This window comes from Pelotomaculum propionicicum (assembly GCF_004369225.1).
In the GTDB taxonomy this organism is placed as follows: Bacteria; Bacillota; Desulfotomaculia; order Desulfotomaculales; family Pelotomaculaceae; genus Pelotomaculum_B; species Pelotomaculum_B propionicicum.
In genome coordinates this window covers 1-57,671 of the sequence record NZ_QFFZ01000006.1, presented here as the reverse complement: position 1 = coordinate 57,671, position 57,671 = coordinate 1, and the positions used below count along the sequence as shown (strand labels likewise).

Here is a 57,671-nt window from a genome sequence, read left to right as displayed (position 1 = left end):
CAAGAAATTACCAGAACGGTAGCAGGAGTATCTAAAGGTTTGTAGAAAATATAAAGAACAACATTCCAACGGAGGGAGGCCAAGTTATGACAAAACCTCAGATTAATCTACAGGACGCTTTTTTAAACCAGGTCAGGAAAGAAAATATTCCGGTAACCATTTTCCTTGTCAATGGTTTTCAGTTAAAAGGAATGGTTAAAGGTTTTGATAATTTTACAGTAATTTTAGAAAGCGACGGCAAGCAGTTAATGGTTTACAAACATGCGATTTCAACGATCAGCCCGCTTAAACCTGTCAGCACCGTTTTTTCGGAAACGAAGGGCTCCTAACTCATCGGACAGCCCCTCCCATTGAGGGGCTTTACTTTTTGGTCGTAAAAACTCACCGCAGACGTATAATGGTAATGATTGATGCATTAGACGGGGTGAGGGCGGCTTATGAGAGTAAAGATATGGAACAGCCAGGAGAATATAAAGAACACTGATATAAAGGCAGAGACCAGCTGGAAAACACAGGCGGCCCAACTAAATCTCAAAATTGCACGCAGCGGGGATGAACCAAACTCACTTAAGAACGCCAGGGAAATATTGTTGGAGTTGAATGCCCTGGTCGGCCTGCGCAGCGTGAAGAGGTTGATAGAAGAGATCTACTCTTACGTGGAAATCCAAAAAAAAAGGCAGAAAGAAAAGCTTGTCTCTGAACCGCTGGGCCTGCATATGATTTTTAAAGGAAACCCGGGCACAGGCAAAACGACAGTTGCCAGAATATCAGGCAGGCTTTTTAAAGAAGTTGGAGTACTCCCCAAAGGGCACCTGGTTGAGGTTGAGCGAGCAGACCTGGTGGGTGAGTTTATTGGGCATACGGCCCAAAAGACCAGAGAGCAGGTAAAAAGGGCACTGGGCGGCATACTTTTTATTGATGAGGCCTATTCCCTGGCCAGGGGAGGCGAGAAGGACTTCGGCAAGGAAGCCATAGACGCCCTGGTAAAAGGCATGGAGGACCACAGGGACAATCTGATTTTGATCCTAGCGGGCTACCAGGATGAAATGGACTGGTTTATAGAGACAAACCCCGGCTTGCGGTCACGCTTTCCCATACACATTTATTTCCCTGATTTCAGCAACGATGAATTGCTGGCAATAGCCGATCTGATGCTGCAGCAGAGACAGTATTTTCTTTCCAACGGCGCCAGGGAAGAATTCAGGTTTATTATTGAAAGGGAACATAAAAGGCATGAGCACAGCGGCAACGCCAGGTTGGTGCGTAATCTGATTGAAAGGGCGATCAGGCGCCAGGCGGTAAGACTCCTGCAGAAAAATTGTGATCTCAGCCGGGACGATCTAATGGTTATACATAAAGAAGATTTAACAGGCGCCATAGATCTGATTTAAACACCAAGTTAATGAAGGAGATACTTGCACATATATGATAACCGACTTAGATAAACTATCTGAAGAGGTGGAAAAAGAAGTACAGGAAGTATACCGGGCTGTCGATGCCGCTGCAATGCACAACCACAAAAAAGTACTGGCCGCATTTCAAAAGACCAGGGTCAGCGACTATCACCTAAAAGGAGCAACCGGTTATGGTTATGGAGACAGGGGCAGGGAGGCTCTTGAGCAAACGTACGCGGAAGTTTTCAGGTCCGAGGCCGCCCTAGTGCGCAGTCAGATTGTGTCTGGGACCCATGCCATAGCTTTATGTCTTTACGGGGTCCTGCGGCCAGGAGATGAAATCCTGGCGGTACAGGGGGAGCCTTACGACACCCTTGGCGAGATGATCGGAATCCGTGGGAATGCCCCTGGCTCGCTTAAAGAACTTGGCGTAACTTATAAACAGGTGGAATTATTAAATGAAGGCGGCTTAGACTACGAAGGAATTAGACAAGCCCTGAACGTCAGGACCAAAATGATTATGCTGCAGCGCTCCCGCGGCTACAGCCGGCAGCCGTCTCTGGGAATCAGCGCTATAAAGCAAATTATAGGGTTTGTCAGGAACCTTAAACCTGAAACTGTCATTTTTGTAGACAACTGCTACGGTGAGTTTGTTGAGACGGAGGAGCCGGTAGAAGCCGGTGCTGACCTGGTTGCAGGCTCTCTGATTAAAAACCCGGGCGGGGGATTGGCGCCAACTGGGGGATATGTGGCCGGAAGGACAAAATATGTCGAAATGGCCGCCAACAGGTGGAGCGCCCCAGGTATAGGAGCCGAAGTGGGGCCTTCCGGCGAGCATCAAAGGACACTTTTTCAGGGTTTGTTTCTCGCGCCGCATATTGTGGCGGAAGCGCTTAAAGGTGCTGTTTTCGCTGCGAGATTGTTTGAAAGGCTGGGATACAAAGTCTCTCCCGAGTATAATGCGCGGCGGCATGATATCGTACAGGCTATTGAACTCGGCACACCTGAAAAGATGCTTGCTTTTTGCCGGGGTATCCAGGGGGCCTCGCCGGTGGACTCACATGTGCGCCCGGAGGCGAATGAAATGCCTGGTTACGCTGAACCTGTAGTTATGGCGGCGGGTACATTTGTTCAGGGGGCTTCTTTGGAGTTAAGCGCTGACGGTCCGTTAAGACCGCCATATACTGTTTACCTGCAGGGGGGACTTTCAAAAGAGTATGTAAGATTGGCGGTTATGGCCGCAGCCCGTGAAGTGCTGAAAATGTAAAAATAACAAAAAAATAAAAATTTCAGAAGGTTTTGAAGTTTTTTTGGCGAAAAACTAAATAGAACCATTAACTGGTGGTGTTTTGATGAATTTCAAGCAGTTGGAGGCATTTATCTGGGTAGCTGAGCTGCAAAGCTTTACCAGGGCTGCCCGTCAGCTTTTTATGAGCCAGCCTGCTGTCAGTTTTCAGATCAAAGCACTGGAGGAAGACCTGCAGGTAGCATTGTTTCAGCGTGGAGATAAAAAAGTAATGCTCACCGAAGCGGGCCGTCTATTATATCCTGAAGCAAAACAGATGATCAGGCATTATAACAGAATCAAAGCAGGGCTGGATGACCTCAAAGGGCTGAAAACCGGGCATCTTGTGGTAGGCGCCAGCACTATCCCGGGTGAATATCTGCTGCCCCTGATGATTGGTGGTTTTAAAGAAAAGTTTCCAGGCATCCAGGTGATTTTGAAGGTTGCGGGCAGTGGTCAGGTCAGCCGGTGGATCAGGGAAAGAGAGATTGATCTTGGTATTACCGGAACAACCATGGAAGGTGAAGGTATTGAATGCCAACCATGGCTGTTGGATCATTTGATATTAATCGTCAATCCCTCGCATCCATGGTCAAAACAAAGCGAGGTCACTCTTAATGACCTGAAGGATGAATCAATGATCCTCCGCGAACAGGGTTCAGGCACCAGAAGATCGTTGGAGCAGAGACTCGCTGAAAAAGGTGTGATCCTGGATAAGATCCCGCATACAATGGAATTGGGAAGTACCAGGGCCGTTATCACCGCAGTTGAAGCAAACCTGGGTGTGAGCATTGTTTCAAAATATGCGGTTAAAGAAGCTTTGGAACTGGGACGGGTTAAAGAGGTTAAATTAAGCGGTGTTGATTTAAGCAGGTACCTATACCAGATTAGGCATACCCAGGGTATAGGCGGGTATGCTATTGAGGCATTTATCACTTTTGTCAACGATGCGGAGAATCGCCAGCTTTATTTGAAGGTTTAGCATAAAAAACAACTTAGTGCCATAAAAAGAGTGCCTTTATAATGCTTAAGATTAATCCAAAATATTATAATTTAAGTACCAAGATAGCCGTTCTTTCATTTGGATCGGTTTTTCTTTCTATTATCATAGGTGTTTTTGTGGTAGTTGAAAGAATGTCCGATTCCTTGGAAAAAGAAATGGGCATGAGAGCGATGGCCATTGCCAGGACACTGGCCCAGTTTGAAGAAATCCAAAAAAACGTGGGTAATCCGGGCGGCCAGAATATTATTCAGCCAATCGTGGAACGTACCCGCCTGGCTACCGGTGTTGAATACGTGGTGGTGGTTGACATGGAAGGCACCCGGTATTCACATCCGGTTGAAGACAGGATTGGCAAAAAATTTACCGACACAGATCTCAGCCCGGCCCTGGCAAATAATGAATACATATCAAAGGCGCAAGGTGTTTTAGGCCCGTCAGTGCGCGCGTTTGTGCCAATAAAAGTAGATGAAGGCACCCGCCAGGTCGGCGTGGTCATTGTCGGCGTACTGACACCAACAAAGTTAAGTCTTCTTAAATACATTCAGGCACAGCTGTACTACTCACTGGGCATAGGTATGATCATAGGTCTGTTAGGCTCTTTTTACCTGGCTAAAAAAATTAAAAGCGCCATGTTTAACATGGAGCCGGAGGAAATTGCCAGGCTCCTGGAAGAGCGTGTGGCAATCTTTCAAGCTATCAGCGAGGGTATGATCGCCATTGACGCCAAGAGCAGGATTACTATAGCAAACAGTGAGGCAATGCGCATAATCGGCAAGAACGAGGATGAAATAATAGGAAGTTATATCGGTGATGTTATCCCAGGCACACGCATGCCGGAGGTTTTGAGTACCGGGCAGGCTCATTTAAACAGCGAAATGATCATTAATAATACTGTGGTTCTGGCTAACCGGGTGCCGATAAGATTTGAAGGTTATATCATCGGGGCGGTTGCAACCTTTCATGCTAAAACTGAGGCCAACAGGCTGGCTGAGGAGCTGACAGGAGTCAAATCATTTATTGAAGCTTTGCGCGTGCAAAATCATGAATATATGAATAAGCTCCACACTATAGCCGGCTTGATTCAGCTTGACAAAAGCCAGCAGGCTCTTGATTATATATTTGATATTACTGAAGAACAGCAAGAAATAACGAGGATCGTGTCAAAGAACATATTTGACCACAGTATAGCCGGGCTGCTTCTAGGTAAATACGCCAGAGCCAAAGAGCTAAGGATTAACATGGTTATTGACCGGCAATCCAGTTTATCCGGATTGCCGCCGTGTTTGGAAACAGGCGATATGGTAGCTGTCATCGGCAACTTGATCGAAAATGCCTTTGACGCTGTCCGTGAAGAAAAACAGGAAAGAAGAAAAATATACTTTGCAATTTTTGATAATATAAATAATTTGGTCATTATGGTACGTGACTGGGGAGCAGGTATTCCATTAGAAAAGAGAGAAACAATATTTCAACAGGGGTTCACTACCAAAGGCTCGATGAACCGCGGTATTGGACTTTACCTGGTCAAACGGTATGTTGAATTGGCCGGTGGGAGTATAACCGTCAATAACATGGAAGAAGGCGGCGCTGAATTTACTGTTATTATGCCCAAAGATGAATACCGGGAGGCGGAAGGATAGTTGTCCCAGATAGAAGTTTTAATTATTGAAGACGACCCCATGGTTGTTGAAGTAAACAGGAGTTTTGTGGACGCCGTGCCGGGCTTCAGGGTGGCGGGAGTAGCCCGCACCGGGCGGGAGGCTGTTGAACTGGTCAAGTCCCTAAAACCGGACCTGGTTCTGCTTGATATCTACCTGCCGGATATAGACGGCGTTGCCGCGCTGCAAGAAATCAGGCGCCTTGACCTGCCTACCGATGTGATAGCGGTTACCGCAGCCCAGGATGCTAAAACCATCCAAAATGTTTTTCGTTACGGCGCTATAGACTATATAATTAAACCTTTTAAGTTTGCGCGCATTAAAGCGGCGCTGACAAGTTATGCCACCATGCACAACCGCTTTAAACACCAGACTATGATGAATCAGTCAGAAGTCGACAACATAACCAAGGGCAGGGGGCAGCAATTTGATGAGGAAATACCAAAACGTCTTAATGAGTTAACCTTAAAACAGATCTACCTTTTTCTTTTAAAGGAGGGGAAATCATTATCCGCCGAGGAAGTGGCTGAAGGTGTCGGCCTGGCCAGGGTAACCGCCAGAAGGTATCTTGATTTTCTTGAGAAATCAGGCAGGATTGTTCTCGGTATGCAGTATGGATCGATTGGGCGCCCAATTAACCGCTACCGGGTAAAAGAATAAGAGGTAATTATCAATGAAAACCAAGATTACCGTAATCCTGTGCTTATGTCTATTTTTCATTTTGACACCAGGGTGCGGCGAAAGAGTTGTTGATAAGGAACAGGTCAGCCCTGATGAGAAAATTGTCATCAAGTTTTCTCATGTAGTAGCTGAGAACACACCCAAGGGCCTCGCCGCAGAGCGTTATGCGGCACTGGTCAAAGAGCGCACCCGCGGCAGGGTGGAGGTTCAGGTTTTCCCCAATTCCACCCTCTATAAAGACGGCGAAGAGATACAGGCGCTGCAGTCCGGCGCTGTTCAGATGATCGCTCCCGCTACTTCCAAGCTGGCTGGAGAATTCCCACAATGGCAGATTTTCGATCTGCCATATGTTTTCATGAATGAGGAGAAAGTTCACGAAGCAATGAACGGTTATATCGGCGTTAAACTGTACGGGGGATTGAGACAGAATAATATTCAGTCTCTTGCCTTTTGGGACAGCGGTTTTAAATTGATTACCAACAGCCGGAAACCTATCATATACCCGCAGGATTTTAATGACTTGTCTTTCAGGGTAATGATCAACAGTAAGGTCCTGAAAAAGCAATTTGAGAAATTGGGGGCAACACCAGTTGAAGGATCTTTCGACGATCTTTACCGTGCTCTTGAAACAAGGGCTTTCGACGGTGAGGAGAACACCATATCAAACATTTGCACCAAGAATTTGTACAAAGTTCAGCCCTATTTAATTGTTACTAACCATGGTTACATGGGTTATGTGGTTTTGACCAACGCTGCATACTGGAACAGCCTGCCGCCTGATATCAGAGAGGTGCTGGAGAGCACAATGGCTGAGGTTACTGAATGGGAGCGCCAGCAAGCTCTCAAAATGAACAAAGAGGGACTGGAAATGGTCGCTCAGTCAGGAGTCACGCAGGTACATTACCAGACGGAAGATGAAAAAAGAGAGTGGATGGAAGTCCTGCGACCAATTTACACAGAGTTTAGCGATGTTATTGGCAGGGATCTGATTAGTTCAATTGAAGAGTTAAACTAAAAAATACTAAAAAAATGGCTGTACCGGATTGTTTCCGGCACAGCCATTTTTTTAGATAAGGCTTTTAATTCAATTCAGCGTCTTTTGTTTCCGGGCTGAAAATCAGGCTAATAAAGGTCATCACCGCGCCGACGGTCAGAATTACGGCAGGTGAAAGCCACATATCATCCTTTTCAATCGCTTTTATAAACGGGATGCTATGAGCCCACCAAACATAGATACTGAACCAGGCGCCGATTAACGCGCCGGAGGAATAGCCGAAACCAACTCCCACAGCACGCCGTTTGGTCGGGAACCTTTCGGAGAGATATGACGGGACAACACCCCAGGCCAGCTTCAGCATGCCCGCCATGGTGGTCCCGATCAAGGCAATCAATAAATTCCGCGATAAAGCAGCGTGGTAGAGCACATAATACACCGGAACGCCAAATGCAACTAAGAAAACACAGTAGTACATGGTAAGTTTTCTCCGGCCGACTATTTCTGACAGCCAGCCATAGAAATTATACCCGAGAAAGGCGCAAAACAGGGCAAAGCCGTAAATTAAACTATATGTAGTCGCGTCAAAGCCCCTCCCGCCAAGGGTTAAAATATTCGGAAGGAATCCGTATACTGAGTAATCAGTAAGGAAGAGTCCGGTCATGAAAAAGAACACCTGCAGGAATGTCCAGAGTGCCGGGGGCTTAAACAAGCTGATAAACGGCGCCTTTTCTATAGTTCCTCTTTCTTTAGCTTCTTCGAATTTGGGTGACTCAGGCAAAAATCCCCTGATATAAAGAGCTAAGAAAATAGGTATAACACCGGTAAGAAAGGCAATCCTCCAGCCATATGACAACATTGCTTCCGCGCCTAAAGCTGCATTAATAATGGCAAAAACTACTGAGGCTACAACATAGCCGGCAGGGAAACCTGATTGGATGAAACCGCCAATAATCCCGCGCTTACCTCTGGGCGCGTGTTCAATGGCAAAGGTGTGGCCGACTGCGTACTCACCACCGAAAAATACTCCCATGATAAATCTAATGCCGGCAAACAAGACATAAGATAAGACCCCAACTTGCTGATATGTAGGAAGAAAAGCCGCCAAAACGGACATTAAACCTACGCCGCCGATTGTGTAGATCAGCAGCATGCGCCTGCCGATTTTATCCGCGTAGTGGCCAAATATTGCTGAGCCTACCGGGCGGGCAGCCATGGTGATGGAATAAGTCAAAACAATAACTACATACTGCCAGGCTTCACTTCCTTTGGGTGACACGAAAAGCTTACTTAACATAGGCGCCATTACAATAACCAGCGCCATATCATAAGCATCCATGGCGAATCCCAGGAATTGTGAGATCATGGCTAGTTTAGTATCTTTCTCAAGGGTTTTTTTCATTGAGTCAACGTGTACTGAAGACATTTTTTACCTCCTAAAAGCTAATTTCTGATAATTTTTTTTATTCTATTTCATTAATCACTCCCAACATAGATATATTGATAACTGGTACTAAAGTTTAAACCACAGGCAGACACATTATGGAATAATAACAAGATATACTGATATGTCTCTGCTTATTTGAAAACCATTATATTTAATAAAATAATGAACAAAAATATTTAGTTCATTTTGTTTTAATATTATTTATATAGTTCTATGTATTATGGATAAGTAATACTGTATACTATATATTATGTAATATATACAGTATAATAGTGACGTTTGATGTGCCAAAAAAGAGAGGATGCTCTCCGAAGTGTTTGGAAAACATCCTCTATTATGTGTCTATCAATAAAAAGGAAAACTGCTGTTTAATTCACTGCCGTTTTAAATCCGGCAGACAAATCAATGAATGCGGCGCACCAGACCAATTACCTTGCCTAAGACTTTAAGGTCAGACGTATAAATAGGCTCCATCAGACTGTTTTCAGGCTGGAGCCGGACCCTGTCTTTTTCTTTAAAGAATCTTTTCACTGTGGCCTCCTCATCTAAAAGCGCTACCACCACATCGCCGTTATTGGCGTCATGCTGCTGCCTCACAATAACCATATCGCCGTTAAAGATGCCGGCTTCGATCATGCTGTCACCGCGTACTGTCAGCATAAAAAATTCACCCGCTCCGGTAAAATGGGTCGGCAGCGGAAAGAGGTCCTCTCTGTTCTCAACCGCTAAAAGGGGAAGTCCTGCGGCAACCTTGCCGAGGAGAGGTACGTTCACGAATTCAACCCTTTCACCTTCTGGATCGTCCAGCACCTCCATAGCCCTTGGCTTTGTGGCGTCGCGCCTTAAATACCCTTTGGCTTCCAGCTTTTTCAGGTAAGCATGTACGGTAGAACTGGAACTTAAACCTACCGCCTGGCCTATTTCCCTGACAGAGGGAGGGTAGCCTTTCTGCTTTATGTTTTTCTTAATCATAGCAAGTATAGCCGCCTGTTTGGGAGTGAGGTCGGAATCCATTGCAGCACCTGCCTTTATAATAATGTTCATTTAATTATAACACAAAATTCATATATTAAAACACTTGTTCGAATTATTTTTATTCTAATAAATAAAAATAATTTTTAACTTTTAGAAGGATGCCATTTAATAGTGTCGAAAACTATTTACAATACCGTTTGCACAAGAGGTGGTACCAGTTGAAGTTGGTCAGGGTGGCCATTGTTGGCGGTGGCCGCGGAGGTTATTCCGTATTAAGGATGCTCAAGGAAATAAAAGAAGTTGAAATTGTCGGCATCTCAGACGTTGAACCGGAGGCGCCCGGTATCGTCGCTGCGCAAGAAGAAGGTATTAGCGTTACCAGGGATTTTAATGAACTTCTCAGCCTGCCGGATCTGGATGTGATAATTGAAACTACCGGACTGCCTGAAGTGCGTGATAAGATCCAACAGAACATTAGCAGTAAGACAGCACTTATGGAAGCCAAGGCTGCCAACTTGATTATAACTATTTTAAAAGAAAAAAAGGAAGAGCTGCTGGAGATTAAGAGAGTTAAAAGTCAGCTCTCGGCCATACTTGATTCAGTGCAGGAAGCTATTGAGGTAGCTGATATCAACGGCAATATCCAATACGTAAACAATGCCTTCTCAAGAGTTACAGGCATCTCTGAGAAAGACAGGATCGGCCAGAATATTTTTGAAGCATCACCAGACGGCGCCCTGGCGTCTGTTCTAAAAACAGGGAAACTTGTTTTCGGCCACAGGACTAAAGTCGGCGGCAGCAACGCTGAAGTTGTTTCCAATGCCGCACCAATTAATGTTGACGGGATCATGGAAGGCGGCGTCGTAGTTTTTCAGCATTTTACCGATGTCATGAACATCATGGAAGAACTGAAAAAAAGCACTACCATTATTGAAAGTCTCACAGACAAATTAGGACAGGTGACAACCAGCAAATATACATTTGATGATATCCTCGGCAACAGTGACGAGCTGAAAAGATGTATAAATTTAGCCGAGAAATCAGCCCGCAGCAACACAACTGTTTTGCTTCTGGGTGAAAGCGGCACAGGCAAAGAATTGTTCGCTCACGCCATTCACTCTTCTTCTATGCGGCGGGAAAACCCGTTTATTAAAGTAAACTGCGCGGCTATACCCGAGACACTGCTTGAAAGCGAATTCTTCGGCTACGCCAAGGGCGCTTTTACCGGAGCGGTTAAATCCAAAATAGGAAAATTCGAACTTGCCCACAGCGGGACGATCTTCCTTGATGAAATAGGAGACATGAATCTTATCCTGCAGGGCAAGCTGCTGCGGGTACTGCAGGAAATGGAATTTGAACGGGTAGGCGGCAACCAGACCATAAAAGTTGATGTGCGTGTTATAGCTGCCACCAATCGCAACCTGCGGGAATTGATCCGGCAGGGCAAGTTCAGGGAAGACCTTTTTTACCGACTGAATGTTGTTGAAATCACTATTCCGCCGCTAAGAGTGCGCAAAGAGGACCTGCCGGTTCTTCTGGACAACCTGATTGTCAAGTTGAACAGAAAACTTGGCAAAAAAGTTAGAGGGGTTTCCAAGGAAGCAGAGGAAATGCTCTACAACTTCGACTGGCCCGGTAATGTGCGGGAGCTTGAAAATGTTATTGAAAGAGTAATGGTTACAATGGATGAGGAAATTATCAACAAGAAGAATCTAAGCCAACAAATGAATCAGTTTAGAATATCTCATGACCGTGACATTGAACTGATTACCATCGACCAGATGGAGGAAATGCTCATCCGCAAGGCCGTGGCCAAATTCGGCAATACGGTTGAAGGAAAGAGGCGCGCTTCACAAGCTTTGAACATTTCGCTGGCGACTCTTTACAACAAGTTAAAAAGGCAAAAACCCACGAATATTAAAATTTAGAAATTTTATAAAAATAAGAAATGCCATTGACCCCAATGCCTTAGCTGTCTATGTTTCTTAAAATTAGAATATTTGCTGTCAAAATCCGAATAAATATTACTTATTTATCACAGTATAAGTTTTATGATCAGTCATTGTCAAAACCGCCAAAAAGCCAGCAATAAGCTGGCTTTTTGGCCAAATGAATGATCGTGCTGCAGGACTATGGTAATAGGTACTATGTCAATGGTACAAATCTTGCAGTAAATTTACCTGTTGGGACCAACACTTAGCAAAGGGGGGAATAAAAATTAAAACCATCAACACAAGCGTTATTACGGAAAATGTAGCGAGAATGTGTCAGGAGGCCAACTTCTTACTTGGCGAAGACGTGATGGAGGCCTTCAAAAAAGGGTGCGAAACGGAAGTCTCCAACACGGGCAAAGAAATACTTCAGATTCTGATTAAGAATGCTGAGATTGCCCGTGAGGAGCAGGTCCCTATGTGTCAGGACTGCGGCTACGCTGTTGTTTTCCTGGAGCTGGGACAGGATGTCCATATCGAGGGTGGAGATCTTTACGAGGCAATAACTGAGGGGGTTAGAAAAGGATATACTGATGGCTACCTCAGGAAGTCCATCGTAGGTCATCCGCTTGAGCGCAAAAATACCGGCGATAACACACCTCCGGTTATTCACACCAAAATCGTCCCGGGTGAGAACCTCAAAATTACCCTCGCTCCCAAAGGCGGCGGCAGTGAAAACATGAGCCAGATAAAAATGATGAAGCCGGCCGACGGAGTGGAAGGCGTGAAAAACTTCGTTATTGAAGTGGCTAAAAACGCCGGCCCGAACCCCTGCCCTCCGGTTATTTTAGGAGTAGGCATTGGCGGCACAATGGAGAAAGCTGCGTTAATCGCGAAGGAAGCGCTGTTAAGGGAGATTGGTTCAGTTAATGAAGATCCGGAAATGGCGAAGCTTGAGGCGGAACTGCTTGAAAAGATAAATAATTTGGGCATCGGACCTCAAGGGCTGGGCGGCAGAACTTTCTGCCTGGCCGTGCATATTAAAACCTACGCTGCCCACATTGCCAGTTTGCCTGTTGCAGTAAACATTAACTGCCACGCGGCAAGGCACAAAGAGGTAGTGCTATAAGATATTACCAAGAGAGAGATAGCTGAATTAAAAGGGGAGGTGAAAATATTGACCCAGATCAGGCTTACTACTCCATTAACAGATGAAGATGTAGAAAAGCTCAGAATTGGACAGCAGGTTCTCGTGAACGGTGTCATTTATACCGGCCGGGATGCTGCACACAAAAGAATGGTAGATCTGATCAAAGCAGGGAAAGTGAATGAACTGCCCTTTGATCCCAAAGGTCAGATTATTTACTACGTGGGACCAAGCCCCACAAAGCCAGGAAGAGTTGTTGGTTCCTGCGGACCCACAACCAGTTACCGGATGGATCCATACGCACCCGAATTATACAAGTTGGGTCTAAAGGCTTCCATAGGTAAGGGCAAAAGATCACCTGAAGTAATCGAAGCGATGAAGAAGTACAAGGGAGTATACCTGGCTGCTATCGGCGGAGCCGCAGCTTTGATTGCCAAGTGCATCAAAAGCGCCAAAGTTATCGCGTATCCGGATTTAGGCGCTGAGGCGGTCCATGAATTCGTTGTTGAAGATTTCCCGATGGTCGTCGTTAACGATACTCTGGGTGGAGACCTTTATCAAGAAGGTATCAAGATTTACGCAGTAAAATAGAGAAAAAATAAGAGTATTACTGGGGTAGATTTCCCTGGAGGAATTTGATGTCTATAAAGACAAGCCAGGCCTTGGGGAAGATTATTAAAAACAACCTGTGATATTTAAAATGCCCGACCGTAAAGCATTTTAGGTTGGGCTAATACCATTTTCTCTAAAAAACACCCTTTTCAGGTTACTAAAAAAGAAAAATAGACCATTATTAGCCAGGAAATATTTTTTAGAGAGGGTTTTATTGCTGGATTAGCCGGTGAGACTGGGGGTAGTTTTACTGGCAGAAGCCAAAGGGTTATCATGAAAGAAAAAAATTGAATACCACCTTCCATAAAATTAATGCTTTAAGGAGAGGTAGAGTTTTTATTTTCTATAGGAACGGTGGGACAAAAAGGGGGGAGTCAAGGCAAGACAGAATATTTATAAATTTTAAAAAATAGAAGGAAAAAGTCCTTGTGCAACGAAGTCTTAGTTTCAGGTAATAATATTGGAAATCTTTTTTAAAATAAAGCGCCAAAACAAAAATGGAGAGGAGAGATTTAGCCTGTGAAAATGTTTGAGTACATGGGTAAGGAGCTTTTTGCCAAATACGGTTTACCGGTTCCGAAAGGCAGAATGGCCAAAACCCCGGAAGAAGCCGCACAGATTGCTGCGGAAATTGGTGGTCCATGTGTAGTAAAATCTCAGGTGCTGTCAGGCAAGAGAGGTAAAGCTGGGGGTATTAAGTTTCCGAACACTCCGGAAGAAGCCAAAAAGGCTGCTGAAGAAGTTCTCAGCATGACCATCCAGGGGTTGCCGGTCGAGTGCGTCCTGGTGGAAGAAAAATTAAAGATTGACAAAGAGCTTTACATGTCAATTACCATTGACGGTTCTGCCAAGCAGGCTGTCATGATCGCTTCCGCTTACGGCGGGATGGACATTGAAGAGCAGCCGGAAGAGTACATCATTAAGAAGCACATCGATCCGGAGCTCGGCATGCATCCTTTCTTCGCCCGTGATGTGGTAAGAAGGATGGGCATTCCCTTAAACGGCCCGCACGGCAAAGAAATCGTGAAAATAGTTCAAACCCTTTACAAGATCTGCAAAGAAAAAGACGCCGAACTGGTTGAGATCAACCCGCTGGTGTTCAGTGGCGACAGAGTAATCGCTGCTGACTCTAAGGTTACCATCGATGAAGACGCTATGTTCCGCATGGTGGACCTGCCTTTCGTTGAAGACAAGTCCCCGGCTGAAAGAGCGGCAAAGGACCTGGGCCTTTCCTTCGTGGAACTGGACGGCGACATTGCTGTTATGGCCAACGGTGCCGGCATCACCATGGGAACCCTGGACACTCTCCAAGCTTTTGGCGGTACTCCAAGGAACTTCCTGGACTGCGGCGGCGGCACCGGCAGGGAAGCAACTGCCAAGGCCCTGGACATTCTTCTCAACCTGCAACCCAAAGGATTGTTCATTAACATCTTCGGCGGCATCACCCGCTGCGACGATGTTGCCAACGCCTTTAAGGATGTTTATGAAGCTCGCGGCGGCTTCCCGGTGCCAGTTGTAATCCGTCTTGTGGGCACCAACCAGGATGCCGGACGGGAAATCCTGAGGTCCATCGGTGTTGAAGCGTTCGACTTCATGCAGGACGCGGCCAGAAGGATAATTGAGCTTGTTAGGTAATTATCCTTTGTCTCAAGCGAAAGCGCGTAAAACCATAGAATTCTTGAAAAGGGAGGATAAGTAAAATTGGCTATTATCATTGATGAGAATACTAATGTATTAGTCATGGGAATAACCGGCAGACAAGCTTCATTCCACACGAAGCAGATGCTTGCCTATGGGACCAAAATTGTTGCCGGATGCACCCCCGGCAAAGGCGGGCAGGAAGTAGAGGGCATCCCCGTATACAACACAGTGCGTGAAGCCTGTGAGAAGCACCGGATCGACGCGTCGGTTATCTTTGTTCCCGCTGCCGGGACCAAAGACGCCGCGCTGGAAAACCTGGAAGCAGGTATAAAGGTAGTCGTTATCGTAACTGAAGGCGTGCCGGTATATGATGAAATCGACATCGTTGCCTATGCCAAGCGTAAGGGCGCCTATGTGCTCGGGCCGAACACATTCGGCATCGTATCAGGCGGCAAGTGCAAGATGGGCATCCCTCCCAACCAGTATTTTGTTGAGGGCGACGTCGGCGTAGTTGCCCGCTCCGGCACCTTGACCTATGAAATCGTCGGCAACCTGACCGCCAACGGCCTCGGCCAGTCCACCGTTGTCGGCATGGGCGGCGACCGGGCAGTGGGACTTACCTTCGTTGATGTTCTGAAAATGTTTGAAAAAGACGATCAGACCAAAGCTGTTGTGATGATCGGTGAAATCGGCGGAAACAACGAAGAGATCGCCGCTGAATACATCAAGGAAATGACCAAGCCGGTCGTTGCCTTTATCGCTGGAAAAAGCGCACCTCCTGGCAAGCGGATGGGACACGCGGGAGCCATTATTGAGCGCGGCAAAGGAACCTATCAGGGTAAAGTAGAGGCTTTGACGGCCGCTGGCGCCAAAGTAGCTCCACTGCCGTTCGAAGTCCCCGCGCTGATTAAAGAGGCGCTTGGAAGAAAATAATTATATATGGAAGGAGGAGATATCTTGTTTAAACAAGATCAACTGGACAAAATAGCAGCCAAGAAAGAGAAGTGGGCTGCGAAGCTGGAAGCGACAGTGAAAAAGCGCCCGGAAAGAGAAGCTCAGTTTGCCACTGACTCCGGGTTTGTGATTGACACTGTTTACACTCCGCTGAATTTAAAAGAAATGGATTATGACGCTGATTTGGGACTGCCCGGTGAATTTCCGTATACCCGGGGCGTACAGCCCAACGTTTACCGCGGTCGTCTCTGGACCATGCGCCAGTATGCCGGATTCGGTTCTGCCGAAGAAACCAACGCCCGTTTCCGCTACCTGCTGGAGCAAGGCCAGACAGGCCTCAGTTGCGCCTTCGACCTCCCCACCCAGATCGGTTACGACTCCGACCATCCGCTGGCACGTGGCGAAATCGGCAAAGTGGGTGTGGCGATCGACTCCCTGGCTGACATGGAAGTATTATTTGACCAGATTCCGCTTGGCAAGGTCAGTACCTCAATGACCATTAACGCTCCTGCTGGCGTGCTGCTGGCCATGTACATCGCCTGTGCTGAAAAGCAGGGATTTACCAAAGCACAAATCAACGGTACTATTCAAAACGACGTGATCAAGGAATACATCTGCCGCGGCACTTACATTCTGCCTCCGGAACCTTCAATGCGCCTTATTTCCAACATATTTGAATTCTGCGCCAAAGAAGTTCCGACCTGGAACACCATCAGCATCAGCGGCTATCACATTCGTGAAGCCGGCGCGACGGCTGCCCAGGAAATCGCCTTCACCCTGGCCGACGGTATCGCCTATGTTGACGCTGCCATTAAGTCCGGCTTAGATGTTGACTCTTTTGCCGGACGCCTTTCGTTCTTCTTCAATGCTCACCTGAACTTCCTCGAGGAAGTCGCCAAGTTCAGAGCTGCCCGCCGCATCTGGGCCAAGGTTATGAGAAACCGTTTCGGCGCCAAGGATCCGAGATCCTGGACCCTGCGCTTCCATACTCAGACTGCCGGCGTCAGCCTGACTGCGCAGCAGCCCATGGTAAACATCATGAGGACTGCCTTTGAAGCTCTCTCCGCTGTGCTGGGCGGCACCCAGTCCCTGCACACCAACTCCTATGACGAAGCCCTGGCGCTTCCCTGCGACGAGTCAGTGATGATCGCCCTGCGCACCCAGCAGGTAATAGGCTATGAAATTGGTGTCTGCGACGTGGTCGACCCGCTGGGCGGCTCGTACTACATTGAAGCCCTGACCAATGCGCTGGAAGAAAAAGCCATGGAGTATATCGCTAAGATCGATGCTCTTGGCGGCGCTGTTAAGGCTATTGAGTACATGCAGAAGGAAATCCACAACTCTGCTTACCAGTACCAGCTGGCCATTGACAACAAGAAGAAGACAGTTATCGGCGTAAACAGATTCCAAATGAAAGAAAAGCCGGTTGAAGGACTGCTCAAAGTTGACCTTTCCGTTGGCGAACGCCAGGTTGAAAAACTTAAGAAGATGAAAGCGGGTAGAGACCAAGCTGTTGTTGAAGCCAAACTTAAAGCTGTTCGCGAAGCAGCGCTGAGCGACACCAATTTAATGCCGGTATTCATCGATGCTGTTAAAGAATACGTTACTCTCGGCGAAATCTGCGGCGTTCTGAGAGACGTATTCGGCGAGTACAAGCAGCAAATCGTATTCTAGGAGAGAAGGAGGAAGGCAGATGAGTGAGAAACGCATTCGTGTTCTGGTAGCCAAGCCAGGCCTTGACGGCCACGACCGTGGCGCTAAAGTTATTGCCCAGGCCCTGCGTGACGCTGGCATGGAAGTTGTTTATACCGGCCTAAGGCAGACTCCTGAGCAGATAGTAGCGGCAGCGTTGCAGGAAGACGTTGATGTAGTCGGCATGAGTATTCTTTCAGGAGCTCACGGCACACTGTTCCCGGAAGTAGTTAATCTCCTTAGAGAAAAGGGCGCAGGTGACGTACTGGTGGTAGGCGGCGGGATTATCCCTGATGACGATATCCCGGCTTTGAAAGAAGCTGGTGTCGCGGAAGTATTTGGTCCTGGCACCCCACTTGCCAACGTTGTGCAATACATCAAGGATAAATTGAACTAACCAGAAGAGGTAAACTTTATATGTAAAAGCGCGGGCAGGCCGGGTTAAACCCGGCCAAAGCCCACGCTGGGTTTGTTCTGTTAGTGGGTAAGGTTATTATGAATTGTGAATCCAATAATCATGGAGGGATTCGGATGCTTAAAAAGGTTGACCATATCGGAATTGCGGTTAAAGATCTCGCTGAAGCCTCGAAATTTTATGAGACCTTGGGCTTGAAATCCGCGGGAACAGAAGTTGTGGAAGAACAAAAAGTAAAAGTTGCGTTTTTCCCTGTAGGTGACAGCGAGGTAGAATTGCTGGAATCAACATCACCGGATGGCCCCATTGCCAAATATATAGAAAAGAACGGCGCAGGCATCCAGCATATAGCTTTCCGGGTTGACAACATTGAAAAAGCACTAGCGGAACTTAAAGAAAAAGGTGTCCGTTTGATTGACGAGAAGCCGAGGTATGGCGCCGGCGGAGCAAAAATAGCATTTCTGCACCCGAAATCCACCTTTGGTGTTCTGATCGAACTGAGTGAGCGCGACTAGAATGGAGGTAATCGCATGAGTATGCAGGAGAAACTGGATATTCTAAGTAAGCTGCGGGCCGATGTAACAGCCGGCGGCGGCCAGAAGAGAATTGACAAGCAGCATGACGGCGGCAAGTATACCGCCCGCGAAAGAATCGCAAAGCTGTTTGACGAAGGTTCCTTCAAAGAAATTGATGTTTTTGCAAATACAGAGATTGATTACAGGGCTGTGAAGAACCCGAACGAAGGTGTTATTGGCGGTTACGGCACCATAAGCGGCCGCAAGGTATATATTTTCGCACAGGACTTTACAGTTGTCGGCGGCTCGCTGGGACGCGTACACGCCGCCAAAATCTGCAAAGTGCTGGATATGGCGATGAAAGTCGGAGCGCCTGTCATTGGCATCTGTGACTCAGGCGGCGCCCGCATTCAGGAAGGCGTGGACGCTCTGGACGGATACGGCCAGATCTTCTACCGCAACACCATAGCTTCCGGTGTGATTCCGCAGATTTCCGTAATTATGGGACCATGCGCCGGCGGCGCTGTGTATTCTCCAGCTCTTACCGACTTCATCATGATGGTTCAAAATACCAGCCAGATGTTCATCACCGGCCCGCTGGTAATCAAAGCTACCACTGGTGAAGATGTCAGCCAGGAAGCGCTGGGCGGCGCGGCGACTCACAACCAGGTCAGCGGTGTGGCGCACTTCATGGCTGCCAACGAGGATGACTGCATAGCGCAGATTAAAGCGCTGGTCAGCTACCTGCCCCTGAACAACCTGGAAGATCCACCGACCTATCCGGCAGTTGAGCCCGCACTTGCTCAAGAAACCCTGCTTACCGTCGTTCCTGACGACGCGAACAAGGGTTATGATATTCGCAATGTGATCAACGCGGTGGTTGACGCCGGTTCATTGTTTGAAGTACACCAGTACTATGCTACCAACGGCGTGGTAGGCTTTGCCCGTATTAACGGCCAGGTGGTGGGAATTATCGCCAACCAGCCCAGGGTTCTGGCAGGCTGTCTGGACATCAACGTATCAGATAAGATTGCCAAGCAGATCCGCTTCTGCGACTGTTTCAATATTCCGATCATTACCTTTATGGATGTTCCCGGCTTCCTGCCCGGTGTCCAGCAGGAATACGGCGGGATTATCCGGCACGGCGCCAAGATGCTCTATGCCTATTCCGAAGCGACAGTGCCCAAGATCACCATTATCACCCGCAAGGCTTACGGTGGAGCTTACCTGGCCATGTGCGCGGCAGCGCTGCGGGCTGACACCACCTTTGCCTGGCCGAGCGCCGAGATTGCAGTTATGGGCCCGGAAGGCGCGGTTAACGTTATCAACCGCAAGGAAATTGCCGAGGCTGAAAACCCGATTGAAAAGCGTAAGCAGTTGGTGCAGGATTACCGCGATCGCTTTGCCAACCCGTACATCGCCAGCGCCAGGGGCTTCATTGAGGATGTTATTGACCCGAGAGAAACCAGAGAGAGGATCATTAATGCTCTCTGGAACCTGTCCACCAAGCGGGAAAGCAGACCCAAGAAGAAACACGGCAACATCCCCATGTAGTGATGAATACCGGCATGGAGGAGGATATAATATATGGCTAAACAAAAAGCAAAGGCCGGTATTAAACCTGAGGTGCTCGCCGCTATCTCTGCGGCTCTGGCTCTTTACGGTTATTCGGCGGAAGGCGGCTACCAGATTAGCAGTGTGACCAAAGCCGGCAACCCTTGGAAAAGGGCTGGCCTTGCCGAGTTAATGCTGGGCCGTGATTTGAGTATGAGGGATTTCATGTAAGACAATAGGGCAACAAGAACAGGCCTACCATTTAGGAGGGAATTTTGCATGAAAAAATTCAAAATTAAAGTTAATGATGAAATCTTTGAAGTAGAAGTTGAAGAAATTGGTGGAAGCCCGGCCGCCGCGGCTCCTGCTCCTCCCCCGGCGCCGGCTGCAGCTCCCCCGCCTGCTCCTGCTCCCGCAGCGGCTCCCGCAGCGGCACCGAAAGCGGCAGCAGCTCCCGCAGCGGCTCCCAAGCCAGCTGCCGGCGGCGGCGGTGGCGGCGCACTGTGCGCACCGATGCCCGGCACAATCCTTGATGTTAAAGTAAAAGTCGGCGATGCTGTCAAGATCGGCGACGTGCTGTTAATCCTGGAAGCCATGAAGATGGAGAACGAGCTTGCCGCCGACAAGGCAGGCACAGTCAAGGAAGTAAAAGTTACCAAGGGACAAGCCGTGAACGGCGGAGACGCCCTTATCATTATTGGTTAAGTTATATTGCAACCGGTGGAGGTTTAGTTATTCTGGCCCTCCACCGGAAGGTGAATATGAACAAAGCTTTTGTTCATTAAAAAAATAGGAGGGTATGCTATGAAGAGGAATAAAATCACAGTCGTGGGGGCAGGCAACGTTGGCGCTACAGCAGCCCACTGGTGTGTAGCCAAAGAACTGGGCGATGTTGTGCTCGTTGACGTTATTGAAGGCGTGCCGCAGGGGAAAGGCTTAGACTTAATGCAGTCCAACCCCCTGGAAGGAACAGACTGCTGGGTAAAAGGAACAAATAATTATGAAGATACTGCCGATTCAGATGTTTGTATCGTTACTGCCGGTATTGCCCGCAAACCAGGCATGAGCCGTGACGACCTTCTGAACACCAACTACAAGATCGTCAGCTCAGTGGCTGAAAACCTTGCCCGTTACTCACCCAACACAGTCATTATTGTTGTTTCAAACCCGCTTGACGTTATGACCTATACCGCCTGGAAAGCCAGCGGCTTCCCTGCCAACCGTGTTTTCGGACAAGCCGGCGTGCTTGACTCAGCCCGCTTCCGCACCTTCGTAGCCATGGAACTCGGCGCATCCTTCGAGGATGTTAACGCTCTAGTGCTAGGCGGCCACGGCGACACCATGGTATCGGTACTCAGCCACGCCAACGTAGGCTGCATACCGGTCACCAAGCTGATCCCGGCCGATCGCCTGGCAGAAATCGTTAAGAGGACCGCTAACGGCGGAGCCGAAATTGTGAACTTCCTGAAGACCGGCAGCGCTTTCTACGCTCCTTCAGCATCCGCTGTTCAAATGGCTGAAGCGGTATTGAAAGACAAGAAGCGGATCCTGCCTGTGGCGGCATACCTGAACGGCGAATACGGGGCGAAGGACATCTACACCGGCGTACCGGCCATTATCGGCGGCAACGGCGTAGAAAAGGTTCTTGAAATTGATCTTACACCGGATGAGAAAGCGGGCTTGGATTATTCCATCCAGGCAGTTCGCGACCTGATGAAGGTAGTCGGACTGGGATCCTAAACAACTCCGGCTAGCGATAAAAGGGGAGGATAATAAGATGGCAAAAGGACCAAAAGCTGTATTAATAACCGATACTACTTTCCGGGATGCCCACCAGTCCTTGTTGGCTACCCGGATGAAGACAGAGCATATGATCCCGATTGCGGAGAAACACGATGAAATCGGCTTTTATTCAATGGAGTGCTGGGGCGGCGCTACCTTTGACACCTGTATGCGTTTCTGCGGCGACGACCCGTGGGAGCGTCTCAGGGTAATCAGACGCCACCTGAAGAAAACCAAGACCCAGATGCTGCTTAGAGGACAGAATATCGTCGGTTACAGGAACTACGCTGACGATGTCCTGATTGAGTTTATTAAAAAAGCGGTCTTTAACGGCATGGACATCTTCCGTTGCTTTGACGCTTTAAACGACTACCGTAACCTGGAAGTAGCGATTAAGACCGTCATTGACGAAGGCGCGCACGCCCAGGGTACCATTTGCTACGCCATCAGCCCGGTCCACACAGTCGAGCACTATGTTGGAAAAGCCAAGGAGCTTGAAGGGATGGGTGTACACTCCATCGCTATAAAAGACATGGCCGGCATTATAGCGCCCTACATTACCTATGACATTGTAAAAGGCATGAGAGACGCGGGAATTACGCTGCCCATCCAGATCCACTGCCACTATACCAGCGGTATGGGCTCCATGGCTTACATGAAGGGCATTGAAGCAGGCGCCAACATTATTGACTGCGCCATTTCCCCAATGTCAGTCCAGACCTCACAGCCTTCAATAGAAGTTATGTGCTCAGCTTTTGCCGGCACTGAATATGACACTGGCCTGAACCTCGAGCCCATGATTGAACTGGCCGACTACTGGAAGGAAATCCGCCCGCTGTATGCAGCGTTCGACCTGGCTCAGAAATATCCGGATGCCGGAATTCTTGTTTCCCAGGTGCCGGGCGGCATGATGTCCAACTTCCTGTCCCAGCTGCAGCAGGCCAACGCTCTGCACCGTCTGCCGGAAGTGCTTGAGGAAATGCCGAGAGTGCAGGAAGACTTCGGCTGGCCGCCGCTGGTCACACCGTCCAGCCAGATCGTTGGTTCACAGGCTGTGCTGAACGTTCTGATGGGACGCTACAAAATGTGCACCAACGAAGTGAAGCAGTACATGCGCGGTTATTATGGACGGCCTCCGGCGCCGATCAATGAGGAAGCCCGCAAGATGATCATTGGTAATGAGCAGCCTATTACCTGCCGCCCGGCCGACATGCTCGAGCCCGAACTGCCGAAAGCCAAGGAAATGATTGCTCATGTTATGGAAAAAGAGGAAGATATCATCTCCTGCGCCATTTACCCGCAGGTAGCTCCCAAGTTCCTTGAGGAGAGAATGGCCAAGAAACTTAAGGTGGATATCGACCTGGCCAAGCAGAGCACTCAGTTCTACCCTGTATAGTCAAAGTACAAATTAAATAACGTCATAATCGGGCCGGCGGTTTCTTCCGACTGGCCCGTTATGACGGGATATTTTGTGAAGTAAATCAATAAGGAGGTTAGTTAACTAAATGGGCAAAGAAATGAAGACCATGGATGGAACCAAGGCAGCGGCGTACGCGTCATATGCTTTTACAGAAGTCGCTTGCATATTCCCAATTACTCCATCCTCACCCATGGCTGAATATGTGGATGAATGGAGCGCCCAGGGATTAAAAAACATTTTTGGGCAAACTGTTGATGTTAGGGAAATGCAGTCTGAAGCAGGCGCGGCCGGAGCAATGCACGGTTCTCTCTGCGCGGGCGCATTAACCACAAGTTACACAGCTTCTCAAGGTTTACTACTGATGATCCCCAATATGTACAAAATCGCCGGTGAACTTTTGCCGGGTGTTTTGCATGTAACAGCCCGCAGTCTGGCAACCCACGCGTTGAACATCTTCGGTGACCACTCCGACGTCATGTCCACCGTGCAAACCGGCTGGGCTCTGCTGTGTTCCAACAGCGTGCAGGAGGTTATAGACCTTGGCTGCGTGGCCCACATGGCTGCTATCAAGTCCAGAATACCGTTCCTGCACTTCTATGATGGTTTCAGAACCTCGCACGAGCAGCAAAACGTTGAAACAATCGCATACGATGACCTGGCCAAGATTGTTGACTGGGATGCCATTAAAGCGTTCCGTGACAACAGCTTGAACCCGGATCGCCCGGTTACCAGGGGTTCAAACCAGAACCCGGATATCTTCTTCCAGGCCAGAGAGGCTTGCAGCCCGTTCTTCGAGCCAGTTCCTGATATCGTAAACGAATATATGCAGAAAATTGGCGAACTGACCGGCCGGAAATACAAGCCGTTTGACTATTTCGGCGCGCCTGACGCTGAAAATATCATTGTGGCCATGGGCTCAGTCTGTGACACCATTGAGGAGACTGTTAAATACCTGAACGCCAAGGGAGATAAGCTTGGCTTGATCAAGGTGCACCTGTACAGGCCATGGTCGCCAAAATACTTCTTTGACGTACTGCCCAAGACTGTGAAGAGAATCGCCGTGCTTGACCGGATCAAGACTCCTGGTTCACCCGGTGAACCGCTTTACACCGATATCAAGAACACATTCTATGATGCCGAGATGAAGCCGCTGATCGTCGGCGGCCGTTTCGGACTCGGTTCCAAAGATACTCTTCCGGCTGACATCGTGGCTGTGTTTAACAACCTGAAAGCCGCCCAGCCGAAGAACAACTTCACCATCAGTATCGTGGACGACGTATCCAACACTTCACTGCCGCGGGGCGAAAACATCGACGTCTGCCCCGAGGGAACCATCCAGTGCAAGTTCTATGGTTTGGGCTCAGACGGCACGGTGGGCGCCAACAAGCAGGCCGTGGAAATCATCGGCAGCGCCGGCGGCCTGTTCTCGCAGGCTTACTTCGCCTACGACTCCAAGAAGTCAGGCGGCTTTACCGTATCGCACCTGCGTTTCGGTAAAGAGCCGATCAAGGCTCCGTACCTGATTTCCAACGCCGACTTCGTTTCCTGCAGCAACCAGTCGTACATCTATACCCTGGATATGCTGTCCGGACTGAAGAAGGGCGGTATCTTCCTCCTGAACTGTGTCTGGAAACCGGAAGAGCTGGATGAAAAACTGCCGGCCGCGGTGAAGAGGACTCTTGCCCAGAAAAATATCAAGTTCTACACCATTAACGCCGTTGATATCGCCAAGGAACTCGGCCTTGGCAACCGCTACAACATGATCATGCAGTCCGCTTTCTTCAAACTGGCGAATGTTATTCCTTGCGACCAGGCGGTTGAAGAACTGAAGAAAACAATTAAGAAGACCTACGGCAAGAAGGGCGACGCCATTGTCAACATGAACTACGGTGCTGTTGACAAGGGTATTGAAGCGCCGGTTAAGATTGATGTGCCGGCTGCCTGGGCCAACGCTCCTGACGATGTAGTGGAAGAGAAAGACGAGCCCGATTTCATCAAAAATATCTTAAGGCCTATCGGCAGGCTGGAAGGCGACAACCTCCCGGTCAGCGCGTTCAAGGGCATTGAAGACGGCACCTTCCCGTCCGGCACAGCGAAATACGAAAAGCGCGGCGTGGCAGACTTTGTTCCCGAGTGGATTAAAGAAAACTGCATCCAGTGCAACCAGTGCTCGCTGGTATGCCCGCACGCGACCATCAGGCCGATTCTTGTCAATGCCGATGAAGCTAAAGCTGCGCCTGAAGGCTTTGAAACCCTTAAGGCTGTCGGTAAGCAGCTGGAAGGATACACTTACCGCATGCAGGTCAGCCCGCTTGACTGCATGGGCTGCGGTGTTTGCGTGGATGTCTGCCCCGCCAAGACCAAGGCTCTGGTCATGAAAGACTTTGAAAGCCAGGCTGCCGCGCAGACTGACAACTGGGAATATGCCATGACCATTCCCATCAGAGACAACCTGTGGGATAAATATACTGTAAAAGGCAGCCAGTTCTGCCAGCCCCTGCTTGAGTTCTCCGGCGCCTGCGCAGGCTGCGGCGAGACTCCTTACGTGAAGCTGCTCACCCAGCTGTTTGGTGACAGAATGATGATGGCCAACGCCACGGGCTGCTCCTCTATCTGGGCCGCCGCGGCTCCGTCCATGCCTTACACCAAGAACGCTGAAGGCCACGGCCCTGCCTGGTCCAACTCACTGTTTGAAGACAGCGCCGAATTCGGCTTTGGTTTATACCTGGGTGTGAAACAGCTCAAGGAAAGAATCGCCAACCTGGCAAGAGAAGCCCTGGCTCAGGATATTACTGCTGAGACCAAGGCTGCTCTGCAGGAGTGGCTCGACGGCATGTATGACGGCGACGCTTCCAAGGCTGCCACTAAGAAACTCGTGCCGCTGCTCGAAGCTTCAGACAATCCAACACTGAAGCAAATCCTGGAACTGAAAGACTTCCTCATCAAAAAATCCAACTGGGCCTTCGGTGGTGACGGTTGGGCGTACGACATCGGTTACGGCGGTCTGGACCACGTACTGGCGTCCGGCGAAGACATCAACATCCTGGTTATGGACACCGAAGTTTACTCCAACACCGGTGGTCAGTCCTCCAAGTCCACTCCTACAGCGGCTGTCGCCAAGTTTGCCGCCGCTGGTAAGAGGACCAAGAAGAAAGACCTCGGTATGATGGCAGTATCATATGGTTATGTGTATGTAGCCCAGGTAGCTATGGGCGCCGACATGGCACAAACCGTTAAAGCCTTCAAGGAAGCCGAACAGTACAAGGGACCGTCCCTGGTCATCTGCTATGCCTCCTGTATCAACCACGGCCTCAAGGGCGGCATGACCAAGAGCCAGGAAGAAATGAAGAGAGCGGTCAAGTCCGGTTACTGGCACCTGTGGAGATACAACCCGGATCTCAAGAAGGAAGGCAAGAATCCGTTTATTCTGGATTCCAAGGAGCCGACCGAATCCTTCAGAGACTTCATCGCGAGCGAGGTCCGTTTCAACTCCCTGGCAAAACTGTTCCCGGCAGCAGCCGAAGAACTCTTCAAGAAGACCGAGGCAGACGCCAAGGAAAGATACGAAGTCTACAAGAGAATGGCGCAAGCATAAGTTACTACAAAGCGGCGGAGGCTTTATAAGCCTCCGCTTTTTTTTATTTCCTTTATACAAATTAGGTTTAATGATTTTTATTTGAACATAGTTATCAAAGATATCTATTGTGAGTCGTCTAAAATATTCCAAGTACTATATTTTTATTATATATATGCGAATATACAATTAATTATCATTATTTTGACTTTTCATAAAATAGCTTAATAATCTGTCTATTCAGAGTATTATTATTATTATGCATTATACCTTACATTATACACTTATTTTAAAAAATATGATATTCTATATACAACTTTAATTTATATATTAATATTATAACGCCATTAAGTTTTAACTATATATTGAGATAGAGGGAGTGCATTATATGGGAGAACGTGGTGATGGATATAATTCTGCTGAAATGCTAAAAAAGAACATCATTAGCCCTGGCTTATGTAGTGGTTGTGGCGCCTGTGTAGGTTACTGCCCATATATAAAGTGTTATGGTGAAAGGGTCGCGGTTATTCACGATTGTAAGATAACAGATGGGAACTGCTACAGGATCTGTCCGCGAGCTTCCACTAATTATGATCTTTTGAGAAGAGATACTTTTGGACCAATAGAATTTGATCTGGTACTAGGGAATTATGAAGCGATTTATTTTGCCAGAGCTACTGATGAATCGATTCGCAGCAGGGGGCAATATGGCGGTGTAGTAACAGCCTTGTCCATTTTCGCCTTGGAAACAGGCATTTTAGACTGTGCTTTAATGACTGGAGGTAATTATACCCAGGCAAAACCTTTTATTGCTGCAGACGCGGGTGATATGCTGGCATGTGCAGGCTCGAAATATACCGCTGCGCCCAACTTAAGTCTTTTCCAGGAGGCATTGAAAAAAGGCTACCAGCACATCGGTGTTGTAGGCCGTCCTTGTCAGTCTACAGCCGCGCGAAAAATGCAGCAAGCAGCAGAGATAAAAGGGGAGAAAATATCATTAATAATAGGACTTTTTTGCATGGGTTCATTTTCGCCTGATTTTTACCAGTTGATAAAAGATAAAAAACTGGATGGATACGAAAAAATGGATATTCCAGGTGACATAAAGTTTGCAAGAGGGAATAAGGAAACTTACCTGCCTTTTGACGAGATGCGCGAGTATGTCCGTGATTCGTGCCATATATGTTATGACCCGTTATCTGAACTGGCGGACCTGTCAGTTGGTTCAACCGAGTATGATTACGGCTGGAATACTTTAATCATGCGGACTACCAAAGGTTCAAACCTGGTTAAGGACGCCGCGGCAAGAGATGTAATAGAATTAAAGGAATATCCTGGCGATCGCTTGCCTTTGCTCAAAAAAGCTGTATTCAATAAAAAGAAACGTGTTCTGGAGAGACCAGACGCTAAATACCTTGAACTTTCCGATCAAGAAAAAGAATTTTTCCTTGTCACAGGAGGTGACATCTAAATGGGTTGGAAAGATGTGATTGAAGGCAGGGCAGGGGATAAGGTTTTATTAAACGGAAACGAAGCTATTGCCCGGGGCGCAATTGAGGCGGGAGTTTGTTTTGTCGCATCATATCCTGGCTCTCCAACCACTGAGATAATTGAAACCCTGGCCAGGATCCCGTCCAATGAAGTATACACTGAATGGTCGGTTAATGAGATAGTGTCTCTGGAAGGTACCGCCGCGGCATCTTTCGCCGGTCTGAGAGCTATGTGCGTGATGAAGTCTGACGGTTTAAATGTGGCCTTTGACTTTCTTACCAGCATGAATCTCGGCGGGTGTAAAGGTGGCCTGGTAGTTACAGTGGCAGACGACCCGCAGGGGCATTCCAGCGTAAAGGAATACGATGCGCGATACCTGGCCAAAGCCGCTATGGTCCCTGTACTTGAACCATCTTCTGTAGAAGAAGCAAAGTACATGACCAGGTTGGCGTTTGACTTGTCAGAAAGGATAAAGGGGCCGGTCCTGCTGCGATCTGTAACCAGGATTTCTCACTCACGTGGCTTAGTTATTCTTGACACACCGCTGCAGGATAAAAGGACAGCTGTTTTTCCGTCTGGTGAATGCTTTTTAACTAAAACAGTATTTCACATGAGGGCGAGAGATAGGGTAAGTAAAGCCGCAGTTGTCCTGGAAGAGTGCGGGCTAAATTTCACCGAGGGCCCTGAAAAGGCTGACACCGCCATTTTCTGCAGCGGCACCAGCCTGCTTTACGCCAGAGAAGCAGTTAATATGCTGGGTCTTGGGGACGAGGTAAAGATTGTTAGAGTAGGAACTACACATCCACTGCCGGAGAATTTTATACTTTCACAGCTAAAGGGAGTCAGTAATGTAATCTTCGCGGAAGAGGTCCGCCCGTTCCTTGAAGAAGGAGTTATGCTTCTCTACGCCAGGAACAGTGCAAACAAAGTAAAGTTTTTTGGTAAAATCTCCGGTGATGTTGCCGGCGCCCGCGGACCTTCTTGCGGCGAGATGAACGTTGACATAATTTTAAAAACATTAGCCAGGGTTAAAGGCATCCAGTATGAGAAACCCGGCTATGCTCAAAATAAAATAACTGAACTGGCAGCCATGATCCCGCCGCGGGAATACGCCATGTGTCCAGGCTGCCCACACCGGGCTTCCTTTTGGGCCGTCAAAAATGCTATAGCAGTAGACGGCAGAGATTGCATCGTCGCCGGTGATATTGGCTGTTATGCTCTCGGTGCCTGGGATACAGGATTCAACCTTTTTGACACTCTGCACTGCATGGGGGCGGGACCAACAATTGCAGGCGGGCTAAGCAAACTCGGCAGGTTTGGTTTAAAGAGGCCGGCCCTAACCTTTGTGGGTGATTCAACGTTTTACCATGCTGTAATTCCCGGCTTGATTAACGGTCATTACAGCGGCTCTGATTTTTTGTGTATTGTTTTAGACAACGGCGTTACCGCCATGACCGGACACCAGCCCCACCCCGGCACAGGAATAACCGTACAGGGTGCTCCAGTAAATAAAATACTAATTGAAGATATAGTCAGGGGCTTTGGAGTTACATGTGAAATAGCAGACCCTTTTGAAAACAACCAGGTAGCGGAAAAAATATGCAAAATGCTGAGGTCGCCAGGTGTCAAGGTCTTAATCCTGCGTCAGGAATGCGCTCTTGTCGCTGGACGACGACGGCAAAAGAAGAAAAGGGTCTTTGTCGATCAGTCCATCTGCCGCGGTGATACTTGCGGCTGCGGGCGCTTTTGCACTTCAGTATGGGGCTGTCCTGGCAATATATGGGATCTATCTGCAGGGAAGGCAGCCATAGATGAAGCTGTGTGCGCGGGATGCGGAGTTTGTGCAACCCTTTGTCCAGCAGGCGCAATAGTTGTAGAAGGGGGGGACTAAAATGAAAGAACCTTTGAATTTAATTATTACTGGTGTTGGCGGCCAGGGAAATATTCTCGTTTCTGAAATCCTGGCAAAATCGGCTGCCGCTGTCGGTTATAAGGTAACTGTCGGTGAATCATACGGCATGTCCCAGCGCGGCGGTTCAGTGTCTTCACATATCAGACTGTCCCGTAAACTTCTTTATGGTCCAATCATACCTTCCGGCTGCGCAGACGTGATAGTTTGCTTTGAGCCTGTTGAAGCAGTAAGAACAGTTTTGGAGTTTGGCAGCCGAGGCACAAACGTTATTGTTAATCCCCGTCCTGTTTATCCAGTTGGCGTACTTATGGGCAAGGATAAATATCCGGACATAGATATCATGCTCGGCAAGCTCAATGAAATTTCAGCCCAGGTTTTTATTATTGAGAGTACTAACATTGCCACTCAGGCAGGTAATCCCGTTGTGCAAAATATTGTCATGGCCGGAGCTCTCGCTGGTATTGGATATTTGTCAATTCCCAAGGAAACATTTGAAAGAATTATAAGGTTAGCAGTTCCAGAAAAGAATTTGAGTTTAAATTTAAAAGCATTTTGTATGGGCTATGATGTTGCACAATCATTTAGGTCAAATAGAAATAATTAGGTACAAATACCCTAGCCAGTTATTTTTAACGCGTTAGAAACGATTCCAGCGCGTCGATTTTTCAATAAAAGTTGTACGTATTATATTAAAAATTTTTTCCTGAATAATTTTGCTGCTTCTCTCAAAAATTATTATATGGATTATATATCATAAAATAATTAGCAGGGAAGTGGTAATAAAAGTGGATACAGCTTCTTGGAACACCCTTAAACTGTTCCTGGCAGTGGGAACTCCAATACAGAATCTTTTTTCTGGTATAGGAGACACCCATTTTTTTTGCAACCGGCAAGCTCTATATATCCTTAAAAACGACGGTAAAAAAATCTATGCCCAATTTTTGAATAATTATCTTGAGCTAATAAATAAAGGAGTGGGATGGGCTGATAAAGGATGGAAGAACTTTTCACATTATTTTGACCCTGTGACCGGCCAAGGATTTGGACCCTGGCCTGATGCCAAAACAGAATGCAGCTACTTTTTTAAAAAGGCTGAAACATATTGGTATGCTGGCTCTAAGAAAAAGGCAATATTCTTTTTGGGGGCAGCTTTACATTTGGCTCAAGATCTTTGTGTTCCTTATCACGCCAGAGGGATAGCGTTTAATGGACACAATGAATACGAAAAATGGGTGCAGGAAAATTACCAAGATTATTCAGTTTATTCTGATGGTATATATACAAACAGTACGCCTGAGAGTTATATTGAACAAAATGCAAAGACATCCCGGTTATATTTGCCATACGTTTTAAACGCAGATTATAAAGCCTCATATAGATTAGCGACAAGGGTTCTGCTGCCTTTAGCTCAAAGGACTACTGCCGGTTTCTTATCCCTCTTCTTAGACCGAGTGAAATTTGATAATAATCATGCGTAAACACCCCTGTTTATGTTCCGATAATAGATATTATGTAAACCCGCCCTTAGAAAGGAATCTCCCGCAACGCTTACTGCCTTCTAAGCTGGGCGGAAGTTTTATGGCTGCAGACTCCTTCATTATTTTCCCGCCCATAATGTTTTCTACCGGGTTAGTTAATCTATGCGGTTTTACATAATATCTTCACTTCTTTTAAAAATAACTAAACGCGCTAGAATCGTTTCTAACGCATCAAAATATACTAGCTAAGGTATTTCATACTACTATTATCTTCAGCGGGTTTGCCTGCAGTTTGGTACTTTCAATCGCTGGTGCGCAGCGCATCCGCGCTTTTCCCGTTGTGTTATTTTTGCGGCGGCAGGTTTGCCGAAGTTACCCTCATTTTTTCCTTATTTACTAAGACGTCTATCGTTTTATTTTCGACGTATTAACACTTGTAATCTAGCAGAGTATAATAAAGAACATAAAAAAAGATAGTGACAATGCGGTCTCTCATTAATGGTTATCTTTTTATTCTGGTCTTCTGGAGGGGGTTTAGCTGCAACTGGATGCGGGTTAATAGAAAGGTGACTATCTCCTCCCTGTATATTAAAATATGGAATATACAGGTAATATGTTACCGTTCTTTATCCGTTGAAAATAGAGCGGTTTTTCTTAACTCCAGAAAAAGTTAATATGCCCATATAGTAATATATGGGCATATAAGCTATAATCCCAGCTTTATACTTAGAACGAGCTAAATTACCCGGATTACAGTGTAGTTAGTGCGTGGAATTCCGGGTTTTTACTCTTTCTCAACTACTCAATAGCGTCAGTAAGGCAAAATGACTTAACGGATATCCCGTCGATCCTCTTTAAGTCATTCTCCAGGCTTTGCCTTTCACTATCGTTGGCCTGCATGGTCAAGGTGATAATACCTCTCTGGCGTCCGGGGTCGGGGATCCCGTTGCGGCTTAAAATTTGTGATCCGTGCTTTGTCAGCACCTGCTGCACTTCCGGCGCGTGGTTCGCCCTTTCGTAACTAGAATGCCGATAATGCAAATGCCTCGCTCCATAGCTTCAAACTCTCCTTTTAAAAGCCTATTGAGCCCTAAATATGTAACAAGTTCCAATATGAATATTCGTCATTCTTGATGGGTAACAAAGTAATATCAATAGATGGTACAATTAATTAATGAGGAAAAGAGTCCATTTTGCATCATTGTAGAAGGAATAACAAACATGATAAAATATCATAGATATCGGCTAGAAAAAAAGTTGCTGCCATGTTCTGTATGTCATAAGATACTGCCTTCATTAATGTGTAATAAAAATTATTAGGGGTTGTTAAAATGATCAAAGTTGAGATTTCCGAAGATGCCAGGGACTTCATTCTCAACAGAGCTGAAGCCGTTACTGTAGAGGCGATGATGACGTGTGGCGGCTGCTTTGGCCTTACTATGATGCCTGTTGTATTAGAAGGTGAACCGTCCGAACCAGAAAAATATGAAGTAATAATTGCCGATGGGATTAAGGTCTACATTCTTAAGGAGGCTGTTATTAATCCGGAAGGGATTAGGATATTCCTGGAAGGTAACAAGTTTGTATACCAGGAGTTGGAGGTCGAAGGGCTGAGATATTCGGCATAGATTTACCCTTATTACTTCGAAACATAATTAGATTACTTTTTTCTTCAATTCGCCAACTTCAATAAATTCACCTCTTATCGCCCGTTGGGGGTTAGCTATTAGCAAGCGGTGCCCCTTCTCTTCACCAAGCAGCCGTACTGCCTCTTTTGCTGCAGGCTCGAACTGTGGCAGCTGGCCGCTGGTGGAATGCGCATCGGAAGCGATGAAGTGGACAGAGCCATGCTCCAAAAAAGCCCGGGCGGCAACAGTTACATCAGGACAAAAGTAACCGGTCAGGCTGCCAGCAGTCAGCTGGGCCAGGGCGCCATCCGCGATCAGCTCGTAAAGACGGGAATGGTCTCTGATAAAGACATTGTTTCTCTCCGGGTGAGCGATAATTGGTGTTACGCCCTGCTGCTGTAACTCTTGGAAAACATTGGACGTATAATCGGGAACGTACCCGTCAGGAAGTTCTACCAGCAGGTATCTTCCCTTGTTGTTGATCGTAAGTAGTTCACCCCTGGAAAACCGCTTAGGTAGTTCGGGATCTATTCTATATTCCGCTCCAGGCAGGATAATTAGACTGATTCCATTGTTCATCAGTGCTTTTTGCAGGTTTGTCATTACGTCCATAATCGCTTCCCTACTGGGGTAAAGCCTTGTTTTCACGTGGGGTGTAGCTACCATTTGCCTGATGCCACCCATGACAGCGCAGCGGGCCATGGCAATGGCTTCGTCCATACTGGCCGCCCCATCGTCCAGACCAGGCAGGATATGGCTATGGATATCAATCATTTAAGGATACCTCCAATAATATCTTATTATATAATTCATCACAATAATTTACCAACACCTTTTTTATCCTTTTAAAATGAATTTACATGTGCGAGTCCATGGGTGCACTGTATTCTTCAGGGTAAAACCCTACTGACACAGTCTTGCCATTCATCATAATGAATATTTTTGTTACGGCTTATATGAACTTATATATAACCAGAAAGACCCTTTACACAATTATGCAGGCAAGTATATTGACCTTTACTCAACGTCAACGGTATTCGACAAGGTGCTGCATGTGTTTGGTATCTACTCGATAGCACTTTTCGTTTATTCTTTGATGAAACAGAAAACAACACTATTTTTCTCATCAAAATTAAATCAATTTATTTTCATAGCACTCGTTGGTATCAGCCTGGGCGCTGTTTTCGAAATTATTGAATACATTACAGATATTACAATCCAACCAAGTATACATAATCAACCAGATTTCGTTGATACCGACCTGGACCTGATCTCAGATGTGGCCGGGTCTCTGCTTGCGGCTTTCCATGTTTGTTTTATGGGTGTTAAGCAGAGACTTTGAATAAAAAATTTATATTTTCCTCCGGCACAACAAATAATCACTTTTAATATTTATAATCAAGTACAGGGAATACTCTGGTTTTTACAAGTATCGAATGGACTTCATACTCTCTAGGCTATTTTTCATATCATAATGGCTGGAGCATACGGTGGTCATTTTTATTTTACTGCATAATGATACCAACACTTTGGATTCATTATAAAAACCTCCTATGTCGACAATGCAACTTATTCCTGCGGGACTTGTCTTTATTGTCAGCGCTTATTATTATATATTTGTCAAATTAATAAATGCGGCAGTAAAAGGGGCTTAAACATGATCAAGAATTATCGCAAGTGGTTTTTGGCAAGAGTCAAACGCGCCATCTATGATTTCGGTATGATCGAAAACGGCGACCGGGTTGTGGTTGCTTTCTCAGGCGGCAAAGACAGTGTCACCCTGCTGTATGCGCTTAAACTGATCAGCCGTTTCCTGCCGGTCAAGTTCGAACTGGAGACTATTTTTGTTAAGACCGGCTGGCCGATGGATGTGCAGGTGCTGGAAGAATTCTGCCGCTCCATTAATGTTCCTTTTCATATCGTTGAAACTGAAATTGCAAAAATAGTCTTCGAAGAGCGGGACGGAGGCAGTCCCTGCGCCATTTGTTCACACCTGCGCCGCGGCGCGCTGCATACAAAAGCCCTTGAACTGGGGTGCAACAAGGTTGCCCTTGGCCATCACCTTGACGATGTTATTGAAACATTTTTTTTGAGCATGATTTATACCGGCCAAATGAAAGTATTCTCACCATCTACCTTTCTGGACCGTACCGGGCTTACCATGATCAGGCCACTGGTTTATCTTGCCGCTGAGGAAGTCATGTCCTTTTTACAATCTGAGAAATTGCCGTTTATTGCCAACCCCTGCCCTGTTAACGGACATACCCACAGAGAGGTCGTGAAGGAATTTCTGCTTGACCTCGTCCAGCGCTTCCCTGATTTTAAAGCACGTTTTCTCAACTCCCTCCAGACCTTCGACCAGGAAAATTTATGGCCGGAGGTCCGCCCAAGGGGGAGAAGAAAATAATAGTATTTGTGAGTGAAGCACTGGGCGCGAAAGCAGGCTGGGACGGCGCAACTAAAACAGTAAGCATAATTCGGTACAGAGGAGCCATCAGACAGCGGTACTACCGCCTCTGCCAGCAAGGCCTACTGGGTGGAAAGCGGCGTGCGCCTGGTCAGGGAAGGCCAGACTATTTATGAAGACCAGGAGTCAGGGTATTCTCGTCATACCATCCCAGTTTGACCCTGCCAAGTACGAGCGCATGATTTTGGGGCTGATTTTGATCTTGATGTGTATTTTCCGGCCACAGGGACTGCTCCCTTATAAACGAAAAATAGCAGTATGGCGGAAGAAGATAGGGCATTACCATCCTCCTGGTTGAACAGAACGCCCGCAAAGCGCTGAAAGTTGCCCGCAGAGGGTATGTGCTGCAGAACGGGGCAATAGAAATGACAGGATTGGGAGAGAAACTGCTGTATAATTCCCTGGTTGTAGACGCTTACCTGGGATAATAACCCTTTTAAAAGTGTTGGATGATTCTTTCCGAAAGCATCAGTTTGTATCCGTCGGGGTCAAAGAATTTGGCCAGTTTGACTACACCAGGAACTACAATGATGCCGCCTTTAAACTCGATGCCTTTTTGCTGCAGATTCTGGACCGCCTGCTCAATGTTCTCCACTTCAAATGTGATGCAGGTGGAGGAAGGGCTGATTGGCTGAGCCTCAGCAAACCCGATAAAACAATCTTCAGTGTTCGTGGTGACTATAGACTGCCCGTTGTTTGCATCGCAATAAAGCTCCTTGAAACCAAGCTTTTCAGTATAGAATGACAAAGTAAGTTCCAGATTGCTTATATTGTAATGAAACCCGACTCCTGGTTTAAACATTGATTGCCTCCCATATGAAGAATCTTAATCTCAAGTTGCTTTTTACTATCATTAATGTAACACTTTTAAAGATTTCTATGATAATCCCAGGAGGACTTTTTCTTTAGCTTTAGTGTAAGGCATCTGAAAGTATTTTTGGTGCCGTTCTCCGCCAAGATAGATTTTAAGGTTTTCCAGTTCGTTTAGTGCCAGGTACAGCCAATAAATGAGGGGGTAAACAGTTCCTCTGTAGATCGCATCATTATAAGTGACTGTCAGGATCTCTTTTATAAAGCTGCCCCAAATATCCACCGTGCTTGGCCCGCTGGACATTATTGTTTTGTTAGTGCCTATATGTGAACATATATACATATTTTCGTCGTTGGAGTAAAACGATGTTCCTGCTATCCTGCAAATTAATGGTCTTACATTATAAACTGAACAAATCCTTTCCCTGTTTGTCAGCTCAGTTAAAAAGGGACAATCAATTTTAACACCTTTTGATAATTCATAGACTTTCAGTGACATTTCTTTAAAGTCAAGCCCCGAGTGGTTAGACCTGAAATAATCTAACAACTGGGGCTGCTTGCTGTTTAAGTAAGATATGCTCTGCAAAACCCTTTGCTTAACCAGCGCCACTCTTTTATGATCAAACTTGATCATTTCGCGGCAAATTAAAAAAAATTCTACTATTGAGACGCTAAAAACGGTGCTGCAGCACTCACTGCATCCTTTTCTGCATACCGGCTTAACACGGTTTTTAGAGTAATGGGTGTCAATAAGTCTGTCTGACTCCGCATACAAAGACAGCATTTTGGCGGCAAGGCTTTCCCAGGATATATCCGGGTGGCATTTTTTATGCCTTCTCATGCTGCCGCAGAAGCAAATCTTATCGTCAGACATAGTACTGATTCCTCCGCCTATGGTCAGAATGCGGAAAACCAAAAAACTACATTAAAAGTTCATTTCATTTAAAATAAATCCTTCCTGTAATAAAATATTTTTGGTCTTTTTGTTCCCTAATTATGCAAGCCAAAAGAACTGTACATTAGCTTAGAAAAACCGGAAGATTAAACGGAAAATAATTAACGCGCCGGGAACAATTCCAGCGCGTTAAAATATTTTCTGATCAATCCAATTCCAAGAGCTGCTTAGCGTTTTCTCCGAGTATCCTCGCAATGGCCTCATCAGAGATATTTAAATTCCTGATTATTTCGATATTCTTTTTGACATCCACACTGGGCCAGTCAGTGCCAAAAATAAATTTATGCGAAAATCGACCCATATCAGGGAAGAATTCAAGCAGCTTTTTGGGGGGCAAGCCTGATACTTCGATATAAATATTCTTGTGCAGGCGAGCCATGTTTATTGCTTCATTGTACCACAGGCCACGACCGCCGTGTGCCATAATGATCTTCATGTCCGGAAAGTCTATAGCCACATCATCATAAAAAATGGGATTGGCATACTTAATACGGACGCCTGTAAATATCGAGGATCCTGTATGGAAAAGCACAGGTATGCCAAGCCTTTCGGCAACAGCATACAAGGGGTAGAGGAAATTGTCATTGGGATAAAAGTAATTGTATGAGGGTAAAAGCTTAAGCCCCTTGAAGCCATGATTTAGAATTAAGTCCTCTAACATTTTGCCCATATTCGGGTGCAGATAGGGATTTATAGTGCAAAACGGTATTAATCTCGGACTCGCCTGGCAGAAAGCTTCTACCATTTCATTTGTGGCAATACCAGTTGACAGAGGTGAAATCTCTGCTAATACTACTGAATAATCTACTCCATTATGGTCCATCAGCTGCAAAAAGGCCTGAGGGTCACTCTGAATTCTGCAAAACTCAACGTATTCTTCTTTGGAGGGGAAGGCGCTTGCAAAGAAATTAAAGGCATCTTCACCAAAGGACTCATATTCTGACAGGTGAACATGAAAGTCTATCACAGGTTTATACATTCTAATTCTCACTCCAATCCTAATACCTAAAATATTATGTACTTAAACAGGTTAGTTATCCTTTGCTTTATACTCCTGGGAAATCACTAATTCTGTTTATATCATTGGATGGATCACGCCCATATTACAGTAAGTCCACAATGCTATTCCGGTTTTATATTATCACCCGCGAATGAGCAAAGAGAAATATGCTTTTAAGATTGGATTAATTATTTTTACCAATAAATATTATCTTTCAAACGAAAAAGACCAGGTTGGTATATATTACCAATCTAGACACCAGCAGCAGAACACAGACTCTAATATAGTTGCTGATGCTCAGGTTGTATTTAAATTCCAGGAATATATAAATGGCTATAATTAAAGTTGTGAAGGCTACATCTTTGAGGTAATCGGCTTTGTCTGTTTTTATAAGAGCGAGAATAACCATAAACTGTAATGCAAAGAAAGAATAGTATATAAGCTTCCTTGTCATCATCTCCAGAATAAATAACCTGCCTCATACCTGTATTGGCAACTTTAATGCTTTAATTATTATGCTCACTATTACTTATTTTAAAAAAAGAAAACACCGCGTAAAAGCGGCTCATAGGAAAGAGGACATACCTTTGACTTTGGTCTTTTCTGAGGGGAGGTATGTCCCCGACGTATTTTGGGTACTTGGTGTTAATCCTTTTCAGTTGGTTTTTCTTTTTGCAGGGCAGCCTTCAGCAAATCGCCCAGGTTCTGCCCGACTGAGCCCTGGTCGCTGTACTGGTCGATAAGCCTTTGGTTGACCCTGCTGGCGTGCTTGGAACTCTTATACCCAAATTCATCCTGTTTTTCAGGCTGCCGGTGACCGCAGGCGCGGTCCTGGCAAACCAGCATCTTCCCTCTCTTGCCGTTAACCAGCAGCAGATACTTGCCGCAAACGGGGCATTTGGTCCTGGTAATATTGTCAGCCTTATAAACAGCATTATCCGCCACTACACTTTTGACCAGTTCAATGGCGTTTTTACGGATATCGGCCATAAATTCAGTTTTACTGCCCTTGCCCCTGGCAATATCGGAAAGCCTCTGCTCCCACTGGGCGGTCAATTCAGGGGTTTTTAAGGCCGGAGCCACCAGTTTGATCAACTGCATGCCTTTCGATGTGGGAACCAATTCTTTGCCCTGCCGCTCGATATAGCTGGTGTTAAGCAGTTTTTCTATAATTTCCGCCCGGGTCGCGGGAGTTCCCAGGCCGCTGCCTTTCATGCTCTCCCGCAATTCTTCATCTTCAATAAATTTGCCGGGGCTCTCCATGGCTGTCAGCAGGGTCGCTTCATTATAACGGGCCGGCGGCTTGGTTTTTGATTTGTTTATCTTGTAACTTTTAACTTGCTTTATGTCGCCTTTCTTTTGCATGGTCAGAGTCTGTTCGGGCAGCGCCTCGCTGTCCGGGTCGTCTTTCTCCGCAGGTTTAGAGGTAACAGCCCGCCAGCCCTTATCTTTGACCACCTTGCCCCTGGCGTAAAAGTTCTCTCCGTTGACCGCGGTAATTATAGTAGTCTGGTCGTAACGGTAAGGCGGGTACAAAACAGCAATAAACCTTCGCACGATTAAATCATAAATTTTCCTTTCATCTTCTTTTAAAGAGGTTAAACGCAATGGCTGTTCGGTTGGGATGACGGCATGGTGGTCTGCGACCTTACTGTTGTCAACAAAGCGTTTTGTCGGCTGCAAGGGCTTTTGCAGCAATGGTTTGACCAACTCGGCATACGGAGCAACCGAAATGCTTTTCAGCCTGGAAGCGAGCGTTGGCACAATATCAGAGGTAATGTAGCGGGAATCGGTCCTCGGGTAGGTAACCAGTTTATGCTGCTCGTAAAGGTCTTGCAGTAAGGACAGGGTTTTCTGGGCTGAAAACCCGTACCGCCTGTTGGCGTCCCTCTGTAATTCCGTCAGATCATAAGCCAGGGGTACCGGCTCGCTCTTGCTCTCGATGCGGACATCCTTTACCACACCCTGGCGCCCCTTGATTTTAGCCGCTATATCTTCCGCCCGGGCGTAGTTAAAGATCCGGCCGTTGTTGTCCGGCCCGCGCCAGTCAGCAAAATAGTCGCCGAAATCCGCTCTGACAGTCCAGTAGTCCACAGGAACAAATTTTTTTATTTCTTCTTCCCTGTTAACAATCATAGCCAGGGTTGGGGTCTGGACCCTGCCTGCGTTTAACTGGGCATTAAATTTACAGGTTAGGGCCCTGGTTACATTGAGCCCGATTAGCCAGTCCGCCTCAGCCCGGCATACAGCGGCGTCGTACAGGTTGTTGTAAGACGTGCCGGCCTTTAAGTTGGCAAATCCCTCGCGAATAGCGTCATCAGTTTGTGATGAGATCCACAGGCGTTTGAAAGGTTTTCTCCAGTTGGCCAGGGCCATGATCCAGCGTGCCACCAGTTCACCTTCTCGGCCGGCATCTGTGGCTATCACCAGTTCTTTGAGATCATGCCGCTTCATTAAATTACGTATAACCTGAAACTGGTGGGAAGTTTGCCTGATCACTTTCAATTTCATGCTGGCCGGCAGCATGGGCAGATCCTCCAGGCGCCATTCTTTGTATTTATGGTCATAATCATCAGGTTCAGCAAGGGTAACCAGGTGGCCTAGCGCCCAGGTTACCACATATTGAGGCCCCTCCAGGTACCCCTTATTCTTAGACCCGCATTTTAAAACCCTGGCAATTTCCCTGGCTACGCTCGGCTTTTCCGCCAGTACAAGCGCTTTCATTTAATCACTCGATTCTTCTTTACTTTGTTTCCTCACTTATAAAACCAATTTTTATTATAACATATTATAACCCCCTCTCAATTCCCTTGCAGGTATTGAAGGGGCGGCATTCCCAATCATTACTTATACGCTCCGGAAAGCGCATCAATCTGCGGGCAGTCCTGGCTGACGCCGCTGCATAACAGGCAATTATTATTTAAGGGGTTTTGGGCTTTATAGTATTATCTTTGACTTCAGTTTGCTCCTTTACCTCGGTCTTAGTTGTATTGGTTTCTTTACCGTCCTGCGGCGTTTTTACTCCGTCTTCCTGTTTTTCCTGCTTCACGCCAGTGGTTTCCGTTGTTTTCTTTTGCTCTGCCCCTTTTGCCTCAGCGGCCTTTTCTTTATCATTTTCCTTTTTGGGCGGGGCTGCGCCGCTGTAGTACATACTTTCGCTTACTCCCATCACATTGGCCATTACCAGGCGGAAAATTTCGGCAGGCTTATTCCCCCCGTAGGAAGTGAGGTAATGTTGTCTGTCCATGTCTTTTTCATCGTATCCCAGCCATACCGCAGCGGTGTAACGCGGGGTAAAGCCTACAAACCAGGCGTCTTTATTCCCGCTTAAGCCGCGGAATACAGCTGTGTCCGGCAGTTCGGTAGTGCCTGTCTTGCCTGCTGTTTCTATGCCGTAGACACCTGCCCGGTAACCGGTGCCCCCGCTGACCGCTGAACGCAGGACATCCTTCATGGTATTGGCTGTGGCCGGCATCATTACAGGCTTACCCTCCGGGTGGCGGTAGATGACCTGGCCATCCGCATCTTCAATATAATCTATAGCATAAGGTTTTATATATACCCCGCCGTTGGCAAAAGCAGCATAAGCGCCGGCCATTTGCAGGGGGGACACTCCTTTGGTCAAGCCACCCAGTCCCATGGCCAGACAGCGGTCGTCTTCAGTCAGCTCAAACCCTAATTTTTGAGCCATCTCAAACCCGCGGTCAATTCCTATAGTATTAAGGAGACGGACCGCGGCGACATTCCTGGACCACTGTACCGCGGTCCGGATGGTGATCTGCCCGTAAAAATTACCGTCTGAGTTATGGGGTTCATAGCTGCCGACTTTAAATGGTGTGTCAGAAATAACAGAATCAGCCCGGTAGTTGAGCTCAAAAGCAGGGGCGTATACGGCCACAGGTTTAAAAGCTGAGCCTGGCTGCCTCATTAACTGGGTAGCCCTGTTAAAACCACGCCTGGTTAAATACTCCCTCCCGCCGATCAGTGCTTTGATCCCGCCTGTTTCACTTTCCAGCAAGGCCAGCGCCGACTGGACTTTATCGTCCGGCAGCAGATTCGGGCGCTGGAACACGCTTTCAGCTTTCTTTTGGATGTCCCCCTCCAGGGTGGTGTGGATCTTCAGGCCGCCTTTAAAAAGCTTATACTCGCCTACTATGGAAGTGGCTTCGTCAATTACATAATCAATAAAATAAGAATTGTTTTTGCTGGAGGTCTCTTCCCTGCTGAGATTCAAAGCCTGTTCCTGGGCCTCACGGCCCTGTTCACTGTCAATATATCCCTGCTGGACCATTTTCCCCAGTACAACATTGCGCCGCTGCATGGAATCAACAGGATTAATATAAGGATCATAGGCACTGGGCGCTTGTACCAAGGCGGCCAGCAAGGCCCCCTCGGCGAGGGTTAGGTCAGTGCAGTCTTTATTGAAGTAGGTTTTTGAAGCGCTCTGGATACCGTAAGCGCCTTCTCCGAAATAGACCTGGTTTAAGTAAAGCCCCAGTATCTCATCCTTAGTGTAACGTGTTTCAAAATCAACAGCTAAACAGGCTTCCTTTACCTTTCGTGATAAGGTTTGCTCCGGTGACAAAAACAACATTTTCATGGTCTGCTGGGTAATGGTACTGGCGCCCTGGCTTACTTCCCCCGAGGTGTAATAACTGAACACAGCCCGCAAAATTGCTCTCAAATCAATGCCGTGATGTTTGTAGAATCTTTCATCCTCAATTGCCACAAAAGCCTGCTGTACATGTGGTGGTATATCATCCAGCTGCACAGGCAGGCGGTTTATCTCCGCATAAACTTCCGCAGCTATATTCCCGTCCTGATCATATATAAGTGAGGTCTGCTCCATGGACAAAAAAGTCTGCATACCAGAAAAATTCGACAATATACGGTTTGTATATATATGTGCGCAAATCAAAGGCGGCAGGCAGAGAAGAAAAATTACCAAAAATATTATACTTAATATGATGAAAGACTTTTGCCGGTTAATGACCATCTAAACAGTCTCCTTACCAACTATGCTCCCCTATACTGATACAGCCAGTACTATCTAATAAAATATATACAACTTTTAAAGCAGATTACCTGTAATTAATAACCAAAATTATTGTACATTATTGTCAGGGAAAGCGCTGAATAAAAACCCCAAACCTGGATGATTTGGGGTATAACATTAATTTTATAGTTTTTGTTGGTTTAGTTTTTCCCTAAACTTTTCAGACAATCCTGCCCTGTTTTAATGTGCAGGTACTTATCAGACTGATCTTTTTTGATGATTTCCAGAATTTCCTGAACCCAGGGAATGTCACTTATTATATGCTTTTTATTAAATGATGATGGAAATGTCATTATTTTTTCCTTTAATCAGCTTAACTAACCATATATTTTTCCATAAATATGCTTTGATCTTTAAAATACCTGACACTTAAAGGTTTGTCAACCTTAGCGCGTATAAAAACGACATAACCAGCAACTTTGTTATCTGAATTAAATAGAGTTGTTTCTGTACGACCTAACCAGAGGGTAACTCCCGTCACTTGACTCCATAAACCCGTGACGTTTATACCATGCTAAAAGCTGCCTGTCATCCAAAGATCCTGTAGAATGAATATAAGCGTACAAATCCAGACGGTTCTGGTCAAGATAATCGGTTAATTTATTCAGCACCTCGGATCCATAACCTTTGGCCCTGTGTTCTTCAGCTACAAATATGTGGTCAAATATCCATTTACCGCAGGCAGTGCTTATTTTTGACCGTGCCAGGCAGTTCTCACCGTCACAGAGACTGATCTCACAGGTACTGTTAATCCAGTTATTTTCTTCAATTATTAAAAATTTACCTTCTTTCCTGATGCGCTGTCCCATAAAAATCACCGGTTATTAATCAGACAAGTGATGAAAATATATTTCTGAAAGGGTCGAATTCAACACATTTGACGGGCTGCCTGGCGATATGGAGAAGGCATTTGTTACATGAAGTACATTTACTCTCCCTGCGGTCAGGTGTCTTTAAAAGCCTGTCAGGGAAATCCGGCTCACAGATTAACGGCCGGCAAATTCCAATTAAGTCAGTTCCGTTTTGCAGCAGTTTTTCCATAGCCGGCAGCGAGCGGATACCGCCGGTCAGCGCCAGGGCGGTGTTAGTCCCGGCCAAAGCCTCACGCATGGTATCTACAGCCCATGCAAAATATGCTTCTTTGGTGCCGGCTTCTTTTCTTAGTTTAGCCCGTAATTTCACCTGTCCTGTGATGCCGCCGCTCAGTTCAATCAGGTCCACACCCTGCTCAGCCAGCCTTTTGGCAACCTGGGCATATTCTTTAATGCCGTTCCCTTCCTCAAGATAATCTGCGGTATTCAGCTTCCATAATATGGGGAAGCTGCCGCCTACCCGCGCACGAATGGCGCTGTAAACTTCCATGATAAACCGCATCCTGTTATCCAGGCTGCCGCCCCATTGATCAGACCGGTTATTAGTAACAGGGCAAAGAAATTCACTCAGCAGGTAACCGTGCGCGCCGTGCACAGCAACCGCGTCAAAGCCCGCTTCCTTAACCCTGCCGGCTGCGGCGCCAAAAGCCCTGATGGTGGCTTTAATATCCTCTTCACTCACATCGTTGAGGCTGTATCCCCTGTCTGTTGCCCCGTAGGAGAAGCCATATCCTGAAGTACCCTGGTGAAACAGCTGGACAGCGCATTTGCACCCGTCACCATATTTATGGATAATACCGGACAGTTTTTTTAAGCCCGGTATATATTTATCATCATAAACACAGATCTGGTTGATAAAAGCCTTGCCGTTTTGTTCCACGGTGGCTGCGCCTGTTATGATCAGGCCTGTCCCTCCCCTGGCCAGGTCATAATAGAGTCTCAGCAGAGCGTCCGTAACGAAACCGTCGATATCAGCCATGCTCTCCACAGTCGCGGACCTTAAGAACCTGTTCTTGATTTCACAGCTGCCAATCTTGATCGAGGTACCTGCCACATGCATTTTTATCACTCCATCTGTTATTGTTTAAAAAAAGCAACTATACTTTTTGCTTAAACTTCCGATATATATATATTGGTAAAGCCGACATAATTATTTAGAAAAGCAGGGCTGAAAAAGATGAATGAAAAACAAAAGAGAATTATTAAATCCTCTCCGGAAAAACATGTTGAAAAAGTAAGCAGCAGGGTGATTATTATTACCGACATAAATAGAATAGAAGGGGACGCCCATTGTTTCCCCGCACTGCGGCTGCTTGACCTTCTAAACTCGCCCTCTCAATTTATTCCACTGACCAACGCGGTAATTTATAACCTTGAAAGAGACAGGGAGCTTTACAGCGTTGACTTTATTTCATTGAATAAAAACATTATCCGTATGGTAATGGAATTGAACAAATAGAGTTTAACGTACGATCAATACCGGGCAGGAGGCGTGGGTGGTCACAGCTATGCTCACACTGCCCATCAAATAGCCTTTTACGCCGCTCAGTCCCCTGCTCCCCATTATGATTAAATCATACCTGCCTGTTTTTGCTTTTTTACAGATGGCCTCCGCGGGGTGCCCCATGATCATTTCTGTTTCAACCTGTACGTTATAACTTGTTAATTCAGCCGCTACCTTTTCCAGGGTTTCCCGCCCCTGGGCGTTAATCTTGTTTAATACCATGCCGCGAACATCCGCAGGCATTACTGGAGTAACGTTGAACAGCGTCACCCTGGCCCCTATTCTTGATGCCAGATTAGCTCCATGGCGGGCGGCCTGCAGTGCTTTTTCCGAACCATCTATAGGAATAAGAATATTTTTATACACCAGCATTCTCTCCTTCCTATATTTTTGCACTTGCCTACAATCCTCTGACAGGCTCCTTCACTATTTCCTTTCGTTGTCAGGTTTTTTGAAATCAATGATCTGCCCCATCTTGGGAGGAGCTTCAAAACTTTCAGGTGAAATATGTTCGATTTCCGGAAAATATTTTTTGATCTGCTCCATTATAATCCTTGTAACCATTTTTGTTTCTTTATCCCCGTTTTCACCGGCAAGATTTAAAGCTAAACCGAATAGCAGCATTTCATCATGTGACAGGTTGAGCTCATAGTTGTTAGCCGGCAGTTCATTAATTTTGGCCATGGCCATCAGGCACACACCGGAAATCATTGAAAAAGACTCTACATTCAGTTTTTCATTCGTAATATTCTCGTGGTTTTTCTTAAAGGCTGCTATTACCGCGTTTAGTAAAACCTCAGCTCTGTCCGGTTTAATAGTCAATTTGAACAGCGGCGAAAAAACGTAGCTCTCGGGGCCTGTTCTTAGGATCAGTTCTCCTCTGTTGCCTACCAGACAAACAATACGCCCGTTTTGGATCTCAATCTCCATTAAAGAACCGTTGATAAAAAAACCGGTGGCGAAATTATTCCTTAAGAGCCTGGAAAATTCCTCATCTTCAACTTCTTCCTTGAGGTATTTCTGCTTAAAATATTTGCCGTAATCACCCGGGTCGTATTCCACTTCAATGTCTTCCAGATATATTATACTGGATTCAACCAACTGGTCTTCAAAATACCTTTCCAACAGCAAGTATTCTTCTAAATATTCTTCAAGCATTTCTAATATTTCGTCTATGTCATAAACAATTTGGTTGCTGATTAGATTATAATCCATTTAAGCTCCTTCCTGTTGAACGGCTTCAAACGCCTGCTCTTGACCTTAAATTATCATATGTAAGCTGGTCAGGCAACCTGTTTTATCTTTTGTTGCCGTCAGCGGTAAATACAGCTGGAGAGATTGCGTCTGTTTTCGTGAACAATCTTTTATATGACATCAGGATTAACAGCAGGCAGCCTATAGCCACTGCCGCTGCAATCATCAGCATCACTACAATCTGGTAACGCACCGCCTGCTGCGGGTCCGCACCGCCAAGAATCTGGCCGGTCATCATGCCTGGCAGACTGACGAGCCCAACTACCATAAGCGAGTTTATGGTCGGGGTCATACCCGCCCGGAGAGCCTCTTTCACACAATCCCTGACAGCTTCCCAAGGTGTGGCTCCGAAACTCAACAGCGCCTCGATTTCCAATATCCTGGATTTTACCTCTGAAAACAGGCGGTCAAGGGAAAGGGCGATACCGTTCATGGAATTGCCAAGGATCATGCCAAAGATCGGGATTACTATTCTGGCTGAATACCACGGCTGTGGAGAAATGACAAGCACCACAACAATAGAGCCCACTAAAAAGGTGCTGACCCAGAGAGATACAAAGCCAAGAAGCAAAGGGCCGCGGCCCGCGTTGGGGGTCCTTTGCGAGGCTGTTCTTGAAGCAATAAGACACATCAAGGTTACGATAATAATGATCAACGCCAGGTTGTTTACCTGAAAAATTAGTGTTAGCGCATAGCCGATAAGTGTTAATTGAACAAATGTCCTAACAGTCCCCCATATTAACGGTTTCAACAGTTCCAGTTTTAAGGCGGCGGAAATTAAACCTGTGATGAGTACTAAGACAACACTTAAGCCGAGCTGAAAATTTGAAATAGGAATAACTCCAACATCCACTTAATTCACCCCCCGCTGCTGCACCCCTAAGTCTAAAACCTTTGTTCCTGGAAGGTCATTGCAGTCATGTTGGTGTGATACCATGATTATACCGCGGCCGGGTCTCTGCCTGACCCAGTGGTATAAAAAATCCCTCACCGCACTGCCTGACTTATCATCAAGTGACGCTGCGGGCTCGTCAAGGAGCAAAATGTCCGGGTTTAACAAAACCGACCGCAGCAGTGCGACTCGCGCGGCTTCCCCGCCGGAAAGCGTACGCGCTTCCTGTCCCAGTATCTCCCGGCTTAACAATAACTCCAGCAGGCCTTTTTCCGCCTCTGACAGGTTGAATGCTTCCTTTCTAATTTTCAAACTAAAGGGCCGGCGCAAGTTATCCAATACTGTGCCGTTAAAGACTGCGGGTTTCTGGGAGTTGCAACTGATCATTGCACGCCATAACTGTACCGGTATAGTGAGCCAGTTTTCGCCTTTAAAAAAGACCTGCCCGCTGTCACACTCCTGCAGCCGCGCCAGAATTTTCAAAAGAGTTGTTTTCCCCGCACCGGAAGGTCCTTTGATCAGCAGCACGCCGCCTTCTGCCAGGCTGGCGGAAACTATTACCCGGCGGCCTGCCGCTCCTAAATGATAACTAATATTTTCAAAATAAAAGAAATCAGCCAAAATCCTTCCCTCCGGCCAAAAACAGGTAACTCTAGTTTCCCCACTTTAATAAAATAGAAGCGGCAGACATAGATCTCCTGCCGCTCGCAACGGAGTTCCGACCTAGTTAAAAATCGTTCAGTATGGGGTATGTTTTTTTGGCAATCATATGTATAGCCCGCACGAAACGGACTGTACCGGTTTTTGCCCTCATGACCACCGAGTGGGTTTCAGCTCTTTCACCGCCGTAAAAGCGGACTCCCCTCAAAAGCTCACCGTCTGTCACACCTGTGGCGGCAAATATGGCGTCGTCGCCGCTGACCAGGTCGTCCATTTTCAGGATGCGCCGCGGGTCTGATAAACCCATCTGCACGCACCTGTTGTACTCATCTTCGTCTTCCGGCACCAGGCGGGCCTGCATTTCACCGCCCAAACATTTAAGCGCGGCGGCAGCAATAACACCTTCAGGGGCGCCCCCAATGCCCGCGCAAATGTCAATCCCGGTGTCGTCAAAGGCTGTGGAAATGGCTGAGCTGACATCACCGTCACCAATCAACCTTACCCTTGCCCCTGTTTGGCGGACTGCTTCTATTAGTTTGGCGTGACGGGGGCGTTCCAAAATCATCACAACACATTCTTTTACCCTTTTATTATTAGCTTTAGCTACTATTTCAAGGGTCTCTTCTATTGGCGCGTCCAGATGCACCAGGCCGGCCGCCCTGGGACCCACCGCCAGTTTCTCCATGTACATATCCGGGGCATGCAGCAGGTTGCCCCTGTCAGCAATCGCTATCACCGACATGGCATTAGGAAGGCCCTTGGCGAGTATATTGGTCCCCTCCAGCGGGTCCACAGCCACATCTACTTCAGGTGATGCAGCGCTGCCCACTTTTTCGCCTATGTACAGCATGGGCGCCTCATCCATTTCCCCTTCTCCGATTACTACCGTGCCATTTATGGTAACTGAATCAAACATCCTGCGCATAGCGTTGGTAGCTGCTTCATCAGCTTCGTTTTTGCGGCCGCGTCCCATCCACTGTGCTGAAGCCAGTGCAGCAACCTCGGTCACCCTTACCAGTTCCATAGCCAGTTCTCTGTCCATATACAAACTCTCCCTGCAATTAATTGAGGCGAAACAGTTAGGGATCGAAAAAGCAGCTTTTATTATTAATATATACCTTTATCAATTAATTGACCAGTACATGGTATTAGGGGGGTGTTTCCTGAAAAGGATACTTTATTAAACGTATTTGCCCGCGTTTATTTTATGAAGAAGAGGGGTAATTTAAATAAAAAATCACAGGAGGGCAATTCTTGGCAGAAAACACTGGCATACAAAAATCCCAGGGCAGCTTCTGGCTTTCTGTGGCCGCTTTGGCTGGTGTACCCTTTATCATGGTCCTGGGCAACTCCATGCTGATACCCGTTCTGCAGGATATTAAAACATCGCTCAGCCTGAGTACCGTGCAGGTTAGTTTGATTATAACTTTGTTTTCACTGCCGGCGGGGTTGATTATCCCGGTGGCGGGGTTTTTGTCTGACCGCTTCGGCAGAAAACCGGTGATTATACCCGCGCTGATTATTTACGGCTTGGGCGGCGTTATTGCCGCCATAGCGTCTGTTTTTTTTAAACAGAATGCATTTTTCCTGATCCTGGCCGGCAGGGTGCTGCAGGGAATTGGTGCGGCGGGAACAGCGCCTATTGCCATGGCTTTGTGCGGCGACCTGTTTAAGGGGGAGGACCGCAGCCGCTCGCTCGGTTCTATTGAAGCCTCCAATGGCCTGGGCAAGGTAGTCAGTCCAATCCTGGGCTCAGCTATAGGTCTGATCACCTGGTACGCTGTCTTTATTTTTTTCCCTTTTATAGTGATCCCAGTGGTCTTGGGCATGTGGTTTCTAGTTAAAGAACCACCTAAACAAGCCAGCCAAAAATTATCTCAGTATTTAAAATCATTTGCCAAAGTATTTAAAGAAAAAAAAGGGCTGCTCCTCTCTTCTTACTTTTCCGGCGCTATTGCACTGATGGTCCTTTTCGGCGTGCTGTTTTATCTCTCAGAATATCTCGAACAGCAGTATGGGCTGGATGGTGTGCCTAAGGGCCTGGTTTTAGCCATACCTGTTTTATTTATGAGCGCCACTTCCTTTATTACCGGGTTTGTCATTAAAAAGGAAAAGAAGATCATGCAGGTACTGGTAATAACCGGTCTTGTTATTATGGCGGCGGCGCTGGCTTTTTTACCGCTGTCAAAAGGAGTGGTCATCTACTTTGCCGCGGTTTCCATCATTGGCATCGGGACGGGACTGGTACTCCCCTGTTTGAATACGCTGATCACCAGCGCGGCTACGATAGAAGAACGCGGCCTGGTTACTTCCCTATACGGGAGTGTCAGGTTTTTTGGTGTTGCCTTCGGGCCTCCCCTGTATGGCTATTTGCTGGCCAGGGATACCGGCCTCATGTTCTGGAGTTCCGCCGGGCTGGCCTTAGCCGGGGCGGCAGTATTTTATTTGCTGGCCGGGATGCGCGGCAGCGCCAAAAAAAATCCGGGTACTTTTATTTTCAGGCCTGTGCCCGCTAAAAAACCCGGAGATAAATAGTTTTAAAATGAAACAAATTGACAGGATTAACAGGATTAAAAATAATGATTTACAGGATTTTTAAAATATATAAGGGATTTTTAATTATTATGTTTATTCTTCAATCTATTAAGAACCCTTACGGTGTCCTGCAAAAACTTTTACAGATATGATTTTATAAAAAAGTGATTTATTTATAATCCCTGTTAATCCCATAAAATCCTGTAAATCCTGTCTTGTTGTTTTATTTTTTGATTTTTTAAGGCAAAGCCCTGATTTTTTCTTTTTGTTCGCGCAGCAGCTGCTCATACTGATTGTTAATGCCGCTGACAGCTCTCATCCACTCCTCCCTGAAACCAGGCTGCTTTTCCGGGTCTGCCTTTATTTTTTGGCCGGTCCTTTGTTCCAGTTTTTTTAAGGAGGCGCTCATTTTGGCCGCATACCTTTCTTTGAATTGGCCAAAGGCTTGTTCCATGGTCCTTTCATAGTACTGAAACAAGTGTTCAAGCTGGCCAAAGGTCTCTTTCAAGGCATTTTTATTCTTTTTAATGAGCAGCAGGCCTTCCATAGCCTTTTTATTTGCCTCCATGGTATCCTTGTCTCCCGGCATTTGGAGATTGTTTAGAAAGGTTTCCTGTACTCCTTCAATGATGTATTTCCTCAAGTCCCCGGCCTGTTTTTCCACTTCAGATAAAATATCAAATTCTTTTTCTCTTAAAAATTTTGCTGCCAGGGCTTGCCCCTGAGGAATTAGCTCCATCCTTTCAATTTCAGATTGCGGCACTTCTTTCCTTTGCTTAAAACGTTCCATGGCCATTTCATAGGCGGATTTTATCCTGTCCAGGCTAAACACCTCCGGTTAGTTTTATTTTATAATCAGGCGGCGCAGCAAAAATACCGGCAGCGGTATGAGTACGACTGCGGCCACTAAAATCCATACCAGGTCTTCGATTAAATAGATGTCCACCGTACCGGTGACAAGGCCGCGTGTGAGGTTAACCATATGATAAAGCGGGCTGAGCCAGGCGATCTTTTGAACTATCGCAGGCATACCGGTCAATGGAAAAAAAACACCTGACAAGAGAAAAAGGGGTGTCATTATTAATGAAAAAAAATAGTTGAAGCTGTCTATGTTGGGAACCAAACCAGTCCAGGTGGCGGAAACCGCCGCAAATAGGAGGCCCGACAGGGCCAGGACCAGTGGGACCATAAGAGCCCAGGGTGAAGAAACCAACCCTATGGCAGCTATAACCAGTAGAATGACAGAGCCATACAGGACTGATTTGAAAGCGCCAAAGAGCATATCTCCCATAACCACGTCATCCACTCCGGCGGGAGTGGCCACAATGGCCTGGTAAGCTTTCTGAAATTCCATTTTGATATAAATACTGTAAGTGCACTCGTAAGCAGTTGCAAACATGGCAGAAGATGCGATAAGCCCGGGCGCCAGGTATTTTACGTAAGAAACCCCTTCCATGGGCTGCACGTAGGAGCCCAGGCCAAACCCGAAGGCTGCCAGGTAAAAAAGAGGTTCAAAGAAATTAAACGACAGGCTTACCTTCCATGTCCTGCTGTATACCAGCAGGTTTCTCCTGAAAACCTGCCAGACCAGGGGTGATAAATCGGGCCTGTACACGTTTATTCCGCCAGCCCCTTTCCGGTAAGCTTCAAAAACACATCTTCCAGGTTGGCGTGACGCAGCATTTGATGAGAAAAGCCATCTGAAAACGGCCGTAGTTTGTCAATAAGAGTCTGACTGTCTGCGGGGTAAACAAAAAGCATATCACCTATTATTTTATATCCTTTGATTTCATGCTGCCCAACTTTAAGAATTTCACCCGCTATTTCCGCGCCTCGCCCTATTTCCAACACATCATTTCCGATGTGTTTGTGTACAAGCTCTTGAGGCCGCCCTTCCTCTAAAATCACTCCCTCATCAATTACCACCAGGCGGTCGCAAAGGTGTTCGGCTTCATCCATGTAGTGGGTGGTTAAAAGCAGGGTGACTCCCTGCTCTTTCAGCCGCCTTAATCTCTGCCAGACCAGGTGCCTGGCCTGCGGGTCAAGGCCGGTGGTCGGCTCGTCCAGGATCATTATTTGCGGGGAATTAATCAGCGCCCTGGCTATGGTCAGCCTTCTTTTCATGCCTCCCGAAAGCTTATCTACCTTTTCATTTTTATATTCCAGCAGCTCAAAAAACTCCAACATTTCTTCGGATTTTTCCCGCACCGTCCGTGCCGGGATCTTAAAAAAACTGCCGTACACAAGCAGGTTTTCAATTACGGTCAGTTCGGTGTCAAGGTTGTTCTCCTGGGGGACCACACCCAATCCTTCTTTAATACTCCTTTGTTTTTCCCTGACGTCCATACCTAAAACATACAGGTCTCCCTGGGTGACGGGAGAAAAGCAATAAATCATTTTGGCTATTGAAGATTTCCCGGCGCCGTTTGGCCCCAAAATCCCAAAGCATTCTCTCTCCTTGACACTAAAATTTATCCCTTTTACTACTGCCTTGCCGTTATATTTTTTTACCAGGTTTTTTGCGGTAACAACTGGTTCCAAGCAAAGACCCCCGCGTGACTTTTGATTAACATTTTCATTATATCTTTAGCGGGGACATCTGGTCAAATATCTATAAAAACCCTTTTAAAGCACTGATCATTTGACCTGTCAGCGAAGGATTGAGGCATGCCCGCGTCGAAAATAATGACCAAAAGAACCAGAAAGGAGGTCTGCCAGATTGAATCTTTTTGAGATACACCTTAATAACAACCAGTGCTTGGATGGTATTGCCTTAAAATTTCAGGAGCAGGAAGTTACTTATGCCGAGCTGGAGCGAAATGTTGAAGGTTATGCCAGGTATCTTTCACAACTAGGGCTGAAGGCCGGAGAACGGGCAGCTATCGCTCTTTCCAACTGCCCTGAGTTTATCTATTCTTATCTTGGCATTTTACGCGCCGGTGGTATTGCAGTACCTTTAAATCTTCTGCAAACACCAAGGGAACTGGCTTTTATGATCCATGACTCCGGCTCCAGCTTTCTCCTGTCCAATAAATTGATTGGACGCGCTTTTAGCCAGCTGCCGGAGCAAACTTTTACCACGGTCACTCTAGACGAAGCGTGCCGGGAGGCAATAAGCGCGGCCCAGCCGGTGGATTTCCCCAAGGTCGACAGCAGCGACGTATGTACGTTTCTGTACACGACCGGCACCACTGGCAAGCCCAAGGCAGTTATGCTTACTCATAACAACTTGATCGCCAATGTCATTGCTATGGATGAAATTTCCGGCTTTGGGGCGGCGGATAATTTCCTGGCCCTCCTGCCCATGTTCCACAGTTTTGGCTGGGCGACAAGTGTCCTGCTGCCTTTATACCTGGGATGCACCATCACCATCCTGGATAATTTCAGGCCTAAAGAAATACTGCAGGTATTATTCGAGAAAGGGGTAACCGTATTCTGCGGTGTACCGAGCATGTTTTCGGTGCTCATAAAACTGCGCAGCCAGGTTTCTTTCCCCAGGCTCAGGTATGCCTTCTCCGGCGGCGACTCCATCAGTGCTGAAAACCTAATTGAATTTGAGAATAAATTTAATACACCCATTATTGAAGGATACGGCCTCTCTGAGGCCTCACCGCTGGTTTCTTTAAACCCAATAAACGGGGTCCGCAAAATCAAGTCTGTTGGAGTGCCCCTGCCTGGTGTTGAGGTCAAGGTGGTAAATGATGAAGGCAGCGAACAGCCTGCCGGCGAAATAGGCGAGCTTATCACCAGAGGACCAAACATTATGAAAGGGTATTATAACAGGGAGGAAGAAACCAGGTCGGCCCTCAGGGACAACTGGCTTTACACCGGCGACCTGGCCTATAAAGATAAGGACAGCTACATTTTTATAGTAGGCCGCAAGAAAGAGCTGATTATAACCTCGGGGTTCAATGTTTATCCCAGGGAAATTGAAGAAACCCTGGAAGAGCACCCGGCAGTGAAGGAAGCTGCTGTGATTGGCATCCCCCACCCGGTTAAGGGGCAGGATATTAAGGCCTACATCATTCTTGAAGAGGGCTGCTCAGCTGATAAACAGGAACTTTTTCATTTTTTGAGAGATCGCCTGGCTTTGTATAAGATACCGGAAGTATACGAATTCAGGAATGAATTGCCCAGAGCAGCCAACGGCAAGATTCTTAAGCGCCTGCTGGATTAGAGAGGCTGCTTAAGGCCGATAATTTTTAGTAAAACGCGGGTGAAAACGGTTTCTGTGAAATTTAAAGGTACAGGTGAAGATAGTGAGAAGATTCGCGCTGATCGCTCTGATTTTATTGATTTTAACTTTGTCTGCGGGGTGTGCCGCGCAGTCCGGAAACCAGGCGCCGGAACCAAATAAACCTGGTGTCGCGGAGAATGGCGCCAAAAGGTTTCAGATTATTCAGGAAGAGGGAGAAACAAAAAATATCGGTGGTTTTACGGTGATCAAAGACACCCAAACCGGCAGGGAATATCTGGTGATAACCAGTCTGAACGGTTCAGTCACCGCTATTGATATAAAGTAAAAATACTAATATTCTTGATCACACCGGCGGTAAAAAGCATAGCTTTTTACCGCCTTAGACTGTCTACAACTTGTTACTAGACGCGGAGCAGAGGAGCCAAGCAGGTTTCAACACCATGGACGACTCTGGTTACAACTTATGCTGTGTATTAAACCTTACGCGCTATTTCCTCCCGCGGCATTTCCTGAGTATCGTGCGGCGGCATATTTGTAGCTTCTCACGCAAAATGAGAAATTGTCTCACGCAAAATGAGAAATTCTAAAAGCTGTTTTCGTCAAGTAATTGTATAAATATACTGAACAGGCGCCGGTGAGGCCGCCTGTTTTTTAACAGATTAATTCATTAAGATTATAGATCTGCTTTTGATTACTCTCTTCTTTTTGGGAATATATTCTAAGACGTCAGACACCTGGCATCCTATTGTTAACACCTCCATCCGTCTACGTAATATAGTCAACCTAGGTCAATCACCCCTATCATTCGATGATAACCGTCCGAGTTTCTCCATTCCACCGCACCGTCCGTCCCAGCAGCTCAGCTAGCTTGCGCACCGGCGCGAATGCCGTGCCGTTGATCAGTGTGCCTGCGCAGGCCTGGTCGCCTGCTTTTATTGTTATAGCGTTGGGGTCCGGTGCGGGCTGGCCTACTGAAAACCCATACAGATTCCCGACACCCTGAGCTATGGCCAGGGCAGCCTGCTGCTGGTAGGCGAGTGAGTTAAGCAACGCCTCTTCATCCGGGTTGCTGATAAAAGCCAGTTCCACCAGGATTGCAGGGGCACTGGTACGTTTAAGCACGTAGTAATTAGCTTCCTTATCCTGATCACCGTCAATCGGATCCGCCCGAAACACCATACCAGGGAAAGCTGCCTCCATTGAATTGATAACCGACTCAGCCAGAGCATCGGCATCTGTATATCCCGGCGTCGTGTAGACCTCCATCCCCTGTCCTGCTGGGTTTGCCGCCGCATTGGCATGAATTGAGATGAATATATCAGCTCCAAATTGATCAGAAATGCTGCAACGAGTCCCAAGATCGCCAGCTTCATCCCAAGACGTTGCGTCGCTGTCTCTTGTAAGCGTCACCTCTATACCTGCTTGCCGGAGTAAATCCGCCAGTAGCAGGGATACTGCCAGGGTTACGTCTTTTTCGAGGACTCCGCTGGGACCTACAGCACCCGGATCATACCCACCGTGACCTGGGTCAATACAAATACGCATTTTAAGACCTCCCTATAAACTAATTACTCATCTAAAGGTTCGTTTGCAATATCTTTGCTTGTTGATGTATCCGCTGTAGTTGTCTTTGCTGTAGCCGCCGCTGAAGCAACGGATCGGAATGTGCTATAGGCATTACCGAGGGTATATGGGAGCAGGGAAACCAGATCAAGTCTCTCTCGCAAATACCCAGTGCCGGCGCATAGAAGTCCGCTTGTGGCTGCCCAACCCTCCCAGTCGCGCTCGAACCACATGCAGTCAAGGTGAGGAAAGAAACTAAAGTGGGCTCGCCAGCATATGACAAAGCCAACAATAAAAGTAACAACGTAAGCAAGAGGTTTCTCAATAACGTCTGGCATCCATGGTATCTTTTTCATCCAAGTTTCTAGCGCCCGTAAAAGCCCTTCGATTAAGCCGACGATGAAAATAAGCGCGATACAAGCATATAATAAACTACTGTTTGATGTCGTCATGATCTCACCTTTTTTACCGCTCCCTAACGGACGTGCATCCAATGATCAGGCGGCTATGATCCTGGCCAATACTTCATGATAATCCAGTAAGATACCAACACTACCGCCATGAATAACACCCAGTCACACATATTATCATATCCCCAAGTCTGGCCTCAGCCGGTATACTTCAGCCAAAATACCTGCTCTTTCTACCTCAGGATATACCGCCACTAGTTCCCCTGGCATTCCCTGGCCTAAGTCAACCTTCGTTATAATCGCCCGGGCAAT

At 46.8% G+C, this 57,671-nt stretch carries 55 protein-coding genes (1 of these 55 running past the window's edge); 34 read left to right on the top strand and 21 right to left on the bottom strand.

Translation table 11 applies throughout. The annotated features are described in order from the left end of the window. From miaA to Pmgp_RS04305, 8 genes are all read left to right on the top strand, one after another. On the top strand, positions 1-45 hold the 3' portion of the coding sequence (miaA, locus tag Pmgp_RS04340) for a tRNA (adenosine(37)-N6)-dimethylallyltransferase MiaA (RefSeq protein WP_345789123.1). 918 nt of this gene lie to the left of the window's left edge; the window shows 45 of its 963 coding nt (coding positions 919-963); its start codon lies off the left edge, out of view; the stop codon is at positions 43-45. Between the two features lie 41 nt (positions 46-86). Beyond that, entirely contained in the window at positions 87-329 is a 243-nt protein-coding gene (gene hfq, locus Pmgp_RS04335; RefSeq protein ID WP_134212748.1) for an RNA chaperone Hfq, read from the top strand. A gap of 108 nt (positions 330-437) precedes the next feature. Beyond that, complete coding sequence (locus Pmgp_RS04330) at positions 438-1,391, top strand: AAA family ATPase (protein WP_134212747.1); 954 nt, start codon at positions 438-440, stop codon at positions 1,389-1,391. A 34-nt stretch (positions 1,392-1,425) separates the two neighbouring features. Beyond that, positions 1,426-2,661 carry a methionine gamma-lyase family protein gene (locus Pmgp_RS04325; protein ID WP_134212746.1) on the top strand — a complete coding sequence of 412 codons (1,236 nt, stop codon included), beginning with the start codon at positions 1,426-1,428 and terminating at the stop codon, positions 2,659-2,661. 85 nt (positions 2,662-2,746) lie between these two features. Further along, positions 2,747-3,661, top strand: coding sequence for a selenium metabolism-associated LysR family transcriptional regulator (locus Pmgp_RS04320; protein ID WP_134212745.1), 915 nt, complete (start codon positions 2,747-2,749; stop codon positions 3,659-3,661). A 41-nt stretch (positions 3,662-3,702) separates the two neighbouring features. Beyond that, a complete protein-coding gene (locus tag Pmgp_RS04315) occupies positions 3,703-5,322 on the top strand; it encodes an ATP-binding protein (protein ID WP_134212744.1) in 1,620 nt (539 codons plus the stop codon). Continuing rightward, positions 5,323-6,000, top strand: a complete 678-nt coding sequence (locus Pmgp_RS04310) for a response regulator (RefSeq protein ID WP_134212743.1) — start codon at positions 5,323-5,325, stop codon at positions 5,998-6,000. A gap of 13 nt (positions 6,001-6,013) precedes the next feature. Further along, positions 6,014-7,036 carry a DctP family TRAP transporter solute-binding subunit gene (locus Pmgp_RS04305; RefSeq protein WP_134212742.1) on the top strand — a complete coding sequence of 341 codons (1,023 nt, stop codon included), beginning with the start codon at positions 6,014-6,016 and terminating at the stop codon, positions 7,034-7,036. A gap of 64 nt (positions 7,037-7,100) precedes the next feature. On the opposite strand, the gene Pmgp_RS04300 is transcribed toward Pmgp_RS04305, so the two are convergent. Both Pmgp_RS04300 and lexA read right to left on the bottom strand, forming a co-directional pair. Next, on the bottom strand, positions 7,101-8,441 hold the full coding sequence (locus tag Pmgp_RS04300) for an MFS transporter (RefSeq protein ID WP_134212741.1): 1,341 nt from the start codon (positions 8,439-8,441) through the stop codon (positions 7,101-7,103). A gap of 423 nt (positions 8,442-8,864) precedes the next feature. Continuing rightward, positions 8,865-9,476, bottom strand: a complete 612-nt coding sequence (gene lexA / locus Pmgp_RS04295; protein ID WP_134212740.1) for a transcriptional repressor LexA — start codon at positions 9,474-9,476, stop codon at positions 8,865-8,867. A 179-nt stretch (positions 9,477-9,655) separates the two neighbouring features. On the opposite strand from lexA, the gene Pmgp_RS04290 reads away from it, so the two are divergent. The 18 genes from Pmgp_RS04290 (at position 9,656) to Pmgp_RS04205 (ending at position 31,555) form a co-directional block, all read left to right on the top strand. Further along, a complete protein-coding gene (locus tag Pmgp_RS04290) occupies positions 9,656-11,365 on the top strand; it encodes a sigma 54-interacting transcriptional regulator (protein ID WP_134212739.1) in 1,710 nt (569 codons plus the stop codon). 289 nt (positions 11,366-11,654) lie between these two features. Continuing rightward, on the top strand, positions 11,655-12,497 hold the full coding sequence (locus Pmgp_RS04285) for a fumarate hydratase (RefSeq protein ID WP_192902787.1): 843 nt from the start codon (positions 11,655-11,657) through the stop codon (positions 12,495-12,497). Between the two features lie 48 nt (positions 12,498-12,545). After that, positions 12,546-13,106 carry a Fe-S-containing hydro-lyase gene (locus tag Pmgp_RS04280; RefSeq protein ID WP_134212825.1) on the top strand — a complete coding sequence of 187 codons (561 nt, stop codon included), beginning with the start codon at positions 12,546-12,548 and terminating at the stop codon, positions 13,104-13,106. 540 nt (positions 13,107-13,646) lie between these two features. Beyond that, complete coding sequence (gene sucC, locus Pmgp_RS04275) at positions 13,647-14,762, top strand: ADP-forming succinate--CoA ligase subunit beta (protein WP_134212737.1); 1,116 nt, start codon at positions 13,647-13,649, stop codon at positions 14,760-14,762. A gap of 66 nt (positions 14,763-14,828) precedes the next feature. Then, entirely contained in the window at positions 14,829-15,701 is an 873-nt protein-coding gene (gene sucD / locus Pmgp_RS04270) for a succinate--CoA ligase subunit alpha (RefSeq protein ID WP_134212736.1), read from the top strand. A 24-nt stretch (positions 15,702-15,725) separates the two neighbouring features. Then, entirely contained in the window at positions 15,726-17,396 is a 1,671-nt protein-coding gene (locus Pmgp_RS04265) for an acyl-CoA mutase large subunit family protein (RefSeq protein WP_134212735.1), read from the top strand. Between the two features lie 19 nt (positions 17,397-17,415). Further along, positions 17,416-17,811, top strand: coding sequence for a cobalamin B12-binding domain-containing protein (locus tag Pmgp_RS04260; RefSeq protein WP_134212734.1), 396 nt, complete (start codon positions 17,416-17,418; stop codon positions 17,809-17,811). Positions 17,812-17,945: 134 nt separating this feature from the next. Next, the gene (mce, locus tag Pmgp_RS04255) at positions 17,946-18,344 is read left to right on the top strand and encodes a methylmalonyl-CoA epimerase (protein ID WP_134212733.1); all 399 of its coding nucleotides are present in this window, start codon (positions 17,946-17,948) and stop codon (positions 18,342-18,344) included. Between the two features lie 15 nt (positions 18,345-18,359). After that, positions 18,360-19,898, top strand: coding sequence for an acyl-CoA carboxylase subunit beta (locus Pmgp_RS04250; protein ID WP_134212732.1), 1,539 nt, complete (start codon positions 18,360-18,362; stop codon positions 19,896-19,898). A 33-nt stretch (positions 19,899-19,931) separates the two neighbouring features. Next, complete coding sequence (locus Pmgp_RS04245) at positions 19,932-20,129, top strand: hypothetical protein (protein WP_134212731.1); 198 nt, start codon at positions 19,932-19,934, stop codon at positions 20,127-20,129. A gap of 48 nt (positions 20,130-20,177) precedes the next feature. Then, positions 20,178-20,603, top strand: coding sequence for a biotin/lipoyl-containing protein (locus Pmgp_RS04240; RefSeq protein ID WP_134212730.1), 426 nt, complete (start codon positions 20,178-20,180; stop codon positions 20,601-20,603). A 99-nt stretch (positions 20,604-20,702) separates the two neighbouring features. Then, positions 20,703-21,638, top strand: coding sequence for a malate dehydrogenase (gene mdh / locus Pmgp_RS04235; protein WP_134212729.1), 936 nt, complete (start codon positions 20,703-20,705; stop codon positions 21,636-21,638). Positions 21,639-21,675: 37 nt separating this feature from the next. Next, on the top strand, positions 21,676-23,076 hold the full coding sequence (locus Pmgp_RS04230; protein WP_134212728.1) for a pyruvate carboxylase subunit B: 1,401 nt from the start codon (positions 21,676-21,678) through the stop codon (positions 23,074-23,076). 109 nt (positions 23,077-23,185) lie between these two features. After that, entirely contained in the window at positions 23,186-26,695 is a 3,510-nt protein-coding gene (gene nifJ / locus Pmgp_RS04225) for a pyruvate:ferredoxin (flavodoxin) oxidoreductase (RefSeq protein ID WP_134212727.1), read from the top strand. Between the two features lie 367 nt (positions 26,696-27,062). After that, a complete protein-coding gene (locus tag Pmgp_RS04220; RefSeq protein ID WP_134212726.1) occupies positions 27,063-28,145 on the top strand; it encodes a Coenzyme F420 hydrogenase/dehydrogenase, beta subunit C-terminal domain in 1,083 nt (360 codons plus the stop codon). Further along, complete coding sequence (locus Pmgp_RS04215) at positions 28,146-30,056, top strand: thiamine pyrophosphate-dependent enzyme (protein WP_134212725.1); 1,911 nt, start codon at positions 28,146-28,148, stop codon at positions 30,054-30,056. A 1-nt stretch (position 30,057) separates the two neighbouring features. Further along, a complete protein-coding gene (locus Pmgp_RS04210) occupies positions 30,058-30,681 on the top strand; it encodes an indolepyruvate oxidoreductase subunit beta (RefSeq protein ID WP_134212724.1) in 624 nt (207 codons plus the stop codon). A 181-nt stretch (positions 30,682-30,862) separates the two neighbouring features. After that, positions 30,863-31,555 carry a zinc dependent phospholipase C family protein gene (locus Pmgp_RS04205; protein ID WP_192902781.1) on the top strand — a complete coding sequence of 231 codons (693 nt, stop codon included), beginning with the start codon at positions 30,863-30,865 and terminating at the stop codon, positions 31,553-31,555. 798 nt (positions 31,556-32,353) lie between these two features. Here Pmgp_RS04205 and Pmgp_RS04200 read toward each other — a convergent pair. Next, a complete protein-coding gene (locus tag Pmgp_RS04200; protein WP_243119723.1) occupies positions 32,354-32,596 on the bottom strand; it encodes a hypothetical protein in 243 nt (80 codons plus the stop codon). 290 nt (positions 32,597-32,886) lie between these two features. On the opposite strand from Pmgp_RS04200, the gene Pmgp_RS04195 reads away from it, so the two are divergent. After that, positions 32,887-33,183 (top strand): CC/Se motif family (seleno)protein, encoded by a 297-nt coding sequence (locus tag Pmgp_RS04195; protein ID WP_134212722.1) that lies wholly within the window; start codon positions 32,887-32,889, stop codon positions 33,181-33,183. Between the two features lie 27 nt (positions 33,184-33,210). Here the strand turns inward: Pmgp_RS04195 and Pmgp_RS04190 are convergent, their stop codons facing one another. Beyond that, the gene (locus Pmgp_RS04190; protein WP_134212721.1) at positions 33,211-33,957 is read right to left on the bottom strand and encodes a tyrosine-protein phosphatase; all 747 of its coding nucleotides are present in this window, start codon (positions 33,955-33,957) and stop codon (positions 33,211-33,213) included. 148 nt (positions 33,958-34,105) lie between these two features. Here Pmgp_RS04190 and Pmgp_RS04185 point away from each other — a divergent pair, with 148 nt between their 5' ends. From Pmgp_RS04185 to Pmgp_RS04175, 3 genes are all read left to right on the top strand, one after another. Further along, positions 34,106-34,525 (top strand): DUF2238 domain-containing protein, encoded by a 420-nt coding sequence (locus Pmgp_RS04185; protein ID WP_486644359.1) that lies wholly within the window; start codon positions 34,106-34,108, stop codon positions 34,523-34,525. A gap of 315 nt (positions 34,526-34,840) precedes the next feature. Further along, positions 34,841-35,590, top strand: coding sequence for a tRNA lysidine(34) synthetase (locus Pmgp_RS04180; RefSeq protein ID WP_134212719.1), 750 nt, complete (start codon positions 34,841-34,843; stop codon positions 35,588-35,590). 172 nt (positions 35,591-35,762) lie between these two features. Next, on the top strand, positions 35,763-35,948 hold the full coding sequence (locus Pmgp_RS04175; RefSeq protein WP_134212718.1) for a hypothetical protein: 186 nt from the start codon (positions 35,763-35,765) through the stop codon (positions 35,946-35,948). Between the two features lie 138 nt (positions 35,949-36,086). Here the strand turns inward: Pmgp_RS04175 and Pmgp_RS04170 are convergent, their stop codons facing one another. From Pmgp_RS04170 to Pmgp_RS04135, 7 genes are all read right to left on the bottom strand, one after another. Then, positions 36,087-36,452: a VOC family protein gene (locus Pmgp_RS04170; protein WP_134212717.1), complete on the bottom strand. Its 366-nt coding sequence runs from the start codon at positions 36,450-36,452 to the stop codon at positions 36,087-36,089. Positions 36,453-36,527: 75 nt separating this feature from the next. Then, a complete protein-coding gene (locus tag Pmgp_RS04165) occupies positions 36,528-37,334 on the bottom strand; it encodes a YkgJ family cysteine cluster protein (RefSeq protein ID WP_134212716.1) in 807 nt (268 codons plus the stop codon). A gap of 226 nt (positions 37,335-37,560) precedes the next feature. Further along, positions 37,561-38,394, bottom strand: coding sequence for an amidohydrolase family protein (locus Pmgp_RS04160; protein ID WP_134212715.1), 834 nt, complete (start codon positions 38,392-38,394; stop codon positions 37,561-37,563). 666 nt (positions 38,395-39,060) lie between these two features. Then, positions 39,061-41,139 carry a DNA topoisomerase III gene (locus Pmgp_RS04150; RefSeq protein WP_134212713.1) on the bottom strand — a complete coding sequence of 693 codons (2,079 nt, stop codon included), beginning with the start codon at positions 41,137-41,139 and terminating at the stop codon, positions 39,061-39,063. Positions 41,140-41,335: 196 nt separating this feature from the next. Then, the gene (locus tag Pmgp_RS04145) at positions 41,336-43,282 is read right to left on the bottom strand and encodes a transglycosylase domain-containing protein (protein ID WP_205077937.1); all 1,947 of its coding nucleotides are present in this window, start codon (positions 43,280-43,282) and stop codon (positions 41,336-41,338) included. Positions 43,283-43,902: 620 nt separating this feature from the next. Beyond that, the gene (locus Pmgp_RS04140) at positions 43,903-44,280 is read right to left on the bottom strand and encodes a GNAT family N-acetyltransferase (RefSeq protein WP_134212711.1); all 378 of its coding nucleotides are present in this window, start codon (positions 44,278-44,280) and stop codon (positions 43,903-43,905) included. A gap of 19 nt (positions 44,281-44,299) precedes the next feature. Continuing rightward, on the bottom strand, positions 44,300-45,403 hold the full coding sequence (locus Pmgp_RS04135) for an NADH:flavin oxidoreductase (protein ID WP_134212710.1): 1,104 nt from the start codon (positions 45,401-45,403) through the stop codon (positions 44,300-44,302). Positions 45,404-45,520: 117 nt separating this feature from the next. Here Pmgp_RS04135 and Pmgp_RS04130 point away from each other — a divergent pair, with 117 nt between their 5' ends. After that, positions 45,521-45,802: a DUF6812 domain-containing protein gene (locus Pmgp_RS04130; protein ID WP_134212709.1), complete on the top strand. Its 282-nt coding sequence runs from the start codon at positions 45,521-45,523 to the stop codon at positions 45,800-45,802. 3 nt (positions 45,803-45,805) lie between these two features. Here the strand turns inward: Pmgp_RS04130 and Pmgp_RS04125 are convergent, their stop codons facing one another. From Pmgp_RS04125 to glpX, 5 genes are all read right to left on the bottom strand, one after another. Further along, on the bottom strand, positions 45,806-46,219 hold the full coding sequence (locus Pmgp_RS04125; RefSeq protein ID WP_243119722.1) for a universal stress protein: 414 nt from the start codon (positions 46,217-46,219) through the stop codon (positions 45,806-45,808). Positions 46,220-46,273: 54 nt separating this feature from the next. Beyond that, positions 46,274-47,062 (bottom strand): hypothetical protein, encoded by a 789-nt coding sequence (locus Pmgp_RS04120; protein ID WP_134212707.1) that lies wholly within the window; start codon positions 47,060-47,062, stop codon positions 46,274-46,276. Between the two features lie 82 nt (positions 47,063-47,144). After that, the gene (locus tag Pmgp_RS04115) at positions 47,145-47,954 is read right to left on the bottom strand and encodes an ABC transporter permease (protein ID WP_134212706.1); all 810 of its coding nucleotides are present in this window, start codon (positions 47,952-47,954) and stop codon (positions 47,145-47,147) included. Next, entirely contained in the window at positions 47,955-48,614 is a 660-nt protein-coding gene (locus Pmgp_RS04110; protein ID WP_192902779.1) for an ABC transporter ATP-binding protein, read from the bottom strand. It lies immediately after the preceding gene. A 106-nt stretch (positions 48,615-48,720) separates the two neighbouring features. After that, complete coding sequence (gene glpX, locus Pmgp_RS04105; RefSeq protein ID WP_134212704.1) at positions 48,721-49,695, bottom strand: class II fructose-bisphosphatase; 975 nt, start codon at positions 49,693-49,695, stop codon at positions 48,721-48,723. Between the two features lie 212 nt (positions 49,696-49,907). Between glpX and Pmgp_RS04100 the strand changes: the two genes are divergently transcribed. Then, entirely contained in the window at positions 49,908-51,188 is a 1,281-nt protein-coding gene (locus Pmgp_RS04100; protein WP_282432872.1) for an MFS transporter, read from the top strand. Between the two features lie 238 nt (positions 51,189-51,426). On the opposite strand, the gene Pmgp_RS04095 is transcribed toward Pmgp_RS04100, so the two are convergent. The 3 genes from Pmgp_RS04095 to Pmgp_RS04085 are packed head-to-tail and all read right to left on the bottom strand — an operon-like array spanning position 51,427 to position 53,729. Beyond that, a complete protein-coding gene (locus tag Pmgp_RS04095) occupies positions 51,427-51,978 on the bottom strand; it encodes a DUF6657 family protein (protein WP_192902778.1) in 552 nt (183 codons plus the stop codon). A gap of 54 nt (positions 51,979-52,032) precedes the next feature. Then, on the bottom strand, positions 52,033-52,803 hold the full coding sequence (locus tag Pmgp_RS04090) for an ABC transporter permease (RefSeq protein WP_134212702.1): 771 nt from the start codon (positions 52,801-52,803) through the stop codon (positions 52,033-52,035). Positions 52,804-52,805: 2 nt separating this feature from the next. Further along, the gene (locus tag Pmgp_RS04085; RefSeq protein ID WP_134212701.1) at positions 52,806-53,729 is read right to left on the bottom strand and encodes an ATP-binding cassette domain-containing protein; all 924 of its coding nucleotides are present in this window, start codon (positions 53,727-53,729) and stop codon (positions 52,806-52,808) included. A gap of 178 nt (positions 53,730-53,907) precedes the next feature. Here Pmgp_RS04085 and Pmgp_RS04080 point away from each other — a divergent pair, with 178 nt between their 5' ends. Together Pmgp_RS04080 and Pmgp_RS04075 are read left to right on the top strand one after the other, a co-directional pair. After that, positions 53,908-55,365, top strand: coding sequence for a long-chain-fatty-acid--CoA ligase (locus Pmgp_RS04080; protein WP_134212700.1), 1,458 nt, complete (start codon positions 53,908-53,910; stop codon positions 55,363-55,365). Between the two features lie 82 nt (positions 55,366-55,447). Further along, the gene (locus Pmgp_RS04075) at positions 55,448-55,711 is read left to right on the top strand and encodes a hypothetical protein (protein ID WP_153189183.1); all 264 of its coding nucleotides are present in this window, start codon (positions 55,448-55,450) and stop codon (positions 55,709-55,711) included. A 476-nt stretch (positions 55,712-56,187) separates the two neighbouring features. Here Pmgp_RS04075 and Pmgp_RS04070 read toward each other — a convergent pair whose 3' ends face one another. Both Pmgp_RS04070 and Pmgp_RS04065 read right to left on the bottom strand, forming a co-directional pair. Then, positions 56,188-56,931, bottom strand: a complete 744-nt coding sequence (locus tag Pmgp_RS04070) for an N-acetylmuramoyl-L-alanine amidase (protein WP_134212698.1) — start codon at positions 56,929-56,931, stop codon at positions 56,188-56,190. A gap of 23 nt (positions 56,932-56,954) precedes the next feature. Next, complete coding sequence (locus Pmgp_RS04065) at positions 56,955-57,443, bottom strand: hypothetical protein (RefSeq protein WP_134212697.1); 489 nt, start codon at positions 57,441-57,443, stop codon at positions 56,955-56,957. Positions 57,444-57,671: the final 228 nt, after the last annotated feature.

Coding starts and splice junctions, on each gene's coding strand:
- hfq (WP_134212748.1), top strand. CDS start 87: ATGACAAAACCTCAGATTAATCTACAGGACGCTTTTTTAAACCAGGTC.
- Pmgp_RS04330 (WP_134212747.1), top strand. CDS start 438: ATGAGAGTAAAGATATGGAACAGCCAGGAGAATATAAAGAACACTGAT.
- Pmgp_RS04325 (WP_134212746.1), top strand. CDS start 1,426: ATGATAACCGACTTAGATAAACTATCTGAAGAGGTGGAAAAAGAAGTA.
- Pmgp_RS04320 (WP_134212745.1), top strand. CDS start 2,747: ATGAATTTCAAGCAGTTGGAGGCATTTATCTGGGTAGCTGAGCTGCAA.
- Pmgp_RS04315 (WP_134212744.1), top strand. CDS start 3,703: ATGCTTAAGATTAATCCAAAATATTATAATTTAAGTACCAAGATAGCC.
- Pmgp_RS04305 (WP_134212742.1), top strand. CDS start 6,014: ATGAAAACCAAGATTACCGTAATCCTGTGCTTATGTCTATTTTTCATT.
- Pmgp_RS04300 (WP_134212741.1), bottom strand. CDS start 8,441: ATGTCTTCAGTACACGTTGACTCAATGAAAAAAACCCTTGAGAAAGAT.
- lexA (WP_134212740.1), bottom strand. CDS start 9,476: ATGGATTCCGACCTCACTCCCAAACAGGCGGCTATACTTGCTATGATT.
- Pmgp_RS04260 (WP_134212734.1), top strand. CDS start 17,416: ATGAGTGAGAAACGCATTCGTGTTCTGGTAGCCAAGCCAGGCCTTGAC.
- mce (WP_134212733.1), top strand. CDS start 17,946: ATGCTTAAAAAGGTTGACCATATCGGAATTGCGGTTAAAGATCTCGCT.
- Pmgp_RS04250 (WP_134212732.1), top strand. CDS start 18,360: ATGAGTATGCAGGAGAAACTGGATATTCTAAGTAAGCTGCGGGCCGAT.
- Pmgp_RS04245 (WP_134212731.1), top strand. CDS start 19,932: ATGGCTAAACAAAAAGCAAAGGCCGGTATTAAACCTGAGGTGCTCGCC.
- Pmgp_RS04240 (WP_134212730.1), top strand. CDS start 20,178: ATGAAAAAATTCAAAATTAAAGTTAATGATGAAATCTTTGAAGTAGAA.
- mdh (WP_134212729.1), top strand. CDS start 20,703: ATGAAGAGGAATAAAATCACAGTCGTGGGGGCAGGCAACGTTGGCGCT.
- Pmgp_RS04230 (WP_134212728.1), top strand. CDS start 21,676: ATGGCAAAAGGACCAAAAGCTGTATTAATAACCGATACTACTTTCCGG.
- nifJ (WP_134212727.1), top strand. CDS start 23,186: ATGGGCAAAGAAATGAAGACCATGGATGGAACCAAGGCAGCGGCGTAC.
- Pmgp_RS04220 (WP_134212726.1), top strand. CDS start 27,063: ATGGGAGAACGTGGTGATGGATATAATTCTGCTGAAATGCTAAAAAAG.
- Pmgp_RS04215 (WP_134212725.1), top strand. CDS start 28,146: ATGGGTTGGAAAGATGTGATTGAAGGCAGGGCAGGGGATAAGGTTTTA.
- Pmgp_RS04210 (WP_134212724.1), top strand. CDS start 30,058: ATGAAAGAACCTTTGAATTTAATTATTACTGGTGTTGGCGGCCAGGGA.
- Pmgp_RS04195 (WP_134212722.1), top strand. CDS start 32,887: ATGATCAAAGTTGAGATTTCCGAAGATGCCAGGGACTTCATTCTCAAC.
- Pmgp_RS04190 (WP_134212721.1), bottom strand. CDS start 33,957: ATGATTGATATCCATAGCCATATCCTGCCTGGTCTGGACGATGGGGCG.
- Pmgp_RS04180 (WP_134212719.1), top strand. CDS start 34,841: ATGATCAAGAATTATCGCAAGTGGTTTTTGGCAAGAGTCAAACGCGCC.
- Pmgp_RS04175 (WP_134212718.1), top strand. CDS start 35,763: ATGAAGACCAGGAGTCAGGGTATTCTCGTCATACCATCCCAGTTTGAC.
- Pmgp_RS04170 (WP_134212717.1), bottom strand. CDS start 36,452: ATGTTTAAACCAGGAGTCGGGTTTCATTACAATATAAGCAATCTGGAA.
- Pmgp_RS04165 (WP_134212716.1), bottom strand. CDS start 37,334: ATGTCTGACGATAAGATTTGCTTCTGCGGCAGCATGAGAAGGCATAAA.
- Pmgp_RS04160 (WP_134212715.1), bottom strand. CDS start 38,394: ATGTATAAACCTGTGATAGACTTTCATGTTCACCTGTCAGAATATGAG.
- Pmgp_RS04150 (WP_134212713.1), bottom strand. CDS start 41,139: ATGAAAGCGCTTGTACTGGCGGAAAAGCCGAGCGTAGCCAGGGAAATT.
- Pmgp_RS04145 (WP_205077937.1), bottom strand. CDS start 43,282: ATGCAGACTTTTTTGTCCATGGAGCAGACCTCACTTATATATGATCAG.
- Pmgp_RS04140 (WP_134212711.1), bottom strand. CDS start 44,280: ATGGGACAGCGCATCAGGAAAGAAGGTAAATTTTTAATAATTGAAGAA.
- Pmgp_RS04135 (WP_134212710.1), bottom strand. CDS start 45,403: ATGCATGTGGCAGGTACCTCGATCAAGATTGGCAGCTGTGAAATCAAG.
- Pmgp_RS04130 (WP_134212709.1), top strand. CDS start 45,521: ATGAATGAAAAACAAAAGAGAATTATTAAATCCTCTCCGGAAAAACAT.
- Pmgp_RS04125 (WP_243119722.1), bottom strand. CDS start 46,219: ATGCTGGTGTATAAAAATATTCTTATTCCTATAGATGGTTCGGAAAAA.
- Pmgp_RS04120 (WP_134212707.1), bottom strand. CDS start 47,062: ATGGATTATAATCTAATCAGCAACCAAATTGTTTATGACATAGACGAA.
- glpX (WP_134212704.1), bottom strand. CDS start 49,695: ATGGACAGAGAACTGGCTATGGAACTGGTAAGGGTGACCGAGGTTGCT.
- Pmgp_RS04095 (WP_192902778.1), bottom strand. CDS start 51,978: ATGGAACGTTTTAAGCAAAGGAAAGAAGTGCCGCAATCTGAAATTGAA.
- Pmgp_RS04070 (WP_134212698.1), bottom strand. CDS start 56,931: ATGCGTATTTGTATTGACCCAGGTCACGGTGGGTATGATCCGGGTGCT.